Annotated in this window: 61 protein-coding genes and 2 tRNA genes (2 of these 63 running past the window's edge); 30 read left to right on the forward strand and 33 right to left on the reverse strand. The window is 56.6% G+C overall.

Going from position 1 to position 55367, the window contains the following annotated elements:
* Positions 1-1019 carry the 5' portion of an acyl-CoA dehydrogenase gene (locus Q0746_RS15800; protein WP_298262007.1) on the reverse strand. The gene continues 202 nt to the left of window position 1, outside the view, so the window shows 1019 of its 1221 coding nt (coding positions 1-1019); its start codon is at positions 1017-1019; its stop codon lies off the left edge, out of view.
* Between the two features lie 111 nt (positions 1020-1130).
* On the opposite strand from Q0746_RS15800, the gene Q0746_RS15805 reads away from it, so the two are divergent.
* The 5 genes from Q0746_RS15805 (at position 1131) to Q0746_RS15825 (ending at position 5837) form a co-directional block, all read left to right on the forward strand.
* On the forward strand, positions 1131-2036 hold the full coding sequence (locus Q0746_RS15805; protein ID WP_298262009.1) for a MoxR family ATPase: 906 nt from the start codon (positions 1131-1133) through the stop codon (positions 2034-2036).
* Between the two features lie 73 nt (positions 2037-2109).
* The gene (locus Q0746_RS15810) at positions 2110-3399 is read left to right on the forward strand and encodes a VWA domain-containing protein (protein ID WP_298262011.1); all 1290 of its coding nucleotides are present in this window, start codon (positions 2110-2112) and stop codon (positions 3397-3399) included.
* 26 nt (positions 3400-3425) lie between these two features.
* The gene (locus Q0746_RS15815) at positions 3426-3890 is read left to right on the forward strand and encodes a DUF1203 domain-containing protein (protein WP_298262013.1); all 465 of its coding nucleotides are present in this window, start codon (positions 3426-3428) and stop codon (positions 3888-3890) included.
* On the forward strand, positions 3835-4845 hold the full coding sequence (locus Q0746_RS15820; RefSeq protein WP_298262014.1) for an XdhC family protein: 1011 nt from the start codon (positions 3835-3837) through the stop codon (positions 4843-4845). Before Q0746_RS15815 ends, Q0746_RS15820 begins: the two co-directional genes overlap by 56 nt.
* Positions 4845-5837 carry a molybdopterin-binding protein gene (locus tag Q0746_RS15825; protein ID WP_298262016.1) on the forward strand — a complete coding sequence of 331 codons (993 nt, stop codon included), beginning with the start codon at positions 4845-4847 and terminating at the stop codon, positions 5835-5837. Before Q0746_RS15820 ends, Q0746_RS15825 begins: the two co-directional genes overlap by 1 nt.
* A 60-nt stretch (positions 5838-5897) precedes the next feature.
* On the opposite strand, the gene infC is transcribed toward Q0746_RS15825, so the two are convergent.
* The gene (gene infC, locus Q0746_RS15830; protein ID WP_363322779.1) at positions 5898-6443 is read right to left on the reverse strand and encodes a translation initiation factor IF-3; all 546 of its coding nucleotides are present in this window, start codon (positions 6441-6443) and stop codon (positions 5898-5900) included.
* A gap of 205 nt (positions 6444-6648) precedes the next feature.
* Between infC and Q0746_RS15835 the strand changes: the two genes are divergently transcribed.
* A complete protein-coding gene (locus Q0746_RS15835; protein WP_298262020.1) occupies positions 6649-7635 on the forward strand; it encodes a translation initiation factor 3 in 987 nt (328 codons plus the stop codon).
* A 112-nt stretch (positions 7636-7747) separates the two neighbouring features.
* On the opposite strand, the gene Q0746_RS15840 is transcribed toward Q0746_RS15835, so the two are convergent.
* From Q0746_RS15840 to cysG, 6 genes are all read right to left on the reverse strand, one after another.
* A complete protein-coding gene (locus tag Q0746_RS15840; RefSeq protein ID WP_298262022.1) occupies positions 7748-8593 on the reverse strand; it encodes a ferredoxin--NADP reductase in 846 nt (281 codons plus the stop codon).
* Positions 8594-8666: 73 nt separating this feature from the next.
* The gene (locus Q0746_RS15845) at positions 8667-9080 is read right to left on the reverse strand and encodes a DUF934 domain-containing protein (RefSeq protein ID WP_298262024.1); all 414 of its coding nucleotides are present in this window, start codon (positions 9078-9080) and stop codon (positions 8667-8669) included.
* Positions 9077-9796: a phosphoadenylyl-sulfate reductase gene (locus Q0746_RS15850; RefSeq protein ID WP_298262026.1), complete on the reverse strand. Its 720-nt coding sequence runs from the start codon at positions 9794-9796 to the stop codon at positions 9077-9079. The genes Q0746_RS15845 and Q0746_RS15850 overlap by 4 nt, the downstream gene beginning before the upstream one ends.
* On the reverse strand, positions 9786-11450 hold the full coding sequence (locus Q0746_RS15855; protein WP_298262028.1) for a nitrite/sulfite reductase: 1665 nt from the start codon (positions 11448-11450) through the stop codon (positions 9786-9788). The genes Q0746_RS15850 and Q0746_RS15855 overlap by 11 nt, the downstream gene beginning before the upstream one ends.
* On the reverse strand, positions 11450-11752 hold the full coding sequence (locus tag Q0746_RS15860; protein WP_298262030.1) for a DUF2849 domain-containing protein: 303 nt from the start codon (positions 11750-11752) through the stop codon (positions 11450-11452). The genes Q0746_RS15855 and Q0746_RS15860 overlap by 1 nt, the downstream gene beginning before the upstream one ends.
* Complete coding sequence (cysG, locus tag Q0746_RS15865) at positions 11749-13128, reverse strand: siroheme synthase CysG (protein WP_298262033.1); 1380 nt, start codon at positions 13126-13128, stop codon at positions 11749-11751. Before cysG ends, Q0746_RS15860 begins: the two co-directional genes overlap by 4 nt.
* 137 nt (positions 13129-13265) lie before the next feature.
* Between cysG and Q0746_RS15870 the strand changes: the two genes are divergently transcribed.
* The gene (locus Q0746_RS15870; protein ID WP_298262037.1) at positions 13266-13727 is read left to right on the forward strand and encodes an Lrp/AsnC family transcriptional regulator; all 462 of its coding nucleotides are present in this window, start codon (positions 13266-13268) and stop codon (positions 13725-13727) included.
* On the opposite strand, the gene Q0746_RS15875 is transcribed toward Q0746_RS15870, so the two are convergent.
* Together Q0746_RS15875 and Q0746_RS15880 are read right to left on the reverse strand one after the other, a co-directional pair.
* Positions 13724-14176 carry a hypothetical protein gene (locus tag Q0746_RS15875; RefSeq protein WP_298262040.1) on the reverse strand — a complete coding sequence of 151 codons (453 nt, stop codon included), beginning with the start codon at positions 14174-14176 and terminating at the stop codon, positions 13724-13726. The genes Q0746_RS15870 and Q0746_RS15875 overlap by 4 nt on opposite strands.
* A 77-nt stretch (positions 14177-14253) precedes the next feature.
* A complete protein-coding gene (locus Q0746_RS15880) occupies positions 14254-15627 on the reverse strand; it encodes a M20/M25/M40 family metallo-hydrolase (RefSeq protein WP_298262044.1) in 1374 nt (457 codons plus the stop codon).
* A 192-nt stretch (positions 15628-15819) separates the two neighbouring features.
* Here Q0746_RS15880 and Q0746_RS15885 point away from each other — a divergent pair, with 192 nt between their 5' ends.
* From Q0746_RS15885 to Q0746_RS15905, 5 genes are all read left to right on the forward strand, one after another.
* The gene (locus Q0746_RS15885; RefSeq protein ID WP_298262046.1) at positions 15820-16407 is read left to right on the forward strand and encodes a 5-aminolevulic acid synthase; all 588 of its coding nucleotides are present in this window, start codon (positions 15820-15822) and stop codon (positions 16405-16407) included.
* Between the two features lie 150 nt (positions 16408-16557).
* A complete protein-coding gene (gene hemA / locus Q0746_RS15890) occupies positions 16558-17781 on the forward strand; it encodes a 5-aminolevulinate synthase (RefSeq protein ID WP_298262048.1) in 1224 nt (407 codons plus the stop codon).
* 118 nt (positions 17782-17899) lie between these two features.
* Positions 17900-19114, forward strand: coding sequence for a helix-turn-helix domain-containing protein (locus Q0746_RS15895; RefSeq protein WP_298262050.1), 1215 nt, complete (start codon positions 17900-17902; stop codon positions 19112-19114).
* A 92-nt stretch (positions 19115-19206) separates the two neighbouring features.
* Complete coding sequence (ispG, locus tag Q0746_RS15900) at positions 19207-20340, forward strand: flavodoxin-dependent (E)-4-hydroxy-3-methylbut-2-enyl-diphosphate synthase (RefSeq protein WP_298262052.1); 1134 nt, start codon at positions 19207-19209, stop codon at positions 20338-20340.
* On the forward strand, positions 20341-20850 hold the full coding sequence (locus Q0746_RS15905) for a DUF1499 domain-containing protein (RefSeq protein WP_298262054.1): 510 nt from the start codon (positions 20341-20343) through the stop codon (positions 20848-20850).
* Between the two features lie 3 nt (positions 20851-20853).
* Here Q0746_RS15905 and Q0746_RS15910 read toward each other — a convergent pair whose 3' ends face one another.
* On the reverse strand, positions 20854-21087 hold the full coding sequence (locus tag Q0746_RS15910; protein ID WP_298262056.1) for a hypothetical protein: 234 nt from the start codon (positions 21085-21087) through the stop codon (positions 20854-20856).
* A 54-nt stretch (positions 21088-21141) separates the two neighbouring features.
* On the opposite strand from Q0746_RS15910, the gene prfA reads away from it, so the two are divergent.
* The 3 genes from prfA (at position 21142) to Q0746_RS15925 (ending at position 23827) form a co-directional block, all read left to right on the forward strand.
* Positions 21142-22194, forward strand: coding sequence for a peptide chain release factor 1 (gene prfA, locus Q0746_RS15915; protein ID WP_298262058.1), 1053 nt, complete (start codon positions 21142-21144; stop codon positions 22192-22194).
* The gene (gene prmC / locus Q0746_RS15920) at positions 22191-22967 is read left to right on the forward strand and encodes a peptide chain release factor N(5)-glutamine methyltransferase (RefSeq protein WP_298262060.1); all 777 of its coding nucleotides are present in this window, start codon (positions 22191-22193) and stop codon (positions 22965-22967) included. Before prfA ends, prmC begins: the two co-directional genes overlap by 4 nt.
* Before the next feature lie 221 nt (positions 22968-23188).
* Positions 23189-23827, forward strand: coding sequence for a DUF4167 domain-containing protein (locus tag Q0746_RS15925; RefSeq protein ID WP_298262062.1), 639 nt, complete (start codon positions 23189-23191; stop codon positions 23825-23827).
* Here the strand turns inward: Q0746_RS15925 and rsmA are convergent, their stop codons facing one another.
* From rsmA to lptF, 6 genes are read right to left on the reverse strand one after another with little or no spacing between them, the layout of a single operon-like run.
* The gene (gene rsmA, locus Q0746_RS15930; protein WP_298262064.1) at positions 23828-24670 is read right to left on the reverse strand and encodes a 16S rRNA (adenine(1518)-N(6)/adenine(1519)-N(6))-dimethyltransferase RsmA; all 843 of its coding nucleotides are present in this window, start codon (positions 24668-24670) and stop codon (positions 23828-23830) included.
* Between the two features lie 31 nt (positions 24671-24701).
* Positions 24702-25670 (reverse strand): 4-hydroxythreonine-4-phosphate dehydrogenase PdxA, encoded by a 969-nt coding sequence (gene pdxA, locus Q0746_RS15935; protein WP_298262066.1) that lies wholly within the window; start codon positions 25668-25670, stop codon positions 24702-24704.
* Entirely contained in the window at positions 25667-26926 is a 1260-nt protein-coding gene (locus Q0746_RS15940) for a peptidylprolyl isomerase (RefSeq protein ID WP_298262068.1), read from the reverse strand. Before Q0746_RS15940 ends, pdxA begins: the two co-directional genes overlap by 4 nt.
* A 17-nt stretch (positions 26927-26943) precedes the next feature.
* Positions 26944-29097 carry an LPS assembly protein LptD gene (lptD, locus tag Q0746_RS15945; RefSeq protein ID WP_298262070.1) on the reverse strand — a complete coding sequence of 718 codons (2154 nt, stop codon included), beginning with the start codon at positions 29095-29097 and terminating at the stop codon, positions 26944-26946.
* Between the two features lies 1 nt (position 29098).
* Positions 29099-30196 carry an LPS export ABC transporter permease LptG gene (gene lptG, locus Q0746_RS15950; RefSeq protein WP_298262072.1) on the reverse strand — a complete coding sequence of 366 codons (1098 nt, stop codon included), beginning with the start codon at positions 30194-30196 and terminating at the stop codon, positions 29099-29101.
* Entirely contained in the window at positions 30193-31320 is a 1128-nt protein-coding gene (gene lptF / locus Q0746_RS15955; RefSeq protein ID WP_298262073.1) for an LPS export ABC transporter permease LptF, read from the reverse strand. The genes lptG and lptF overlap by 4 nt, the downstream gene beginning before the upstream one ends.
* 124 nt (positions 31321-31444) lie before the next feature.
* On the opposite strand from lptF, the gene Q0746_RS15960 reads away from it, so the two are divergent.
* Positions 31445-32917: a leucyl aminopeptidase gene (locus Q0746_RS15960; protein WP_298262075.1), complete on the forward strand. Its 1473-nt coding sequence runs from the start codon at positions 31445-31447 to the stop codon at positions 32915-32917.
* Positions 32918-32919: 2 nt separating this feature from the next.
* Positions 32920-33372 carry a DNA polymerase III subunit chi gene (locus Q0746_RS15965; RefSeq protein ID WP_298262077.1) on the forward strand — a complete coding sequence of 151 codons (453 nt, stop codon included), beginning with the start codon at positions 32920-32922 and terminating at the stop codon, positions 33370-33372.
* Between the two features lies 1 nt (position 33373).
* On the opposite strand, the gene Q0746_RS15970 is transcribed toward Q0746_RS15965, so the two are convergent.
* Genes Q0746_RS15970 through Q0746_RS15980 form a run of 3 tightly spaced genes read right to left on the reverse strand, consistent with a single transcriptional unit; the run spans position 33374 to position 36454 of the window.
* Complete coding sequence (locus Q0746_RS15970; RefSeq protein WP_298262080.1) at positions 33374-33952, reverse strand: TIGR02281 family clan AA aspartic protease; 579 nt, start codon at positions 33950-33952, stop codon at positions 33374-33376.
* Between the two features lie 21 nt (positions 33953-33973).
* Positions 33974-34603, reverse strand: coding sequence for a MarC family protein (locus Q0746_RS15975; RefSeq protein WP_298262082.1), 630 nt, complete (start codon positions 34601-34603; stop codon positions 33974-33976).
* 3 nt (positions 34604-34606) lie between these two features.
* Positions 34607-36454, reverse strand: coding sequence for an ABC-F family ATP-binding cassette domain-containing protein (locus Q0746_RS15980; protein WP_298262084.1), 1848 nt, complete (start codon positions 36452-36454; stop codon positions 34607-34609).
* Between the two features lie 108 nt (positions 36455-36562).
* Between Q0746_RS15980 and ndk the strand changes: the two genes are divergently transcribed.
* Positions 36563-36985 (forward strand): nucleoside-diphosphate kinase, encoded by a 423-nt coding sequence (ndk, locus tag Q0746_RS15985; protein ID WP_298262086.1) that lies wholly within the window; start codon positions 36563-36565, stop codon positions 36983-36985.
* Positions 36986-37084: 99 nt separating this feature from the next.
* On the opposite strand, the gene Q0746_RS15990 is transcribed toward ndk, so the two are convergent.
* The 3 genes from Q0746_RS15990 to Q0746_RS16000 form a co-directional block, all read right to left on the reverse strand.
* Positions 37085-37414, reverse strand: a complete 330-nt coding sequence (locus Q0746_RS15990; protein WP_298262088.1) for a TfoX/Sxy family DNA transformation protein — start codon at positions 37412-37414, stop codon at positions 37085-37087.
* A gap of 566 nt (positions 37415-37980) precedes the next feature.
* Positions 37981-38055, reverse strand: a tRNA-Asn gene (locus tag Q0746_RS15995).
* A 60-nt stretch (positions 38056-38115) separates the two neighbouring features.
* Positions 38116-39027, reverse strand: coding sequence for an MBL fold metallo-hydrolase (locus Q0746_RS16000; RefSeq protein WP_298262089.1), 912 nt, complete (start codon positions 39025-39027; stop codon positions 38116-38118).
* A gap of 41 nt (positions 39028-39068) precedes the next feature.
* Here Q0746_RS16000 and Q0746_RS16005 point away from each other — a divergent pair, with 41 nt between their 5' ends.
* Positions 39069-40388, forward strand: a complete 1320-nt coding sequence (locus Q0746_RS16005) for an ATP-binding protein (protein WP_298262091.1) — start codon at positions 39069-39071, stop codon at positions 40386-40388.
* Positions 40389-40416: 28 nt separating this feature from the next.
* Here Q0746_RS16005 and Q0746_RS16010 read toward each other — a convergent pair whose 3' ends face one another.
* Complete coding sequence (locus tag Q0746_RS16010) at positions 40417-41400, reverse strand: Hint domain-containing protein (RefSeq protein ID WP_298262093.1); 984 nt, start codon at positions 41398-41400, stop codon at positions 40417-40419.
* Between the two features lie 216 nt (positions 41401-41616).
* Here Q0746_RS16010 and Q0746_RS16015 point away from each other — a divergent pair, with 216 nt between their 5' ends.
* Positions 41617-41877 (forward strand): hypothetical protein, encoded by a 261-nt coding sequence (locus Q0746_RS16015; protein ID WP_298262095.1) that lies wholly within the window; start codon positions 41617-41619, stop codon positions 41875-41877.
* Between the two features lie 45 nt (positions 41878-41922).
* On the opposite strand, the gene Q0746_RS16020 is transcribed toward Q0746_RS16015, so the two are convergent.
* Positions 41923-41999 (reverse strand) — tRNA-Ile (locus tag Q0746_RS16020).
* 119 nt (positions 42000-42118) lie between these two features.
* Here Q0746_RS16020 and Q0746_RS16025 point away from each other — a divergent pair.
* The 4 genes from Q0746_RS16025 (at position 42119) to rnd (ending at position 45547) form a co-directional block, all read left to right on the forward strand.
* The gene (locus Q0746_RS16025; RefSeq protein WP_298262097.1) at positions 42119-42571 is read left to right on the forward strand and encodes an ABZJ_00895 family protein; all 453 of its coding nucleotides are present in this window, start codon (positions 42119-42121) and stop codon (positions 42569-42571) included.
* Positions 42572-42631: 60 nt separating this feature from the next.
* Positions 42632-43684, forward strand: a complete 1053-nt coding sequence (purM, locus tag Q0746_RS16030) for a phosphoribosylformylglycinamidine cyclo-ligase (protein WP_298262099.1) — start codon at positions 42632-42634, stop codon at positions 43682-43684.
* Entirely contained in the window at positions 43681-44271 is a 591-nt protein-coding gene (gene purN, locus Q0746_RS16035) for a phosphoribosylglycinamide formyltransferase (protein ID WP_298262101.1), read from the forward strand. The genes purM and purN overlap by 4 nt, the downstream gene beginning before the upstream one ends.
* A 115-nt stretch (positions 44272-44386) precedes the next feature.
* A complete protein-coding gene (gene rnd / locus Q0746_RS16040) occupies positions 44387-45547 on the forward strand; it encodes a ribonuclease D (RefSeq protein ID WP_298262156.1) in 1161 nt (386 codons plus the stop codon).
* Between the two features lie 16 nt (positions 45548-45563).
* Here the strand turns inward: rnd and Q0746_RS16045 are convergent, their stop codons facing one another.
* Positions 45564-46022, reverse strand: coding sequence for a hypothetical protein (locus tag Q0746_RS16045; protein WP_298262102.1), 459 nt, complete (start codon positions 46020-46022; stop codon positions 45564-45566).
* A gap of 136 nt (positions 46023-46158) precedes the next feature.
* Between Q0746_RS16045 and Q0746_RS16050 the strand changes: the two genes are divergently transcribed.
* Positions 46159-46569, forward strand: a complete 411-nt coding sequence (locus Q0746_RS16050) for a SufE family protein (protein WP_298262103.1) — start codon at positions 46159-46161, stop codon at positions 46567-46569.
* On the opposite strand, the gene Q0746_RS16055 is transcribed toward Q0746_RS16050, so the two are convergent.
* The 4 genes from Q0746_RS16055 to Q0746_RS16070 form a co-directional block, all read right to left on the reverse strand.
* Positions 46566-47063, reverse strand: a complete 498-nt coding sequence (locus Q0746_RS16055; RefSeq protein WP_298262104.1) for a hypothetical protein — start codon at positions 47061-47063, stop codon at positions 46566-46568. The genes Q0746_RS16050 and Q0746_RS16055 overlap by 4 nt on opposite strands.
* Positions 47064-47117: 54 nt before the next feature.
* Complete coding sequence (locus tag Q0746_RS16060) at positions 47118-47729, reverse strand: DUF1638 domain-containing protein (RefSeq protein WP_298262157.1); 612 nt, start codon at positions 47727-47729, stop codon at positions 47118-47120.
* 25 nt (positions 47730-47754) lie between these two features.
* Positions 47755-47949, reverse strand: coding sequence for a hypothetical protein (locus Q0746_RS16065; protein WP_298262105.1), 195 nt, complete (start codon positions 47947-47949; stop codon positions 47755-47757).
* Between the two features lie 119 nt (positions 47950-48068).
* Complete coding sequence (locus Q0746_RS16070) at positions 48069-48773, reverse strand: B12-binding domain-containing protein (protein ID WP_298262106.1); 705 nt, start codon at positions 48771-48773, stop codon at positions 48069-48071.
* Positions 48774-48969: 196 nt separating this feature from the next.
* On the opposite strand from Q0746_RS16070, the gene Q0746_RS16075 reads away from it, so the two are divergent.
* Entirely contained in the window at positions 48970-50034 is a 1065-nt protein-coding gene (locus Q0746_RS16075; protein ID WP_298262158.1) for a PA0069 family radical SAM protein, read from the forward strand.
* Between the two features lie 13 nt (positions 50035-50047).
* On the opposite strand, the gene bmt is transcribed toward Q0746_RS16075, so the two are convergent.
* The 3 genes from bmt to Q0746_RS16090 form a co-directional block, all read right to left on the reverse strand.
* On the reverse strand, positions 50048-51061 hold the full coding sequence (gene bmt / locus Q0746_RS16080; RefSeq protein ID WP_298262107.1) for a betaine--homocysteine S-methyltransferase: 1014 nt from the start codon (positions 51059-51061) through the stop codon (positions 50048-50050).
* Positions 51062-51090: 29 nt separating this feature from the next.
* Positions 51091-53007, reverse strand: coding sequence for a phosphatidylglycerol lysyltransferase domain-containing protein (locus tag Q0746_RS16085; protein ID WP_298262108.1), 1917 nt, complete (start codon positions 53005-53007; stop codon positions 51091-51093).
* Between the two features lie 160 nt (positions 53008-53167).
* Complete coding sequence (locus tag Q0746_RS16090; RefSeq protein WP_298262109.1) at positions 53168-53479, reverse strand: DUF1476 domain-containing protein; 312 nt, start codon at positions 53477-53479, stop codon at positions 53168-53170.
* A gap of 196 nt (positions 53480-53675) precedes the next feature.
* Between Q0746_RS16090 and purC the strand changes: the two genes are divergently transcribed.
* The 4 genes in view from purC to Q0746_RS16110 are tightly spaced (at most 15 nt apart) and all read left to right on the forward strand, a layout consistent with a single transcriptional unit that may run on beyond the window.
* Positions 53676-54440, forward strand: coding sequence for a phosphoribosylaminoimidazolesuccinocarboxamide synthase (gene purC / locus Q0746_RS16095; protein WP_298262110.1), 765 nt, complete (start codon positions 53676-53678; stop codon positions 54438-54440).
* Between the two features lie 15 nt (positions 54441-54455).
* Entirely contained in the window at positions 54456-54830 is a 375-nt protein-coding gene (locus tag Q0746_RS16100; RefSeq protein ID WP_298262111.1) for a ribonuclease E inhibitor RraB, read from the forward strand.
* A gap of 13 nt (positions 54831-54843) precedes the next feature.
* Complete coding sequence (gene purS, locus Q0746_RS16105) at positions 54844-55074, forward strand: phosphoribosylformylglycinamidine synthase subunit PurS (RefSeq protein WP_298262112.1); 231 nt, start codon at positions 54844-54846, stop codon at positions 55072-55074.
* On the forward strand, positions 55074-55367 hold the 5' end (the start) of the coding sequence (locus Q0746_RS16110; RefSeq protein ID WP_298262113.1) for a zinc-dependent alcohol dehydrogenase family protein. It continues 744 nt past the right edge of the window; 294 of the gene's 1038 nt are visible here — the first part of the coding sequence; it begins with the start codon at positions 55074-55076; the stop codon falls past the right edge of the window. The genes purS and Q0746_RS16110 overlap by 1 nt, the downstream gene beginning before the upstream one ends.

A 55367-nucleotide genomic window follows, 5' to 3' on the forward strand; every position in this document is an offset into this window, starting at 1 on the left:
ATTGAAATCATCTCGGGGGCCGCGCGGCCCTCATCCATTAAGCGACCAACCCGCAAGGACGCCTGAAGCCCCAGCGAAATTTCGGTCAGCATGTCTGCCAACTTTTTCTGATACAGTTGGGTTTGCGCCAATGGTTTGTTGAATTGCTTGCGATCCAACCCGTATTGGCGGGCGGCATGCATGCAGAATTCTGCGGCCCCCAGCACCCCCCATGAAATGCCATAGCGCGCGCGGTTCAAACACCCAAATGGCCCCTTTAACCCTTCAACATTGGGCAGCAAGGCATCCTCGCCGACAGCCACGTCCTTCATCACGATTTCACCCGTGGTCGACGCACGCAACGACAGCTTTCCGCCGATCGTAGGGGCCGACAGCCCTTGCATGCCCTTTTCCAAGACAAAGCCGCGGATTTTGCCGCCATGTGCATCAGACTTTGCCCAGACCACGAAAACATCCGCAAAGGGCGAGTTGGAAATCCACATTTTGGAGCCGTTCAAAATGTAGCCCGTCTCCGTCTTTTTCGCGACAGTTTTCATTCCTGCAGGGTCGGAGCCCGCATCCGGCTCCGTCAACCCGAAGCAGCCAATCAAATCACCAGACGCCAAGCCGGGAAGATACTTCTGCCGTTGTGCCTCAGAGCCATAGGCATAGATCGGATACATCACCAAGGAGGATTGCACCGACATCATAGAACGGTAGCCGGAATCAATGCGCTCGATCTCGCGCGCAACAAGCCCGTAGGTCACATAGGACGCGCCCAAACCGCCGTATTGCTCTGGCACTGTCAGCCCCAGTAAACCGGCTGAGCCCATTGCTTTGAACATGCCGGGATCTACCGTTTCCTCGCGATATGCGTCGATGACCTTCGGGGCGAGTTCGGATTGCGCAAAGCTGCGCGCGGCATCGCGCAACATGCGTTCGTCTTCGGTCAGCTGATCTTCCAAGCGGAACGGGTCTTCCCAGTCAAAACGAGCCATATCAGGGGTGTCTTTGGTGGATATAGAGGGGGTGGCGTTCATTGGGGTGCTCCAATTGCAATGTTCGAGTTAGACTATAGTCGCGCTTTGTGGGGGGCAATGCTTGACGAGGTGGGTTCCAGATGCAGCTATGCTACATCGCAGGAGACCCGAATGACCGATTTGCCCCATTCTATCGATGAGACCATCACGCTTCTTGAGGGCGAAAACTACATATGTGGCAGGGCGCTGGCGACGGTTGTGTTCCTATCCCTGAAACTTGGTCGACCCTTGTTTCTTGAAGGCGAGGCAGGGACGGGCAAAACCGAGATCGCAAAAGCAATTGCCGCAGGTCTGGGCCGCCGGTTGATCCGCTTGCAATGTTATGAGGGGATGGATGCCGCATCCGCCGCCTATGAGTGGAACTTCCCAGCCCAAATGATCGCGATCCGCACGGCGGAGGCCGCGGGCACCTCTGATCGCACCGCGTTGCAATCGGAGCTGTTTTCCGACGAATTCCTCACAGCGCGGCCTTTGCTGGAGGCCTTGCAACCGCAAGACGCTGGCCCGCCTGTATTGCTGATTGATGAGCTAGACCGAACCGATGCCCCCTTCGAAGCCTATTTGATGGAGGCTTTGTCGGACTTCCAAATCACCATTCCAGAACTGGGCACCATAAAGGCCACTGAGCCGCCGATCGTTATCCTGACCTCCAACCGGACACGTGAAGTTCATGACGCGCTCAAGCGTCGATGCCTGTATCACTGGGTAGACTACCCCGACTTCGACCGCGAAATGTCCATCCTGCGTGCCCGCGCACCCGAGGCACAACAGGCCCTGAGCCAAGAGGTTGTGGGGTTCGTTCAACGCCTTCGACGTGAAGACCTGTTCAAGTCACCAGGCGTGGCCGAAACCATCGATTGGGCAAAATGCCTGCTGGCGCTGGACGTGATTGCCCTTAGTCCGCAGGTCATTGCCGACACCCTAGGCGCGATCCTCAAGTACCAAGACGACATCCAAAAGATACAAGGCGCAGAGGCACAGCGAATTCTCCAAGACCTTCAAGATCATCTAACGTGAATATCCTGCCGCACCCCCATTGCAAATGCGCCGTCGCAGCCGCCTGCCAAGTAATGCACGGTGGCGCCTAACAATGCAGTTTCCTGCCCTGAACATCCCTGAGAACGGCAAGCTCGCTGACAATATCACATGGTTCGCCCGCGCGTTGCGTGTGGCTGGCCTTCCGGTGGACACTGGCCGCATTATCGATGCCATCCGCGCAGTCGAAGCCGTGGGGTTCACTCGCAAGCAGGATTTCTTCAACGTGCTACAGGCGTGTTTCGTCTCGCGCCCTGAACACCGGCTTGTTTTTGCGCAGACCTTTCGCTTGTTTTGGCGGGATCCCAAGTATCTTGAGCATATGATCGCAGCACTGTCGCCAATGATCCGAGGGGTGCAAGAAGAGCGCCGCGCGCAGCCCGCTGAGAAACGCGCAGCAGAAGCATTACTGGATGGCATGTCTCGTGACAGTCGCAAACATGAAGAGGATACCGAAGAGACCGAAATCGAGATCGATGCCTCGCATACAATGTCAGGGGAAGAGCGGCTGCGCACATTGGATTTTGAACTAATGAGCAGCGAAGAAATGGCCGCTGCGAAACGGATGCTGTCCAAGCTGGCGCTTCCCGCAAAGCCGCTGATCTCTCGGCGCAGCAAACCTCACCCCCACGGGATATTAAACGACGGCCCCGCAACGTTGCGTAAGGCTTTGCGTCACGGTGGCGAAGTTCACAAATTCAGCCTCAAGACGCGGCGCAAAAACTGGCCCAATCTGGTGACGCTTTGCGATGTTTCCGGATCGATGTCCCAATATTCGCGCGCGGTTTTGCACTTCCTTCATGCCGTGAGCAACGAGAGGGCCGCGGGTTGGGCCAAGGTGCACGCGTTCACCTTCGGCACGCAATTGACCAATATCACGCGGCATCTCGCCACGCGAGACGTTGATGCCGCACTGGCCGCTGCAGGCGTGCAGGCGCAAGACTGGCAGGGGGGCACCAAAATCGGCACCTGTCTGCACCGGTTCAATCGCGACTGGTCTCGGCGTGTGATGGGGGCGGGGGCCGTGGTCTTGCTGATCACCGACGGATTGGACCGCGACGATCCCGCTGTGTTGGAGCGCGAGATGCGCCGTTTGCAGCGCAGCGCCAAGAAGGTGATCTGGCTGAACCCGCTGCTGCGTTGGGATGCCTTTGCCCCAAAGGCCGAAGGGATCAAGGCGATGCTCCCCCATGTCGACAGCTTTCGCGCCGGTCACAACATTGCCGCACTGGAAGCCTTGGCCGAGGCAATATCGCGCCCCGATGACAAAGGGGAGAAGACCCGCCTGATGGAGCAGATTTCCCGCAAGGAACGGGTCGCTCCAGCCCGATCATGGTCGGCATAGTGAGCACATGGAAAAAGGAGATACCCATGCGCTACACATCTTATGATCAAGCCTTTGTCGACGCGGTTCGGGTCGGTGGGCCAGACGCCAACGGATTGCCGGCGGAACGCGCGGTAAGCGACGGGAAAGGCAAGCCTTGCCGTTGCTGCCTAGATCAGGTTCCGAACGGTGCGGACATGCTGGTGCTGTCCGCGCGGCCGTTTCCCAAGTTGCAGCCCTACGCGGAACAAGGCCCGATATTCTTGTGCGCGACTGATTGTGCGCCATTCGCAGGCATAACCATGCCCCCGATTTTCACCGCATCCGCAAGCTACCTGCTGAAGGCATATTCCCCCGACAACCGCATAATCTACGGAACCGGAAAAATCACTCCAACGGGGCAGGTGGAAGAATATGCCTCAACCCTGTTCGCGCGCTCTGACGTTGCCTATATTGATGTGCGATCGGCCTCAAACAACTGCTTCCTCACAAGGATATACCGTGACGAATGACTTGAACGACATCCCGTCTATCGCCCTTGAGTGGCACCGCGGCGGCAAGGGGGCGGCGTTGGCCACTGTGGTCGAAACTTGGGGGTCGGCCCCGCGGCCGGTTGGGTCTCAATTGGCGGTCTCGGGGCAGGGCGATATCATGGGCTCTGTCTCGGGGGGCTGCGTCGAGGGGGCGGTTGTGGTCGAGGCGCTTGAGGCCTTGGAAGATGGCGCGTCGCGGCTTTTGGAATACGGCGTGTCCAACGACGAAGCCTTTGATGTGGGGTTGGCCTGCGGGGGCACCATTCGCGTATTGGTGGAGCCAATCGGCGCCGGTTTCCCAGAAGATATGCTGGCGGAATTGGTCGCCACCCGTGCGGCGTCAACTCCGGTGGCCTACACGGTCGACACCACCACTTGGGAACGGGGGGTGCACGCATCCGAGATGTTCCCTGACCGGTTCAAGTCAGACAAATCGGGGTTTGAAGGCGCGACTTTTGTTGCCATTCACAACCCGCCGTTGCGCCTCGCCGTTGTCGGAGGCGTGCATATCGCACAAAGCCTATTGCCCATGGCACGCGCGGCGGGCTTTGCGCCTGTGTTGATCGATCCGCGTGAAGCATTTGCCAGCGCAGCGCGCTTTCCGGATACGGCTTTGGTTCACGATTGGCCCGATGCCGCGCTTGATGCCTTTGGTATCGATGCTCGGACGGCCATTGTCACCCTGACCCACGACCCCAAGCTGGACGATCCCGCCATCCACAAAGCCTTGGCGTCGGAGTGTTTTTATCTGGGGTGCTTGGGGTCTAAGCGGACGCATGCCAAGCGCGTGGCCCGATTGAATGAGGCCGGTTTTACTCCTGCTCAAATTGGCCGGATCCACGCGCCGGTCGGGTTGGACATTGGGGGGAACACCCCCGCTGAAATCGCGATCAGTATCATCGCGCAGATCACTCAAGTCTTGCGGAAAAGCTGATGGAGTTCGGCCCTGTCCCAACCCAGAAGGCCTTGGGGGCGATTTTGGCTCATTCAGAGCAGGTCGAAGGGGGCCGATTGCGCAAAGGGGTGCAGTTGGAACAGTCGCATCTGCAACAGCTGGCGGCGGCAGGGCTAGAAGAGGTGACCGTTGCGCAGCTTGGGTCGGATGACATCCATGAGGACGCCGCGGCCTTGGCCTTGGCGAAGGCGTTGGTGCCAGATGAAGCTGCGGCCTCTTTGAACATAGGGGCCGTTGGAACAGGGCGCTGCAATCTATTCGCGGCAACTGCAGGCGTGGTTCAGATCGATGAGGGCGCCATCAACGCTTTGAATTCCATCCACCCGATGATCACGGTTTCGACGGTACCCCAGCATCACCGGATGGATGCCGGTGGCATGGTGGCCACGGTCAAAATCATCTCATATGCGGTGCCAGAACATGCGCTACGGCTGACCTGCGCCGCGGCGCAAGAGGCCTTACAACTGGCCACAGTAAAACTGCATCAAGCCAGCTATATCGAGACCACACTTGGGGCACGCACCAAGGGGGTCGATGCGATCCGCGGCAGGGTTGAAGCCCTTGGGGGGTGCATGCAGCCCCCTGTATTCTGTGCGCATGAAACGGCGGCACTATGTGACGCTTTGTTGCAAGCCTCGGGTGATATTCTTCTCATTATGACGGCATCCGCGACGTCTGATCTGCGAGATACCGCACCATCAGCACTGAGGCAGGCGGGGGGCAGTGTGGCCCATTTCGGCATGCCGGTAGATCCGGGAAACCTGTTGTTTGTCGGAGAGTTGCGTGGAAAGCCGGTGGTCGGTCTTCCGGGCTGTTCGCGCTCGCCTGCGCTCAATGGCGCGGATTGGGTGTTGGAGCGTTTGATCTGCGGTATACCCGTCAGCGCAAAAGACATCATGGGCATGGGGGTTGGCGGCCTGCTGAAGGAAATTCCCTCTCGGCCGCAGCCGCGCAATCCGAATCGCAAGTAACAAAAAGCCCCGATGCCAGTGGGCAATCGGGGCTTTCTAATGTCGATCAGATAGGGCGGGTTAGGTTTTTAACGGACCAATCAGCATAATCATCTGGCGGCCTTCCATCTTGGGGAAGTTTTCCACTTTGCCGTGACCTTCAATGTCTGCGGCCACGCGTTCCAGCAATTCACGACCCAAATTCAGGTGGGCCATTTCGCGGCCACGGAACCGGAGTGTCACCTTAACTTTGTCGCCATTCTCGAGGAACTTAAACACGTTGCGCATTTTCACGTCGTAATCATTTGTGTCAGTGTTCGGGCGGAACTTGACCTCTTTGATCTCGATGATCTTTTGCTTCTTGCGGGCCTCGGCCTCTTTCTTCTGGGTTTCGTACTTATACTTGCCGAAATCCATGATCTTACAAACAGGCGGGTTGGCGTTGGGAGAAATCTCTACCAGATCAAGTCCGGCGTCATCGGCCATGGCCATCGCACGGGCGGGCGTCACAACGCCCACGTTTTCACCTTCAGCGCCAATCAGGCGGATTTCATCAGAGCGGATGCGGTCGTTGACGCGCGGTCCGGTTTCGCGCACGGGGGGCGCATTATGTGGTCTGCGGGCTATGGCCTGAAGTCCTTCTTTGGTTTCAATACTGTCAGTGCGATAATCTAGTGCGCGCAAGCCCGTCCTACAAGCCGGTTTTCCGCCCATTTCGTATAGAAGGGGAAAAACAATAGCGAAACCCCGTTGTATCCGGCATTCCTATGTCATAGCTCGTCGCAGTAAGCAGGGGGATCATCTCTGCGTAAACTTAGGGACTGGAAGAATTATGCAACGTGGAATTATTACCGTAGCGGTACTCGCAGCAATCGGTGTTGGTGGCTATGTTTGGATGAACAACGGCGGCGACGCCATGGAGGCTGTCAAAGACGCAGCCGGTGAAGCGACCTCTGCAGTAGAAGGCGCCGTCGAAGCAACAACAGAAGCCGCAGCAGATGCCGCGAGCACTGCAACCGAAGCAGTTGAAGGCGCCGTAGAAGCCGCAGCCGAAACTGCTGGCGAAGCTGTTGAAGCAACAACTGAAGCCGCATCAACCGCTGCTGAAGCTGTGACCGAAACTGCTAGCGAAGCCGTTGAAGCAACAACTGAAGCCGCATCAACCGCTGTTGAAGCTGCGACAGAAACCGCTGGTGAAGCCGTTGAAGCAACAACTGAAGCCGCATCAACCGCTGTTGAAGCTGCGACAGAAACTGCTAGCGAAGCCGTTGAAGCAACAACTGAAGCCGCATCAACCGCTGTTGAAGCTGCGACAGAAACCGCTGGTGAAGCCGTTGAAGCAACAACTGAAGCCGCATCAACTGCTGTTGAAGCTGCGACAGAAACTGCTGGCGAAGCCGTTGAAGCAACAACTGAAGCCGCATCAACCGCTGCTGAAGCTGTAACAGAAACTGCTGGCGAAGCCGTTGAAGCTGCGACGGAAACTGCTGGCGAAGCTGTTGAAGCAACAACTGAAGCCGCATCGACCGCTGCTGAAGCTGTGACAGAAACTGCTGGCGAAGCTGTAGAAGCTGCGACAGACACGACTGCTGCTGAAACTGCAGTTGAAGCAACCGAATCGGCGGGTGGTTTGGCCGGTATGGCAGACTTGCTGACGGTAGATGGCTTCAACTACGACAAGGTTGTTGAAATGGTTGATGGCTCCGAGTTGGGCGGCGTTGCCAAAACAACTTTGAAAGCTGGTCTTGCAAAAGCACAAGAAAACCCAGAGCTGCTGTCTGGTGTTCTGGACCAAGTAAAGGCGGCAATGGGCCTCTAAGCCTCGCCGCGAAGCTTGGGCCGCGTCATTGGCCCAAGCTTGCACCAAAAGAAAACGCCGCGTTTGGGACGTCCAAACGCGGCGTTTTTATTTTCGGGGTCACAGCCAGCAGTTAGCCTACAAAGGCTTTCTCAACCACGTAGTGTTTCGGGTCGCTGTTTGCCCCTTCTTCCAAGCCAAAGCCCTCAAAAATTTCCTTCAGGTCGGTATTCAATCCCATTGAGCCACAGACCATCGCGCGGTCCGTCTCGGCGGTCATCGGCGCGATCCCCAGATCTTCGAAGATTTCGCCGCTGCGCAGCTTATCGGTCACGCGGCCCATCTTCGGGCTCTCTTCGCGGGTGGTTGTCGGGTAGTAGACCAGCTTTTTAAGGTTTTCCTCGCCCAGAAGTTCCAGCATCATTTCGTCAGTGCGAATGTTTTCAATCAACTGACGGCCATACTCCAACTCCGCCACTTCGCGACAGGTGTGGGTGATGATGATTTCGTCGTAGTCCTCAAATGTCTGCGGATCGCGCAGCAAGGAGGCAAAGGGTGCAAATCCGGTGCCGGTCGCAAAGAACCACAGGCGTTTTCCGGGCAGCAGCGCGTCATGAACCAAGGTGCCCACCGGTTTTGGGCGTAGAATGATCTCATCGCCAACTTTAATGTGCTGCAGCTTTGAGGTTAGCGGCCCGTCTTGCACTTTGATGGAATAGAATTCCAACTCTTCGTCCCACGAAGGGGAGGCGATGGAATAGGCGCGCAGCAGCGGCTTTTGCTTACCTGTTTCCGGATGCGGGTCGCCCATCAGGCCGATCATCACAAATTCGCCAGAGCGAAAGCGCAGGGAGGCGGGGCGGGTGACGCGGAAAGAGAACAAGCGGTCCGTCCAGTGTTTTACTTCCGTGACGGTTTGAGCGTCGGGCAAGGTGGGGACGGCTTTTACGGGTGCGTTCATGTCAGCAACTTCATTCATGGCAATTGTCCGGAGAGGGGGATGCCCTCACCGGCCTTTCTAATGATCTATGATCGTATGTTAAATAGGACGTTCAGCCGCGCAGGCGGGCTTGATAGTCATTGGCCTTCCAGTCCGCGCGGGCGCGCCACTGGTCCTCGGGTTGGCGTGCTGCAAGCGCATCGTCAATCTCGACTTCGTCAAAGCCGGACCTACGTGCCATGGCGTATTGATCAGCCAATACATGCCCTTTGGCGCGAAGACGCCCCGTAAACCCCATCAATCGCAGGCGACGGGCAATGGTGAAGCCGCGACCATCGGCGGAGCTGGGAAAATCGACGCGGATCATTTCGATCTCGCTCATGCGGTTGGCTAGACCGGCCGGATCGGCGTCGGAGGGGAGGTCGACGCAACACGGCGTATCATTGGCCGGCAATTCGGCCAAATCCGTATATCCGCGATCCCATGTATCGGCTGAAAAGCCTGTGTCTGTTACGATAACGCTCATGCTGCGTTCCTTTGTCTAACGACTTTGCCATCCACAATGTGGATACCGCATTCGGATTTGTCCTGACCGCGCCAGCGGCCTGCACGCGGGTCTTCACCCGCTTTTGTCTTCGTGGTGCAGGGAGCGCACCCAAGAGATTGAAAGCCACGCTCAACCAGCGGGTGTTTGGGCAACTTGTGCTCTTCGATGTAGGCGGCCAGTTTTGGCGCGTCCCAATCAGCCAGCGGGTTGATTTTGATCTTATCGCCGGATTTCTCAAAGATGGGCAGGGCGCTGCGTTGGCCGCTTTGGTAGCGTTTGCGTCCTGTAATCCATCCGTCATAATCCTTCAACGCGTCGTCCAATGGTTGGGTTTTGCGCAGGGCGCAGCAGGCGTCGGTGTCAATCGTATGAAGGATGCCGTCGACGTCCTTCTCAAGCAATTTGGCGCGTGATGGCTTGATCACTTGAACATTGGTCAAGCCAAGGTGCTCTGCCACATCCTTTTGATACTGCAGCGTTTCTGGGAACAGCATTTCAGTGTCGATGAATAGGATCGGCGCATCAGGGTCAACCTGAGCGATCATATGAAGCAGCACGACACTTTCTGCGCCAAAGCTGCTGACCATAGCGACCTTGCCAATTTGGACGTCATCCAAAGCATGCTTGATCACCGTTTGCGGATCACTTTTACGGTGAAGGATTGTGCGGCGCTCGGCCAGCTCCTTAAGCGGCATTTGCTTTAGCCTCCGGGTAAAGAGCGGCCTTGAACGGTGCCAGGCCGAGGCGGCGGTAGGCATCGATAAAGCGCTCTGTGTCGTTTTCGCGGTGCTCTAGATAGGCACCAATCAGGCGTTCGATTGCGGGCACAATTTCGTCATAGGCAAAACCTGGCCCTGCGCGTTCACCTACAGCGGCGGTTTCGGTATGATCGCCCCCCAAAGTGATCTGGTAGTTTTCGACGCCCGCGCGGTCCAAGCCCAATATGCCGATGTGGCCTACGTGGTGGTGGCCGCAGGCGTTGATGCAGCCCGAGATTTTGATCTTCAGATCGCCGATGTCGTGCTCCAGCTTCAACTCGTCAAAACGGATCGCGATTTGCTGGGCCACAGGGATCGAGCGGGCAGTCGCCAGCGCGCAATAGTCCATGCCAGGGCAGGCGATGATGTCGGAGATCTTGCCGATATTCGCCGTCGCCAGATCTGCGGCTTTCAAACGGGCGTGGATGGCAGGCAGGTGCGATTTATGCACATGCGGCAGGATCACGTTCTGCTCGTGGCTGATGCGCAGCTCATCATGACCGAACTCGCGGGCAATCGCCGCCATCTCGCGCATTTGCGCGGAGGTCGCGTCACCCGGAGTTTGACCGTGCTTCTTGATTGAGATCGATACGATCGAATAATCGTCGTTCTTATGCGCGGTCAGATTGGTGTCGGCCCAAGAACGGAAGACAGGATCGGCGTCATAGGCCGCGGTATAGCTGTCAGTCGGGCCCGTTGTGAATTCAGGCAACGCGAATTGCGCTTCAATGCCTTTCAGCATCTCTTGATCAACGCCACCGAACTGCGGTTTCAGCAGCGCGAAACGCTCCTCCACCAAGTCACGAATGGTCTCGATGCCGTTCTCATGCACAGTGATCTTGATGCGGGCTTTGTATTTGTTGTCACGGCGGCCCAGTAGATTGTAGACGCTGACGATGGCCTCGCAATAGGGCAGCAGGTCCGCTTTTGGCAGGAAGTCGCGAAGCACTTTGCCGATCATCGGCGTGCGGCCCAAACCACCCCCTACAACGATCTCGTAACCTTCCTCGCCGTCGCGCGACAGCAGGCGGATGCCGATGTCATGCGCCTTGATCACGGCGCGATCATTCTCGGAGCCAGTGACGGCCAGCTTGAACTTACGTGGCAAGAACTGGAACTCGGGGTGATCGGTGGACCATTGGCGCAGCAGCTCTGCCGTGGGGCGCGGGTCGGCGATTTCGTCCTTGGCGGCACCGGCGAAATGGTCGGCGGTGACGTTGCGGATGGTGTTGCCTGACGTTTGAATGGCGTGCATGCCAACTTCGCCCAAGGCGTCCAGCATGTCAGGGACGTCCTTCAGCTTTGGCCAGTTGTACTGGATGTTCTGACGCGTGGTGAAGTGGCCGTAGCCCTTGTCCCATTTGTCGGCAATGTCAGCCAGCACATCCATTTGTCCGCCATTGAGCGTGCCATAAGGAATAGCCACGCGCAGCATGTAGGCGTGCAGTTGCAGGTACAGGCCGTTCATCAGGCGCAGGGGCTTGAATTCGTCTTCGGTGAGGGAGCCGTCGATGCGGCGCTCGACTTGGGCGCGGAATTGAGCGTTGCGCTCCGCGAGGAAGTCGCGATCGAAGTCATTGTATTGATACATTAAACCAGCTCCGCCTGTTTGCCGTGGTTGTAGTTGGATGGGCCGCGGGTGCGGAACTCTTCGCGAAAATGCGTGGGCTGTGGTTTGCCGTCTTCGATCTTCACGTCGGCAAGGTAGACGCCTACAACGAGGTCGGGCTCGGAATTGCCTTGAAGCAGGCGCGCGTCGCCGTGGGCCGCATCTTCGATGACTTCGGCCTCGTCAAGGTGGCGCGACCATTGGTCGTTCGCCATGAGATAAACCACGTCGCCTTCCAGCAAAGCATTTGCCGTTACGACTTTTGGGGTGAATGGCTTGCTCATATCGCAGCCTCCATTTCATGTTGTTGTGCGGCGTTCAGGGCCGCGCGTGGGGCAAGGCCAAGGAAAACCAGCGCGGGGCCGGAGAGCTTGGCGTGTGTCAATGTTGGCTCCAGCTCGCCCAAGGTCGTGGCGAGGATGCGCTGCTCGGGGCGGGAGGCGTTTTCAATCACGGTGACCTGCGTCAGCGCGTCGGCACCATGCATCAGCAGGCGGCCTTGGATGAAGCGGGCGGACTTCTTGCCCATATAGATCGCCGCGACCTCACCCTCACGGGCAAGGGTTTTCCAATCATGGTCGGCAAAGCCTTTGGTGTCGTGGCCAGTGATGAAGCGCACGCCTGAGTTGCGCCCCCGTTTGGTGAAGCTTTGTCCCAATGCGGCAACGGCTGCGGACGCCGAGGTGATGCCGGGCACGATATTCCAAGCAACGCCCGAGGCATCACAGGCCTCTAGCTCTTCATCCAAGCGCCCGAAGACTGTCGGGTCGCCGGATTTCAACCGAACAACATGCGCGCCGCCGCGGGCATGGGTCACGATCATCTCGTTGATCGCGTCTTGTGTCATGGACGGGCCGAAGCCTTCCTTACCAGCGGACAACATGATCGCTTCGCGGCGGGCAAGTTCCAGAATTTCTGGGGCGACGAGGCGGTCATAGATCACAACATCGGCCTCATCCAACGCCTTGCGGGCCTTCAAGGTCAGTAGCTCGGGATCACCTGGGCCTGCGCCAACCAAGTCAACATGGCCTTCTTTGGTCTGCGCCGACAGATGCTGGTCCAGCAAAGCGTTCAGGGCGCCGTTGGCTTCGTCTTCGCTTGCAATGTCTTGCGCATAATAGTCGGCCCAAAACTCGCGACGCTTCACGCCGAAGGGCAGGGCGTCGGCCTTTGCACGGAAGGCTTTGCCGATGCGCGCCATCAAACCAAGACGCGGGGAAAGGCGTTCTTCGATATCTTTTTTGATGGCGCGTGCCAGCACAGGGGCCGCGCCTTCTGTGCCGATGGCCACAACCACGGGATCGCGGTCGACCATGGCTGGCGTGATAAATTGGCTGTCATTGAGGTTGTCGACAATGTTTACCAATGCGCCTTCGCGTTCTGCCAACTCGGCCACGCGGGCGTCTTCCGCGTCATCTTCATTGGCCGCATAAAACAGACGTGCCCCTTGCGCATCCCCTGTTTGAACGGCACGCCGTGTCAACGTAAGTCGAGCCTCGCGCGCCCAAGCCACAATTTCTGGGGCCGGGTCTGTTGCGAAAACTTTAAGTGCGGCTTCTGTTTTCAAAAGCAGACGCAGTTTCGCAAGCGCTGCCTCGCCTCCGCCGGAGACGATTACGCTTTGGCCGGTCAGAGCCATGAAAATTGGAAAGTGCTTCATCCGAGGCGTCCTTCGTTGCTTGAGCTAGAATATAGGAAAAATTCCCTAATCTGCCTATACTTTGATGCAGATAAGGAATATTGTTCTCCATAAGGCGCAATTTGGAACATGAGTTCCGGTTATGAAGGAAAACGCGAATGGCGGTTCAGATTGATGCGATGGATCGGAATATCCTCGCGCAGCTCCAACAAGATGCTTCACAGAGTCTTGATGAAATTGCCCGAAAAACAGGCAGTTCTAAGACGCCAGTGTGGAACAGAATCAAGAAATTGCGGGCAGCGGGGGTGATCAAACACGACACAGTGGTTCTGGACCCCGACAAGCTGGGTTTGGAGGCGTGTTTTTTCGTGTTGGTGCGCACATCCGAGCATGAAAGCGATTGGCAAGAAAAGTTCTTACTGACCTTGCAGGCGCGTCCTGAAGTGATGGAAGCACACCGCTTGGCGGGGGATATCGACTACATCTTGAAGGTACGGGTCGAAAACGCCCGCGCCTATGATGTGTTTTATCAAGCTCTTATATCTGAAGTTCGAATTTTCAACGTCACAGCATTGTTGTCGATGGAGGAGATCAAATCCACCACAGCTTTACCGCTTTAACCGGCAAGGAGCTGATGTTCCGCGGACCGTGTGCTGCTAAAGCGCGGCGGAGGAACAAGGTTCTGGGATCTGGGATCTTGCACCTGAGCGCGCCCCGCGACGCTAGACAAGGCGATTTGCGAGATAAGGTTGGGCGATAGCGCAGGACTTACAATGCTGACCAAACTGGGAAGCAATTCGTAAAGTTCATCGACAGCTTCGTCAGTGCGATCGCTCAACAGTAGGGTTTTTACAAATGGGGCATGTCTTTCCGCGGAAAGGGCCACTTGATGCGTTAACGCGTCATTCACCGTTTCTGTCATGACAATCAGATCAAAGGTCCAGACGCGCGCATGCGCTGTCGCCATCATCACGCTTTCACTATTCACCACCTGAAATCCGTTTTCGATCAGCCGATGGGACAGGCGGTGGTGAATGTCTGGGGTGTCGGAAAGAACAAGCGCTAGCATCTCGGGGTGGCCTCGTGGTCTGAGCAGATGCTCGAACGATACCGGCCGACCCTTAATACAATCCTAAGTGCGCCGGATTACTTCGACATTGCATCCAGCACCCGCACCCACGAGCGAATGCCTTTGTGGAAGCTCGACAGATCATATTTCTCGTTGGGCGAATGAATCTGGTCGTCGTCCTTGCCAAACCCAACCAGCAGGGCGTCCATTCCCAACACATCCTTAAAATGTCCGGCAATCGGAATCGATCCACCACATCCCACAAAGGCGGCGGGATTGGGCCATTCATCCGACAAGGCAGCACGGGCCTGTTCGAAGGCGGGGTGTTGCGTGGACATTTCGGAGGCGGAGGAGGCGCCATGGCTTTTGAATTCGACCGTGCAATCCTGAGGAAGCTGCGCTTGCACGAAGGCACGGAAGCTTTCGCGCAGTTTCAGCGGATCTTGACCTGGCACCAACCGGAAGGAAATTTTGGCGGTCGCAATGGACGGAAGCACCGTTTTGAAACCATCCCCTTGGTAGCCGCCGGAAATGCCATTCACTTCGCAGGTCGGGCGCGACCAAATCATTTCCAGTCCTGTGCGGCCCTCTTCTCCTGCGGGCACGCCAAGGCCAACCTCGCCAAGAAACTTCGCATTGTCGAAGCCGAGATCATCCCATTGCCGCGCAATATCTGCGGGCAAATCCTCAACCCCGTCATAAAACCCAGGAACCATGATTTTGCCCGAGGCATCATGCAGGCTGGCGATGATCTTGGCCAAAACACGTACAGGGTTGCGTGCGATGCCGCCATACATGCCCGAATGCAGGTCTTTGCTTGGGCCGGTGATTGTCAGCTCTTCGCCCAGCAGGCCGCGCAGGCGCGTTACAATGGCGGGGGTGCTGTCACCAAAGAGGCCGGTGTCACAGATCAATGCGATGTCCGCCTTCAGCTCTTCGGCGTTGTCCTTCATAAAGGGCACCAATGACGGAGAGCCGCTTTCCTCCTCTCCTTCAAAGAACAACGATACTTTGGCGGGCAGGGTGCCATGCACAACCTTCCACGCCCGACAGGCTTCGATAAAGGTCATTAACTGGCCTTTGTCGTCAGAGGAGCCACGCCCGCGGATCACGGGGCCTTTGTCGGTGTCTTCCAAGCGGGGCTCGAACGGTGGGTTGTCCCACAAGGACAGCGGATCAACCGGCTGTACGTCGTAATGCCCGTAGAACATGATATGCGGGCCGTTGCCCGTACCATGCGCCACCACCATAGGATGGCCGGACGTGGGGCGCTTCGAGACGTCAAACCCGATGCTTTTCAGATCATCCACCAACCAGTCCGCGGCGGCGTCGCAATCGTCTTTATAGGCTGGGTCGGTCGAGATCGACGGAATCCGCAGCAGCTCCAATAGCCGCGCGATGGAGGATTCCAAATCCCCGTCAACCTGATCCAATACGGTATCTAGTGTCATGTCCTATCAGCCCCCATGCCGAAATATTTGCCTGTCGTAATTTGCCCACAAGGTTAACAGCCCGAACTGCACTGTCCAGCGTCAACGGCCAGTTTTAACCGGTAACGAAACAATGACATTTCCCCCTTGAGACTGAGGTCAATTTCAAGCGTAATAGCCGTCAACAATGATCTATATCTTGGGGTAATTTGCATGAGTTCCACTTTGCATAGCGGTGTGTTGGCCGGATTGATGGTCCTAGCCGCGGGAATCGCCGGCGCTGAGTCGCTGAATTTCAAACAGGCGCGCAAGGTTTTGCCGAAGGGCACAAGCATCGTGGCGCAGATGCCCGACACTCCGTTTCTGGACGATAAAGAACGCGCGATTGTGTTGTCTTTGAAGGATACAATTCCCTACTATGGTGCGGTGGCCCTGTCGCCTGATGAAGGCCTCTATGTGGAGTGGTTGAACGCCTCAGGGCAACATCATTCACCGCAGGCTGCTCGCGTCGCGGCATTGGCACATTGCAACGCAAACCGGAAGGCGGCCTCTGCAAAATGTGTGGTGGTGCTGGAGGTCTCTCCGAAGGGGGCCAAACCTGAGGCGGCCCTTAGCTTGTCCGCCGATGCGGTTGACGCTGTAAAAGGGGGCTACAAGAAGCTAAAGGGCCCCAAGGCTTTTGCAATTTCCCCCAGCCTTGGCACATTTGGCTTTGCGGACGGTGATGGCGCGCGCGCCTTGAAGGCCTGCGCTGACGCCGGGGCAGGGGCACAAGATTGCGTCGTAGTGATCGAAGATTAAGGATTGCTTTGCGCTTATCGGATACATCTGGCGCTGATTGAAGGTGGCTTTTCTTGGGGGGCGGCAAATTGTAGCCTATTCGTGAATGGCCAAATTGGCTAAAGGCTGTAAAACCATTGTAACGCCCCGCTAGCAAAGGCTTCCAATCCTGTGACTTACGATTCCTCTTTAGATATTGCCCTGCAACGTTTGCATGATGAAGGCCGCTACAGGACCTTTATCGATGTGGAGCGTGAGCGTGGCAATTTCCCTCATGCGGTTCGCACGAAGCCGGACGGCAGCAAGCAGGACGTAACCATCTGGTGTGGCAACGATTATTTGGGCATGGGGCAGCATCCTGTTGTCTTGAAGGCCATGCATGAAGCAATTGATGCGACCGGTGCGGGGTCGGGCGGGACGCGCAATATCTCCGGCACGACGGTGTATCATAAAAGGTTGGAGGCGGAGCTGTCCGACCTGCACCACAAGGAAGACGCGCTGCTGTTCACCTCTGCCTACATCGCCAATGACGCGACATTGTCCACGCTGCCCAAAATTTTTCCAGGCTTGGTTATTCTGAGCGACAGCCTGAACCACGCGTCGATGATTGAAGGTATTCGCCGCAACGGCGGGGCGAAAAGCATTTTCAAGCACAATGATCTGGACGATTTGCGCGCAAAGCTGGAAGCCGTGCCGGCGAACTTGCCAAAGCTGATTGCCTTCGAAAGCATCTATTCCATGGATGGCGATTTTGCCCCCATTGAAGCGATCTTGGATCTGGCCGATGAATACAACGCATTGACCTATATCGACGAGGTCCACGCGGTGGGCATGTATGGTCCACGCGGGGGGGGCGTCGCAGAGCGGGATGGCTTGATGGGGCGCATTGACATCATCAACGGAACCTTGGCCAAAGCATATGGTGTGATGGGCGGCTATATCGCGGCATCTGCCAAAATGTGTGATGCCATAAGGTCTTATGCGCCGGGCTTCATCTTCACAACGTCGCTTCCGCCTGCCGTTGCTGCCGGTGCTGCGGCCTCGGTTGCCCATCTGAAAACGGACACGGCTTTGCGCCAACAGCATCAGGACGGGGCTGCGGCTTTGAAGCTGCGTCTCAAGGGATTGGGCATGCCACTCATTGATAACGGGACACATATTGTGCCCGTTCATGTCGGCGATCCGGTGAAGTGCAAGATGATCTCGGACCGGTTGCTCGATGACTTTGGGATTTATGTTCAACCCATCAATTTCCCGACTGTTCCACGCGGAACAGAGCGCCTGCGCTTCACCCCGTCACCGGTGCATGGCCCAGAACAGGTAGATGCACTTGTTAACGCTTTAGACATGCTTTGGTCCCACTGTGCGCTAAATCGTGCCGAGTTAGCAGGTTAACTGCGTTTCAGCTCTGCACTAGTTTGTCAGAATGTGTTAGAGTTATCCCAATGTGGTCACGTGGGGACGAATCGATACCGCATTGAATTGGGATAACAATAACAGCGAGCAGACGCGTATGTTGGGGCGATACAAACAGCCCAAATCGAAAAAGACCGAGGAAACTCGGGGCTTTGACGCGTTTGAAATGCGGCTCGGCGATATGATGCGCGGGGAGCGGGCCACGCTTGGCAAATCCCTGCTAGACGTGCAGCGCGAGCTGAAGATCAAAGCCACCTATATTGCCGCTGTTGAAAATTCCGACCCATCAGTTTTTGAAACCCCTGGATTTATCGCAGGCTACGTGCGCTCCTATGCGCGCTACCTTGGCATGGATCCGGATTGGGCGTTTGAGCGGTTCTGCAACGAAAGCGGCTTTGCGGGCGTTGAGGGGCTATCAGGATCTTCAGCAAGCTCAAAACCATCCAAAACACGCCGGAAACCTGTTGCGGGCGAGGAGGCGATCGTGCGCCCTGTGGCCCCTTATGCGCCCACAGGGGAAAGCATTTTTTCCAAGGTTGAGCCGGGGGCAGTCGGCTCCATTGCGGTTCTCTTTGGGCTGATCGGCTTGATCGGCTATGGCGGCTATTCTGTCCTTCAAGAAATTCAACGTGTTGAATTCGCACCCGTCGATCAATCCCCCAGCCTGTCTACTGATGTGGCCTCTTTGGGATCGTTGCCATCAGCGTCCCCAAGTCAAAATGAAAATGCCACGGGTTTTGTGGCACCTGCGCCGGATTCTCTGGATCGCTTGTATCGCCCGCAAGCTTTGGAAGCCCCTGTGCTGACAGCGCGTGATGGGCCGATTGCTGGGCTGGACCCTCGGATCAACGGCGCTTTGGTGAACGAGCCGGACATTCAATTGTCAAATGCTGCTCTGAGCCGCACCGCAGATGACGCCCCGGCACTCGGGACACCGCAGGTTTTCGCGGAAAGCGCCTCCGATGTCGTGCTGTTTGCGACGCGTCCTGCTTGGGTCCGTATCTCCAATGCCGATGGAAGTGTGTTGTTTGAAAAGGTTCTCGACGCGGGCGAGACATATGTTCTACCGCAAACCGACGAACAGCCCATTTTGCGCGCAGGCAACTCGGGATCCTTGTTTTTCAACGTTAAAGGCCAGACCTACGGCCCCGCCGGTCCAGGGACGTCAGTGGCCAAAAATGTGGCCCTTGGTGTAGATGCCATTGTCGAGACCTACGATGTGGCAGATACCACCGATACCTTGCTGGCAGAAGTTCTGACGGCAATGGCCACCTCGCTTGCCGTCGATCCGGACACCCCAGCAGCAGAATAGACGCGGGATAAATCCTGCCGACACATTGCGACACCCCGTCACGAGGGTTATATCGTCAGGTAACAGCAGTGTTCTCATAAGGCTTGCACCCCATGTCCTCCCTTCATTCGATCCGTCCATGGCGCCAAATCGAGCGCCGTAAATCCCGCCAGATAATGGTTGGAAACGTCCCTGTAGGTGGTGACGCACCGATCACCGTGCAAACGATGACCAACACCGACAGCTCGGACGTGGCCGCTACGGTGGCGCAAATTCAGGCCTGCGCGGAAGTCGGGGTGGATATCGTGCGTGTCTCGACCCCAGACGAAAGCTCCACCACCGCCTTGCGTGAGATCGTCAAAGAAAGCCCTGTGCCAATCGTGGCCGACATTCACTTTCACTACAAACGCGCGATTGAGGCCGCCGAGGCGGGGGCTGCGTGCCTGCGCATCAATCCTGGCAATATCGGGGATGCTTCTCGTGTGCGCGAAGTGATCAAAGCCGCGAAAGATCATGGCTGCTCAATCCGCATCGGCGTGAACGCCGGCTCGCTTGAAAAGCACCTTCTTGATAAATATGCGGAACCTTGCCCCGAGGCGATGATCGAAAGTGGTTTGGACCACATCCGCATCCTTCAGGATAATGATTTCCACGAATTCAAAATCAGCTGCAAGGCCTCCGATGTGTTCCTCGCCGCCGCCGCCTATCAAGGTCTGGCCGAGGTCACAGACGCACCAATTCACCTTGGGATCACAGAGGCGGGGGGATTGACCTCGGGCACCATCAAGTCAGCGATCGGCATGGGAAATCTGCTTTGGAGCGGTATCGGCGACACCATTCGTGTGTCCCTGTCGGCGGATCCTGTGGAAGAAGTCAAAGTCGGCTATGAAATCCTGAAATCTCTAGGGTTGCGGCACCGCGGTGTGAACATCATCTCCTGCCCATCTTGCGCGCGCCAAGGGTTTGATGTGATCAAAACAGTCGCCGCACTTGAGAAGCGCCTTGAGCATATCAAAACACCGATGAGCCTGAGCATTATCGGCTGTGTGGTCAATGGCCCCGGAGAGGCGCTCATGACTGATGTGGGCTTTACCGGCGGCGGAGCTGGGTCAGGCATGGTCTATCTGGCTGGCAAACAAAGCCACAAGTTGAGCAATGACCAGATGGTAGATCACATCGTCGAGCAGGTAGAAGAGCGCGCCAGTGTTATTGCTGCAGAATTGGCCAAAGCCGAAGCAGCCGAATAAATGCTGAAGATCCTTGCGCTGCTTTTGCTAGCCGCGGTGATCCTTGGGCAGCTGTTTGTCCGGCTCTACCCGTTGGACCCCAAGGCCTATCACGTCGACTTGCGCAGTTTGGAGCAACACGGTCAAGGGGCTTCGCTGCGTGACCCGACTGGCAATTTCCAAAGCTTCGCCTTGGGGATCCGCTCTGATGCGCTTGAGCGCTCGATTTCGAACATCATTACCTCAACGCCGCGCACGACTTTGCTGGCGGAAACTGTGGCGAAGGGGCAAGTCGTTTCTTCGGTGACCTATGTGACGCGATCTGCGTTCTGGGGGTTCCCCGATGTCACGACCGTAGAAATCGAGCAGACGAATATGGGGGCCGCGTTGCGAATATACGGGCGGTTGGTATTTGGGAAAGCCGATTTCGGCATGAACAAGACCCGCATCAATACGTGGCTGGACCAGCTTTTCGCTCAACCATTGAAGGATCACTTGGGGGATCCAATCCCGCGACCGCCAAGCCTGTAGCGCTTAGCCCGTCACGCAACTGCTTTGCATTTCACGCCACATCGGCACGTTTTGCGACATCTCGCAGCGGGCCATATAGATGCGCCCACCAACGCTCAGGCAGCGTTGCTCCCCGAGTTCCACGCGGGCCCCAGCCTTGTCGGTGCAGTAACAATCGACGGTTTTGCCCGAAGGCGACGTCACATCCGCGCTTATTGGTAGGGCCAGCACGGTGAAGGCCGCTGCATATTTCCACATGCCGTCTATCTTAGCACACTTGACCCCAACTCGCCAAATGTCCATCAACGGCCCATGGTTCCATTAGACAGACTACAGCAAATCACCGAGCGCTTTGAGTATCTTGAGGCGCGGCTGGCATCCGGTGACACCGAAGATTTTGCGGGCATTTCGCGTGAGTACGCGGAGCTGAAGCCTGTGGCAGACGAGGTCGCGGCTTATGTGCAGCTATTGGCGGATGTCGATGAGGCACGCGCCATGATGGACGATCCGGAACTGCGCGAGCTGGCCGTTGACGAATTACCCGTGCTGGAGGCCCGCTTGCCGGAGGCCGAGGCGTCGATCAAACTGGCGTTGTTGCCGCGTGATGCGGCAGACGCCAAGCCTGCGATGCTGGAAATTCGCCCGGGGACGGGCGGGGATGAGGCGGCGCTTTTCGCTGGGGATCTTTTGAACATGTACCGCCGCTACGCCGAAGGGCGGGGCTGGGGATTTGACTTGATTGAATATCAAGAAAGCGAACTTGGTGGCGTAAAATCGGTAACCGCGCATATCAAAGGGCAAAATGTGTTTGCCCGAATGAAGTTTGAAAGCGGGGTGCACCGTGTGCAACGCGTGCCGGTGACGGAAAGCGGCGGGCGGGTTCATACGTCGGCGGCGACGGTGGCGGTTCTGCCGGAAGCCGAAGAGGTGGATATCGACATTCCCGCCTCTGATTTACGTCTCGATACGATGCGGGCCTCTGGGGCAGGCGGGCAGCATGTGAACACCACCGATTCTGCCGTGCGCATTACCCACATTCCAACCGGTATCATCGTGGTCAGCGCCGAGAAATCGCAACACCGGAACCGCGAAATCGCGATGCAGGTGATGCGGGCGCGTCTTTATGATCTTGAACGCCAAAAGCTGGATGACGAACGCTCTGCCGATCGCAAAAGTCAAATCGGCAGCGGGGATCGTTCGGAACGCATCCGCACCTACAACTTTCCTCAGGGGCGCATGTCGGATCACCGGATCAATCTAACGCTGTATAAGCTGGATCAGGTGATGCAGGGCGATCTGGATGAGATCATCGACGCGCTCACCGCAGATGCACAAGCGCAATTGCTGGCCGAACAAGGCCTATGAGTGATGCGGTTGCGTCTGCTGTGGTGCGTTTGCATGAGGCAGGCATTCCAGACCCGACCAATGAGGCACGACGGTTGGCAGCACTGGCTGCCGAGCAGGGGACCGACTTGGCCGATCTGGTGGCCCGCCGTGTCACCCACGAACCCTTTTCCCACATCAAAGGTCGACGGGCTTTCTGGAAGCATGATTTCGTCGTCACCGCCGATGTCCTAGACCCGCGTCCGGACACAGAAACCTTGGTCGAAATTGCGCTGACTTTGCCCTTTGACAGGGTGCTGGATCTCGGGACGGGGTCGGGGTGCATCCTACTCTCATTGCTTGCGGAACGTCGCTCGACCACAGGGGTTGGGGTCGATATTTCTGCCGCGGCTTTGCAGGTTGCAAAGACCAACGCGGGGATCACCCAGACGGAAGAACAAGTGCAGTGGCTTGAAAGCGATTGGTTTGACGCGGTTGAAGGGACATTTGATCTGATCACCTCTAATCCGCCCTATATCACCGAGGCGGCCTATGCCGATCTTGACCCGACGGTGCAACGCTACGAGCCGCGGATCGCTCTTACGCCGGGGGGGGACGGACTGGCGCCCTATAGGTTGATCGCGCAACAGGGGGCCAAGTTTCTGGCGCCGGACGGATATGTGCTGCTGGAAATCGGCTTTGATCAGGGCGACAGCGTGCAATCCATCTTCAAGGTGAGCGGCTGGCGCGATATTTCCTGCATACCGGATTTGAATGGCAAGGACCGTGTTATACGCGCCAAATCCCCAAATTAGCTACATTTTCCGCAATATTGTAACCATTTACACCGAATCATCTTGCAAAAAACGGGTGTGACTGCTTTTGTCATACGCAGTAGGACGCAGGCGTTATCAGCGCCCCCTACGCTTAAGCCCAAAATAAGGTCTCAATCCTATTGTCACGGGGACACCGCGAGCTAAGAAGCGGTCAGGATTGATTACAAGACCAAAGCGCTAACGGCTGGAACCCAAAACTCATGAGATCATCGAAGTCCCGCTCACGCGGTAAGAACCGTAACAACAACAACAACCGTTCTGGCGTGAATGTCGTCAATCGGGTGTTCGACAGCTCGGGCCCCGAAGGCAAAGTGCGCGGCACCCCGCAACAGATTATTGAAAAATACCAGCAGTTGCACCGCGATGCGCAATTGGCGAACGACCGTGTTGCTGCCGAAAACTTTGCACAGCACGCCGAGCATTACGCCCGCATGCTGGGCGAGGCGATGAAAGAACAAGAAGCGCGCCGTGTGGCCCATGAGGCCCAGCAGCAAGCGCAACGTGAGCAGCAGCAAAAGCGTGACCAGCAGCGCGAGCAAAACCAGCAACGCGATGCGCAACCACGTGACCCAAAAGAGGGTCAGCCTCAGCCAACTGTTTCGGTTGATGATATGTCTCCTGCGGCCTTGGTTGCCGAAGCAGAAGCCCGTGCAGGCGCAGGCAAACAGCCCGATGTGATCGACTTGTCAGAAGGTCGCGATGCCGCCGATAGCGGGCTTGTTGAGACAGCCGAAGCCGCGCCAAAGCCTGCCCGTAAACCGCGTACGCGCAAACCCAAGGCCAAGCCAGAAGCGCCAAAAGCGGACACTCCGAAAGGCGAAACCCCAGCGGCTGAGTAATCAGTCGCGGGCGATCTCGCGCGCCAGCGCGCAAAACGCTTCCAATGACACTTGTTCCGCCCGCTCTGTGGGCGGAATGCCCGCAGCCACAAGATGGGCCTCAATGTCAGGTCCCATCACTTTTAGGGCCGCCCGCAGCATTTTGCGACGCTGGTTAAATGCCGCCCCCACCACACGAGATAGGATCGCGGCATCGGCCTCAAAACGGGGCTTTTCCAGCGCCGTCAAATGCACCACCGCCGAGTGGACTTTTGGGGCAGGCACAAAGGCCTCGGGCGGCAATTCCATCACGATACGTGCATCGGCGCGCCACTGGGCCAAAAGTGCCAAGCGCCCGTATTTCTTGGTGCCAGGTTCTGCGACGATCCGCTCTGCGACCTCGCGCTGGAACATCAATGTCAGGCTTTGCCAAAACGGGGGCCATTCCTTTGGGGTCAGCCAGCGCACAAGCAGCTCGGTGCCAACATTGTAAGGCAGGTTCGCTGCAACCCGCACGGGCGGGGTCAAATGGTCCAACACATTGACCTGCAAGGCGTCTCCTTGGATGACCTGCAGCTGCGAGGGGTAGGCGTCAGAAATCTCGGCCAAGGCTGGCAGGCAACGGGGGTCCATCTCAACTGCCAGAACTTTGCGCGCGCCTTCAGCCAGTAACCCGCGCGTCAATCCACCAGGACCAGGGCCGACTTCGAGAACATCACAATTCGACAGATCTCCTGCCTGACGGGCAATTTTTGCCGTGAGGTTCAAATCCAGCAAGAAGTTTTGCCCAAGGCTTTTCTTGGCCGTGAGTTCATGCTTTCGGATCACGTCCGAGAGCGGAGGAAGCCCGTCTATTTGCGCCACGTATTTGGCCCCATCTTCTCTAAAGTTTGGCTCACTGTCGTTTGCCTGCCATGTCCCATGCCATGCGAAGGGCCGCAATGGTTGAGGTCGGGTCCGCAATGCCTTTGCCAGCAATATCAAAGGCGGTGCCATGATCGGGGGAGGTGCGGATAAAGGGCAAGCCCAAGGTCACATTGACCCCGCCTGCGAAATCGATGGTCTTTATCGGGATCAGCGCTTGATCGTGATACATGCAAATCGCCGCGTCATAGCCGGCGCGGGCTTCGCTGTGGAACATCGTGTCTGCACTCATCGGGCCGGCAAGCTGCATGCCGCTTTCGCTCAGGCGCCGCAGCAATGGAGAGATCATGTCTACCTCTTCCATTCCCATGGCCCCGCCTTCACCAGCATGGGGGTTTAGCCCCGCTACGGCCAGTCGTGGCTTGGCGATGCCGAAATCGCGGATCAAGGCTGCCTCGGTAATGCGCAACGTGTCTTCCAACAAGTCAGGCGTCAGAACCGTCGGTACATCCGTGACTGCGATGTGGATCGTTACCGGCACCACGCGCAACTCAGGGCAGGCCAGCATCATGACCACGCGTTCGGTCCCCGCAAGGGCCGCCAGATACTCGGTGTGCCCAGGATAGGGGAAGCCAGCGCCGTCCATTAGGGCCTTCTTGTGGATAGGCAGGGTGCACAGGGCACTTGCGTCTCCAGCGGTGACCAGATCGACGCCGCGCGCAATGACATCAATCACGCCTTGGGCATTGCGAGGATCAACCTTTCCCGCCACTGCATCGCCAGAAAAATCGTGATGAAGAAGGGGAAGGGTGCTCTCTTCCCCAGTGACATCGGCTACGCAGGACACTTCGGTCACGGGGCCACAAACATGGCGCCGATCAGCCAGCAGCACCATCGGCAGCTCGCCGCGCAACGCGTCATAGGCGGAATGTGCGATTTCAAGCCCAACCCCCGCAGGCTCGCCGCAGCTCACCACGATGGGAGGAAGGCGGCGGGTCATTGCTCTACGATGACCGCATCTGCGCGCAGCTCTTCGAGGTAGCTGTCTGCGAAGGAGGTGATACGCTGGTTGAATAGCCGCTCACGGACTTGCGTGCGCAGGTCAATGGCTTCACCGTTTTCGTCCAAGGGGACATCCAGCGTGCGACCGCAAAGCATCAGATACACCAAGAATTGGCCATTTTGGCGGGTAAGCGCGGTAGAGACTTCGTTGTTGTCCAGCTTGGCCAGTTCCAGTGCAATGTCTCCGGGGACATCTGCGGCGGGCAGGACGGTGCGCTCGAAGTATTCTGCGGGCATGTCTTTGGCAGGGGTGTAGAGATCATCGCATGTGTCATAGCGACTTTCAAACTCCCGTGCTTGCGTCAGGGTTTCACTGTTGCGCCCACCTGGAAACAGGACGGTGACATATTCAAGCGCTTGCGTGTTCGGAGTTTCGGCTTCAATTTCTTCAATGCCGCGCAATTGGAACACGCCTACGGCATTGCCAAGGCTAAGGGGCGGGCTTGTCTCTCCGGGTTCCAGCGTCAAAACGGCTGCGCGAATTTGTGGTGGAACATTGCCCAGAGGCAACCATTCAAGACGTCCACCCCGACCCCGTGTCGGCGAAGCGGAATAGCGGCGGGCCGCGGAGCCGAAGGCGCTTTCGGATTTAATCGTTTCAGACAAACGCTGCGCCAAAGCTTGGTTGCGAGCGGCGACCGGTGGGGCCAGCGGCAAAATGATCTCGGCCAACAAGATCCGCGCGCCGCCAGATGTCCCTTGCAACGCCAAGGCACGGTCAACTTCCGGTTCGGTTACTTGGCTGCGTGCGCCAAAACGCCCTTGCACCAATTCACGCCATGCAAGACCTGCGGCCACAAAATCGCGAAAAGTTTCAGCTGCAACGCCGGCTTGGCCAATAGCCTTGATAAATTCATCTGCGGTTAGGTTGGCGCGTACCGCGAACTCTTCCATACCTTGCAGCACTTGTTCCTCGGCTGGGGTGATGCCAGCCCGTTGCGTGGCCATCAGACGAAGACGGTCATCGATCAGGCCCTTGCGGGCTTCAATCGTCGGATTCCCAGGAGCCCGCAGAACGTTGAGAAACAGCTCGCGTTGCTGCAACTCGTAATTGGTGATCACAAGATCATTCACCGTGATGGCGGTCTGGAACAGCCCTTGTTGCTGGGCACTCGCAGAGGAGGGGGCGACAAAGGTCAGGGCCGCAAGGGTCAGGGCGAAAAATCGGGTCAGGCGCGCATGTATCGGCATCATCTATAACTGCTCTATTTTTATCCGTTGCACTGTCTGGCGAAGCTGGCTCCACCAATCCCACGCGCGCCGAAGCCCGCGAGTTGGACTGACAGGTTGAGGTCCGTCGTTGCCGACACACTAGTCGAAGTCGTAAAGCGGCGCGAGACCGAAAGGTCCATTTTCGCGCATTCGTTCTGATAGCTCACGCCAATTCCTGCTTCCGTCGTGCGGTCATTCACGAAATCGTAGCGCAATTCGCTGGAAAGCGTCCAATGGCGTGACACACGATAGGCTCCCTCAAATGCCCATTCGGAGGTGTCCGTCGGGCGTCCTTCTCCGGCATCCGCCTCCAGCCAAGCGTAGGTCGAGGCCAATTGGAATTCATCCGTGGTCCAGCCCATGCGCATCTCGTTGCGCGCGAAGGAAAACTGGTCATCGAAGATGGCGCGGTTGATCAGATCAAAATTTTCACCGACCTTGAGCTGCGCTGCAACAAGCCAATCCGACTTCGACCCCGTCAAACCTGTGGACGTTGAGAATTGCCCCAGATTGTCCTTGCGCAAAATACGCCCGACGGTGAACCCCAGCTTCCAGCCGTCATGGCTTTCGCGTGTGTAAGTCAGGCCCAAGTTGATCCGGTTCCCGACCTCGCGATTGTCAGCACCGGGGGCACGGGAAAACTCGAAGATATTGGCTTCGTCAAACTCGGCCAGCAGGCTGTCTTCATTGTCGACGTCACCGCTGACATTGTTGTTTGACACCACCACCTGAACAACCGGTTCCAGCAGATGATTGGCTTTAACCCCTTGGCGCAGCATCGGCCAACGCCATTCAAGGGCAGCATAGGGGGTTACTTCGACGGTATCATCAAAGGTTGGAGCCGTTGTTCGCGGTTGGCGAATTTTGTAGCCGTCAATGAACACCGCGCCTTCAGCCGCGAAAACCATGCCGTTTTTCCAAACCCAATCCCTGCGCCATTCCGCCGAAGTCGTGATCCGTACAACATCCCGTGACAGGCCTTGGTTGGTGGGGTCTGTGTCGGCGCGGCGGTAATGACCGTGGGCCTGAGCTGCCAGCGTAGCAATCCCGCCCAACTGCGCGGGCACAAAGCGTTTCACAATGGTGGCATCGCCAACAACGGTGGGCAGGGTGCGGTTGTCATCGCCATCACGCAAGGATTTGTAGTGGATCAGCTCGGCACCGATATATTCATCGCGGCTTGCACGATCCACCGAGATGGCGCTGTCTAGAATGTCTTTGTTTGAGTAGTCATAGAGCAGCAGGTAGCCCGGGTCGGACACCAGTTCGAGGTCAAATTTCCCTGTGAACCCACGTCCCAACGCAAAGGTTCCATCGGCAAACAAGTAGCTGCGAGTGTCCAAAGCCGACACATTGTCATCCGTAACAGCGCCGTTGATTTCGATCTCGCCATTGACGAATTTCTGGCGATAGCGGGCCTCTAGGGTTCTGGCCCCTTTTGTTGTCAGCCAAGGGGTTAGTGTCAAATCCGCATGATCGCCCAAGGTGAAGAAATACGGAGTTCGGACCCCGACACCCAAATCCCCGTTGGAGCGCAATTCGGGAAACAAAAAGCCGTTCGAGCGTTCGACCGACGGATCGGGTAGGCGCAGGTAGGGCGTGTAGAAAACCGGAACACCCAAAACACGCAAGGTTGCTTCGTCAAAGTAGATCTGGCGCTCTGTGGAATCATGAACAACGCGTTTGGAGCGGATTTCCCATAAGGGAACCGGATTGGTCTCGCAGATGTGACAGCTGGAGGCGACGGTTTTATAGAACTGGGTGTAGCGACCTTGGGTGCGGCGCACTTCGGCGGCGGCCAGCTGCAGTTGCTGCGCATAGACCACACGCGCACTTTTGAGCACGCCGGATTGCAAATCCCCTGACAGCTCTGCGAAATCGGCGGCGATCAACGTGTCTGTACCGTCCACAATGTAGATCGGGCCGGAGATCACAAGCGTGTCGGTTGCCCCATTGTAGGTGATGGACTGCGCGCGCAGGCGAACGCCGTTTTGCAGGATTTCCACATTGCCACTGGCTTGCAATTCTTGTGTGCCATTGGCGAAGACAACACTGTCGGCCACTAGGCTAGCGGTTTTGGTGTCTTGCTGCTGCCCGAAGCTGGGGGCCGCGAAGCTCGCGGCTAGAAATAGACCAAATAGGGCCGCGCGCATGTCAGCCGTCCTCCGTGTGCAGCAATAAGCCCAATGACAGGAATATTCCCGCCAATGGCGGGGCCCATGCCGCGACTAGTACAGGAATTTGCCCGTTCTGGCCAAGCACTTGCGCAAAGTTTCGTAAAAAGAAAATGCCAAAGCCCATGAGAACGGCAAAGAGCACCATGAGCCCCGTGCGCCCAAAGCGGGTGTGGCGCATGGTGAAGCCCGCGCCGATTAACACCATCGCGGCCAAAAGCACGGGGTTGGCCAGTTCCATATTTAACCAAACGCGGTGCTGCAACGCGGAGAAACCGGCACGATCCAATTGGCGAATGAACCTTGGGAGTTCCCAAATTGAGATCGACGACGGGTTGCCAAAACTGTCGCGGATTTGGTCGCGGGTCAGATCGGACAGGATATTTAGTCTGGGGTGTTCTACTGCTCCGGTTTCGGGGTTTTGTAGGTCGGCGAAGGTCCATCGTTTGGCTTTTGACAACACCCAGTTGCCCGGTTCCAGCAGCGCCTCGGCGGCCTCGATGCGGTACTCAATCGCGCCGTCGCTGGTGAAACCGTAGAAGGTCACTCCGAAAAACCGCGTGCCATCTAGGTTGGACCGGCTGGCGCGGATCACAACCTGCCCACCAGCGCTGGCTTGACGCAGCCAAAGCCCTTCCTCGGACACCGATGAGATCGAGCCTCCGGTGTTGGCATAGCGGCTGGAAATGACCTCGAATTGCTTGGACGTCGCCGCGACAATCGGGTTCAGCACGGCAACGCCCAAAGCCCCGAACAGTAAAGCCGTCAGAACAGGGGCCACCAAGGAGCGCAGCGCTGAGCGCCCTGACGCGCGGGTTACCACCAATTCGGATGTACGCGCCAAACCAAGGAACAAGGTGATCGTCGCCAAAACCACCAACAACGGCAACATCCGGTACATCGTGTCCGGCGAGTTCAGCAAGGCAAGTTGGCCAGCTTCCAAAACGCCGACTTGGTCACTGTCAAAGCGGCGCATTTGCTCCACAAGGTCGATCAGCAAAACGATCCCGAAAAACACCCCGAAAACCAAGGTAAAAGACCACACAAAACGGCGTGCAAAATACAGATCCAACCTCATGCGGGGGTTCCTTTCGGGGCGCGGCCACGGAGGCGCTTCATGGAGGTTGAATAGAGAAGCCCCGCAGCCATCAATGCACCGACCACCGGTCCGGCATAGGCCAGCCAAAACAAGGCGGCGTCTTTGCGAGCAGCTTCCTCAGAGACATTGGAGACCATTTGAACCAGTATAATCAACACCACCGCGATCACCACTTGGCGCCACACCCCGAAACGGGAAAACCCGCCCATCATCAACGTGGCAAACCCCATGAGCGGTACGACAATTGCCAGTAGTGATTTGGCAAAGCGGTCATGGGCCTCAAACAAGAAATCGGGCAATTCGCCGCGCGCCGAGGCCAGATCATCCGGGGACGGGTTCAGCAACACAGGTGTGGATAGCTCGCGAAGATCCCGTACCCCGCCGTCGTTGGATTTGATCAACGCGCCGATGTCATAGGTGAAATCAACGAAAGCCACCGTGGACAGGCGACCGGAATTGGGCCTGAAAGTTTGCGCCAAACCATCGCGCATGACCAAACGCGGGCCAGTCTCTGCTCTGACCAAAAAGGCGCGCTCGGCGGTGTAGGTGACCACCGCTTCGGGGTCACGACTGTCTTCGAGGAACATTTCCTCCAGCTCGCCCAAATCCGTAATGTTGCGGATGTAGACGGAAATATCCGATGTCGGATGCAAAAACTGCCCTTCTTTGAGGAACTGCGCGGTAATATCCTTGGAGATTTCCTGACTGCGGCCCGCCAATTCAGTCCGCGCGGCAGGAACAAGAACATGTGCAAGCACTGCGACCAACAGGGCCACCAAGACCCCAAAGTAGATCACCGGTCGCCCGATGCGCAGCGACGAGGCCCCTGCGGTTTGCAAAACCACCATCTCCGAGTCCGCACTCAGACGATTGGTGACATAGACCGCCGCCACAAACGCCGAGATCGGCAACACGATAAGGATGACATAGGGCAGGGTCAGCAAGGTAAATTCCAAGAACACCAAGGCAGACTGTCCGTCACTGATCAATTGGTCGAACAACCCGATGGCACGGTTCACCCAATACACGGACACCAGCACAAGGGAGAAGAAGCCAAACAGAACCAACAGCTGCGACAGCATATATCTGTCGAATCGTGCCACGCCCTGTCCTCCCTAGTTATTGGCCTGCTTTTTAGCGCAAAATCTGGGGGTGGAACAGGGGGTTCTGGTCATTAGCGCTCTGCCGCGATAGCAATGGGGAAACCCCTCAACAACAGGCCGCAACATGACCGCTTTGATCCCCGTAGACTTCTTCGCAACCGACATTGACGCAATCAAGGATCTAGAGGGGCGCCTCGCCATTTTCGTCCCCCCAGCGGGGACATTGGATACGACAGCCAAACGCCTTAACCGCCTGACCCGTGGCTCTGTAGCGCGCGCCGTCAGCAGCGACGCCTTTGAGGCCTTGGAGGATGGTGGCACATTGGTGCTGTCCTTTCCGGTGAACATTCCCGCGGAGGCCGTGATTATCGTCAAAACCGCCCGCCGCCCGAGCGCCAATGAGGCCCGTAAGGCGGGGGCTGCATTGATCAAACTGGGAGGGAAGTCCAAGATTACAGCGCTTTGTGGCAATTTGCGCCGCGCCCATGAGCTGGCGTACGGGGCCTTGCTGCGGGCCTATGAGTATACGGATCAGAAAACTGCGCAGGATACAGCGCATGAGGGATTCGGCCTGATGGTGAACGCCCCCGACGACGTGAAGGCGGCCTTTGAGGGGTTGGATGCGCTTGCGGAAGGGGTGTTTTTCACACGTGATCTGGTGAACATGCCCGCCAATGTGCTGACCACAACTGAATTTGCCAAGCAATTGACGGACCTGAAGAAGCTGGGCCTGAAAGTGGAGGTTCTGGAAGAAAAAGACCTCGAGAAACTCGGCATGGGGTCGCTTCTTTGCGTGGGGCAGGGCTCTGACAGCCCGTCCAAAGTTATCGTGATGGAATGGGAAGGCGGCGAAAAGGGCGATAAGCCCTTTGCATTCGTCGGAAAGGGCGTGGTGTTCGACACCGGCGGGATCTCGCTGAAACCTGCGGGTGGCATGGAAGATATGACCATGGACATGGGCGGCGCGGGCGTGGTGGCTGGCGTGATGAAGTCACTGGCGATGCGCAAGGCTAAGGCCAATGTCGTGGGGCTGGTTGGGCTGGTGGAAAACATGCCGTCGGGCAATGCCGTGCGTCCGGGGGATGTCGTGACCTCGATGAAGGGCGATACAATTGAGGTTATTAACACGGATGCGGAAGGGCGTTTGGTGCTGGCTGATGTCCTTTGGTATGCGCAAGAACGCTTTGAGCCACTGGGCATGATCAATCTTGCGACATTGACCGGCGCGATCATTATCGGGCTTGGCCATGAGAACGCGGGCGTGTTTTCCAACAATGATGCCTTGTCGAACGCGTTTTTGAAGGCCGCCAACACCGAGGAAGAAGGCGCGTGGCGCATGCCAATGGGCAAAGCTTATGATGACCAGCTTAAATCGCGCATCGCTGATATGAAAAACGTCGGTGGGCGTCCGGCAGGATCAATCACAGCTGCGCAATTTTTGCAGCGCTTCGTAAAGCCCGAAACCCCTTGGATTCACTTGGATATTGCCGGTGTGGCCTCGGTTAAAGCTGACACGGACTTTGCTCCTAAAGGGGCCACAGGCTGGGGCGTGCGCGCGTTGAACCGCCTGATCATGGACAACTTCGAGGGCGAATAACCATGGGGGCCGCATTTTTCTATCACATGACCTCGCAACCGGTGGAGGTGACTTTGCCCATGCTGTTGGGCAAGGCACGGGACGCGGGGTGGCGGGTTGCCGTGCGAGGGGCAGATGCGGCCCGTTTGGATCATTTGGATGCAAAGCTATGGGAAGGTGAGGGGTTCCTTGCCCATGGTCGCTCGGGCGGGCCACATGACGCGGATCAACCCATATTATTGACCAGTGCCAACGAGTTACCAAATGGGGCCTCTTGCCTCGTGAGCCTCGATGGCGCGGATATCGCGGTGGAGGAAGTCAATTCTTCCGAGCGCACGATGATCTTGTTTGACGGAAATGATGGGGATGCTGTCGCCCGCGCACGGACGCAATGGAAGGCGCTGACATCTGCGGGATGCTCTGCGCAATATTGGTCTCAGGAAACCGGCCGGTGGGAAAAGAAGGCGGAAAGCTAGTTTACCGCTCCAGAACCAATGTGGTGGGTGTAAACTCGACACGGCCAAACCTGCGCAGATAAGACATGCCCAACAAAGAGCTGTCCATCTCGCCCTCGTTGACGAAGGCGCGAACACGCCCCTCGTCAAGGTCGCCTAACCGAACATTCTCCAAGGTGACGCGGGCTGTGCGAACGTCTCCATTGGCGGTGCTGGCACGGCCGCTATAGATCAGTGTTTTGGTGTTGATACCCACGCGGGCTGCATCTTCGGTGCTTAGCACCACGCCACTTGCGCCCGTATCCACAACGAATTCAACAGGTTTGTCCCCGACGTGGAGCGTCAGATAAAAATGCCCATCGGTGCGAAGCGGAACCTCAATGCGCCCATCTTCAAAGGCGGATTGGCGTGGGAGCACCGTGCGGGAGACGTCATTCCACAACCCATACGCCACGATCACGCCGATAAAGATGAACCCCCATAGCGCGGCCTGCCGCGCCAACTCGCTCATGCGGTCACGATTGGAGATCAAGAAATATCCGGCGATCACGGAGCCAAGTAAAACGAGATAGATGAGGCGGGCTGTGTCTTCTGTATCCATAGAACCTATATAGGGGCAGCTTCAGCTTCCTGCCACCACCCCAAATTCACGCAAGCCATCAAGGATGAACTGGACTGACAATGCCGCCAAGAGCATTCCCATAAGGCGGGTTGTCACCTTGATGCCGGTGTCCCCGATGATGCGCTCCATAGCACCTGCCATCAAGAAAAAGGCGAACACAATCGCCAGCACCACCAGCATGACGCCGTGCACCGCTGCGACATAGGACCAATCTGCCCCCGGAGCACCCGTCAACAGGATCATTGTCGCCAGTGACCCAGGCCCAGCAATCAACGGCATAGCCAATGGAAAAACGGAAGGGTCGTCGTCTTCCAATGGGCCCTCGGCCTGATCTTCGCGACGTTGTGTCCGGCGCTCAAACAGCATGTCCAAAGCTGTGATGAACAACAAAACGCCCCCTGAAATTCGGAATGCCGCCATGGAGATGCCGACGAATTCCAACAAAGCCTCGCCAGCCAAACCAAATGCGGTCAGCAAAAATGCCGCGACAAGGCAGGAGCGAATCCCAATGCGCAGCCTGTTTTGGAAGGTGGTGCCCGCGGTCATTGCCACGAAAAGCGGCGCTAGGCCGATGGGGTCAATAATCACGAACAACGTGACAAAGGCTGTGACTGCGACGCTAAGTTCCATTGTCTAACGCTCTGCTTTTTCTAATTTTTCCTGCGCCTTAATCCACATGGATTCGGCGCGGTCCATGGCCTCCATCACCTCGGAGTACTTCTTTTGCCAAACTGTACGCTTGTCGGCCATATGGTCTTCATAGACCTTTGGGTCCCCCAAGCGTTTGGCCAGCTCATCTTGCATCTCCGACAGCTTGGCCACGCGGGCTTCGCATTTGCGCACCTCGGAGCGCATCGCAAGGATGTCGTCACGCGAGGCGACTTTGGCTTTGGCCTTGGGTTTGTCCTTCGCCGGCTTGTCTGGCGGGGCCAGCAGAAGCTTGCGGTAACTTGGCAAATCACCTTCATAGGGGTTCACGCGGCCATCTTTGACCAACCACAACCGGTCCGCCACCAAGGACAGAAGGTGCATGTCGTGCGACACAAGAATGACCGCGCCCGAATAGGCGGTAAGCGCCTGAACAAGCGCCTCGCGGCTTTCAATATCAAGGTGGTTGGTAGGTTCGTCGAGGATCAGCAAATGCGGGGCGGGCAGGGTGGCCAGCAATAGAGACAGGCGCGCTTTTTGCCCACCAGACAGGCGTCCGACTTCAGTGTCGGCTTGATCGGGACCAAGGCCAAAGCTTGCAAGACGCGCACGCAGCTTGGCCTGACCTTCATGGGCCCGTTCGCGGATCAGGTGCTCCAAGGGGGTCTCGTCCACGAACAACTCATCCACTTGGTGCTGCGCGAAAAAGCCGATCCGCAGCTTGCTGGAGGTCGACATGCGCCCGTCCATCACTTCAAGTCTGCCCGATAACATCTTGGAAAGAGTAGATTTACCCTCACCATTCCGTCCCAGCAGCGCGATGCGATCATCTTGATCAATGCGCAGGTTCAACTTCCCCAAAATGACCGTGCCATCATAGCCCACAGAGGCGCTTTCCGTGCTGATGATCGGCGGCGACAGCTCTTCGGGCTTTGGAAATGTGAAAACCACACGGGCCGCATCTTCGGGGGCGGTGATGGTTTCCATTTTCTCCAGCATTTTGACACGGGACTGGGCCTGTTTGGCTTTCGACGCCTTGGCCTTAAAGCGATCCACGAAGGATTGCAGATGCGCCCGTTGCAGGTCTTGCTTCTTGGCTGCGGCAGCTTGCACCGCACGGCGTGCCGCGCGTTGACGGGCGAACTGGTCGTAGTTGCCCGAATAGAAGGTCAGTTGCTTGTCCTCAAGGTGAAGGATGCCGTTGACCGATCGGTTCAGCAACTCTCGATCGTGAGAAATAATGATGACAGTGTGTGGGTAGCGGGTCAGGTAGTGCTCCAGCCACAAGGCACCTTCAAGGTCCAAATAGTTGGTTGGTTCGTCAAGCAAAAGCAGATCGGGCTCGGAGAACAACACAGCAGCCAGCGCCACCCGCATGCGCCACCCGCCCGAGAAGTCAGAGCAGGGGCGCAGGGTTTCTTCGGTGGTGAAGCCAAGCCCCACCAAAATAGACGAGGCGCGTGCCTCTGCTGACCAAGCGTCAATATCGGCCAAACGGGTTTGGATTTCAGCAATACGGTTGGGGTCAGTCGCGGTTTCAGATTCGGCCATCAGGCTGGCACGCTCTTTGTCTGCGGCCAAAACCGTGTTCAGCAAAGACACCTCATTGGAAGGCACCTCCTGCGCGATGCCACCGATACGAGCGCGATCCGGCATGGTTACGCTGCCGCTTTCGAGTTGCAACTCGCCGCGTATCAGTTTGAAAAGAGTGGTTTTTCCCGTGCCATTGCGCCCCACAAGGCCGACCTTGTGGCCCGTAGGAATATTGGCCGATGCCCCCTCAAAAAGAGAGCGACCTTCGACGGCGTAGCGGAGTTCTGAGATACTTAACATGCCCCAGCGTGTCGCCTATGCGGGCAAGGGTGTCAATTGGGCGCTTTTCATGCCGTTGAACCCATGTTAGGTGCGCCCCAAATTCACTCTAGTTTAAGGACCAGCATCATGGCTATCCAACGCACGTTTTCGATCATCAAACCAGACGCCACCAAACGCAACCTGACAGGTAAGATCGCTGCCAAGTTTGAAGAAGCTGGTCTGCGCATCGTGGCTTCCAAGCGTATTCAACTGACTTTGGCACAAGCTCAGCAGTTCTACGGTGTGCACTCCGAGCGCCCCTTCTTTGGCGAGCTGTGTGAATTCATGATCTCCGAGCCAATCGTTGTTCAAGTTCTGGAAGGCGAAGACGCCATCGCGAAAAACCGCGAAGTTATGGGCGCAACTAACCCAGCAGACGCAGACGAAGGCACAATCCGCAAAGAGTTCGCACTGTCCATCGGCGAAAACTCTGTACACGGCTCCGATGCTCCAGAGACAGCAGCAGAAGAAATCGCATTCTTCTTCTCCGGCCTTGAGCTGGTAGGCTAAGCCGCTTTCATAGTGCTCAAAGGCCCGCGTCAGTGAAAACTGGCGCGGGCCTTTTCGTTTCGGGTTTTGTGAAAACTATACTCTAGATGTGCGGCAGTGCTAGCGGCGCAACCCTGTTCCGATTTGGTCAAGCGTTTGTTCCAACGCAGATGTATCGTTTCCGGCGTTTTGAGCTTTGATCTTGTCAAAAGTCACACGCAGCGCATCTTTTTCAGCGCCCTTGCAGTCATTCCAAGGTCGCCCCTGAAGCGCCATAACCAATACATAGTAGGCGATAAAATGGGGGCGGTCGCCAAGGGCCAATAGCTTGCTATAGGCTGCATCAGCCCCCAGTGCGCGCAGCTGATCTGCGGAATGGACGCCTATGCGCGCAAGGCTCGCCTCATAGGCTGGGCCAAGGTAGCGGATGGAAGACACGGGTTCAGTCATAGGTGTCTAATAATGCCCTCAGGCGTCGTCTGAAAGCCCTTACAAACTGGCCCAGTCGGAAAACCCAGCCGGAGGGGTAGGGCGTGGCGATTGGGTTTGTTGCGGCTGTGGTGCCGGCGTTGGGGCGGGTGCTTCATAGGCCATTTTGCGGCCTCCTGTTTTGTTTACATGCTCTGTATTGTTTCAGGGCACCATTGGATTGGGGCTGTGAAGCGTCTGAAATGTGGCCGAAATAGGGCGGGGATTTAGGGCAACAGTCACCCTTCTACATGTGACCATTTTTCCAGCATTGGACCCTAGATATAGATGGAGGGGGGGAGCGCTTCAGCGCTGGTAACGGAATTGTCACCCGTCGGAAGGCAGTCCAGACCGAGGTTGAAGGTCAAACAGCACATGCGTCCGGCCAAAAGATCGCATTCAATCTTCCATAATCAGAGCAGATAAGCCCTGCTATATGGGGGCGAAGATGCGGTTCATTCAAAGGACAGAAAATTCACAACACCCATGGCACGAAGACGCACAGAAGCAGCGCGCTTGCGCTACGAGAATTTGCCATTTGGTGTAAATGGCTCCGACGGTAGGGATCGAACCTACGACCAATTGATTAACAGTCAACTGCTCTACCGCTGAGCTACGTCGGAACGGTATGGGGCATATAGCAAGCGCGATTCCGGTCGTAAAGAGGGATTTGATTAAATAATTCAGATAACTGAAAAGCGACTTGTGGCGCTCAGCGTTTCCTCGGGTTTCACCTGATTTCGTTGGTGAAGATCAATCAGATGGGCAATGACATTGCGCTCGGCAGCAGGCAGAAGTGCAGGGTTCACGTCGGTATAAATACGCGCCGTCAGCTCCTTTGGGGTCATTGGGTTGACTTGTAGTGCATCAAGAATTTGGGATTCGCGCTTGCGGCGGTGGGTCAGGAGCTCCGCCACCCGCGCGGCGGGGTCGCTCACCGGCAGCCCGTGGCCGCTGTAATAGGTCTCGTCACCTTGACGACTTGCCAACATTTCCAGTGAGGTCATGAAATCTGTGAGATGGCCGTCCGGAGGGGAGACCATCGACGTGGCCCAGCCCATCACCAAATCACCACTGAACAATGCGCGGCCTTGTTCCCAATGGAAGCAAAGGTGATTCCCCATATGCCCCGGTGTATGCAGCGCAGTCAGTGACCAGTCAGACCCTTGAATGCGGTCGTTATGGGCAAGCTTCACATCGGGCATGAAGGTTGCATCTATGCCTTCACCCCCTCCAAGGTCCGAAAAAGAGGACATCACCGGCGCACGACCCGCGCTGCTGGGCCCAAAGCCGTAAACCTTTGCACCCGTGACCTGCGCCAGAACCATCGCCAATGGCGAGTGGTCGATATGCGAATGGGTCACAACGATATGGCTAATGCGCTGACTGGCGTCCAAAGCGTCCATAATGGCAGACATGTGGGCGTCATCGGGGGGGCCGGGATCAATCACCGCTATATCGCGCGTGCCAAGCAAGTAGGTGTTGGTGCCCGTAAAGGTCATCGCAGAGGCGTTTGGCGCAAGGATGCAGCGCAGGCCGTCAGCAAGGCGGATAGGTTTGCCCACAATGCGGGTGTCGGCCGGTTCAGGTGCCATCGCTCTTTTCCTTTTGCGCGGGGGGCTTTACGGTACGCAACATGGCACGGTTCTCAATCAAGCGCTACCTTCCTCGCAGTCTTTACGGACGAGCGGCACTCATCTTGTTGGTGCCTATTATCACGATCCAGCTTGTGGTCTCCTTTGCGTTTATCCAGCGTCTCTATGAAGACGTGACAGCGCAAATGACACAAAACATATCCGTGGAGTTGCAGCTGTTGTTGGACGTGGTCGAAGACGCCCCCAATGCCGACGCTGCCGCAACTTTGGTCGCCGAGACCGCAAATGCGTTGGACATGACCGTAGCGTTACCCGGCGGGACAATCACCGAAAGACGCTGGTTTAGTGATCTTTCGGGGCGCGCAATTCGCAACACGTTGGCCCGCCAGTTTGAAACCTTGCAAGTTGTGGACTTGGTGAGCCTTGATAAGACAGTTCAGGTCAGTTTGGGCACCTCGAAAGGGGTGCTTGATGTGGCTTTCTCGCGCCGACGGGTTGCAGCGACCAACCCACATCAATTGTTGGTTTTGATGCTGTTCACTGCCGTTCTGATGACCGTGATATCCTATCTGTTTTTACGCAATCAGCTGCGCCCGATCCGTAGGCTTGCGCATGCCGCAGAAGCGTTTGGGAAAGGCCGAAATGAGCCGTACTCGCCAAGCGGCGCATCCGAGGTGCGATCTGCGGGGGCGGCGTTCTTAAACATGCGCGCCCGTATAGAACGCCAGATTGAGCAACGCACCTTGATGCTTTCGGGGGTCAGCCATGACCTGCGCACGCCCTTGACCCGCTTGAAGCTGGGGTTGTCGATGCAGCCGGAAAGCGAAGAGGTTGAAGAGCTGATCGGGGACGTCGACGAGATGGAGCGTCTGATCGAAGCGTTTTTGGATTTCTCAAAGGCAGATGCGCTTGAGGCGTTGGAGCAGGCCAACCCGATCAGCCTGATCGAAGACCTTGTGACGGACGCGCGCCGCTCGGGCAAAGCCGTCGACTTCCTTGGTGAATTGCCCGACGCAATCACCATGAAGTTGCGCCCATTATCGGTGCGACGTGCGGTTGAAAACCTGATCAACAACGCTGTGCGTTACGGCACCCACGCCCAAGTTCAGGTGACGGTTCTGGAAACCGCACTGCGGATCAGTATTGAGGACAATGGCGCGGGCATTCCAGAAGCGCAGCGCGACCAAGCGATGAAGGCGTTTTCTCGGTTGGACGCGGCGCGCAATCAAAATGCAGGGTCGGGTGTGGGGCTTGGTTTGGCCATCGCGGCGGATGTGGCGCGATCCCATGGGGGCGCGTTGCGGCTGGGGGACAGCGATGTCCTTGGCGGGCTGAAGGCGGAACTTGTGCTGCCGCGCTAAGCTGTCTGGCCAAAAATGAAATCTGACCTCAACTCATGAGCTGACATAAAACGGCGGCCTCATTGCCGGTCAGGCAGGGCCTTGCGCTATTGCCGAAGGCGGTTGTGTCGTATGGGCTTAGGCTTGGAAACAGGGCGAAGATTTCCTTTCGCGTTGCGTGCTCCATTCCCTCAAGGATTGTGGCCCCGGGGAAGAAGCTTTCGGTAGCTGCGCCGTCTGAAAACACAATTTCATGTTGATCGAACATGAAGTGGTAATACGTGAACATCCCTCCGGTTTGTCGTGAGATGCTATGGTCGGTGAGCAGGGATTTGGCCGGAACTAGGACTTCGGTTTCACCAAAAAGTAACTCCGCCTGCCAGCCTGAAATCAATATGCGATGTTGCGGCGACACCTTCAATTCTCTTGCGTTTCCGACCGCACCTGCCTGAAAGGAAATCGGCGCGAATTGAGCTGTGGCAAAGCGTGTGCATGACCCGATCCAACAAATTGGGCGGGCGCCATGATCTAGTGTCGTGACCAGTTGCCCGACCTCCAGCTCTTCCACAGGAACTTCACCGTCCGGTGTGAGGATAAGCGTTTTCTCGGCAAAGCAGGGCAGGGTTTCGACCTCAACATTCCCGCCATTCCCAGTCATCGAATAGGTTCCACCGACAGTCAGATTAACTGAGGTGTTCGGAACATTAAAAACAGCGGTTGTCGTTTGCCAAGCCCCGTCGACCTTGGGAACATAGATGTCGTCTGGGCCTCCTGTCCCGTCCAACCCCCTGGATCCAGCAAAGTAGAAGCTATCTCCCACATTCCAGTCTGCAGGGGCGCCGGGGCCAAGGGATTGGATTACCGGAGCCGCACCGGTTTCTGAGACGCCTTGGTTCGCAGTTTGATCGTCACCGACCCCAAAATTGTCGTCAGAATCGTAGATGGTAACTTCAAAGGAGCTGACCACCGTGAAAGTGCCATTCGCGCTGCCGCTTATGTTATAAAGAACGTAAGTATATGTACCTGCGGGCATGTATGTCTCTGAGCGTTAGGAGCAGTGCCTTGCCCTTGCCTGATGTGGCCTTCGGGGCTGCCAAATATGTCGCTCAATGTTTCACTATTGATATCTCCAAACGGTAACTTCCGCGGATATTCGCATTCAAATTTGTCTCGAATTTTAAATTGGGTAAGAATCCGCATATGACACCGCCACTTGCCAAGACATCGCCCTTGCTGACAGGGTCCATAGATGTTTGAGAAAATTAAGTACAAAAGCCCTTTGATAACCGCGAGTACGCCTTTGCTCGGGTTCTTTTTCTACATTGGGTCCCGTCTCCAAAGCGGGGAAAGCATGAGCGGATCACGCGGATTTTTGCGCTGGATTGCCGAAGGGCTGACCGGCCTTGCGGAGATGTTCGGGCCAGCCGCAGCTGGATACGGGGTCATGGGGGTATCGCTCTTTTGCGGGGTGTTTGCGGCTGTGTGGATTTGGCGCGACCCGATGATGTAGTATCGCGGCGCCACACTTCTGCCTGTCAGTTTCGACGGTAGGTAGTGGTAGGCCCGGCAGGACTTGAACCCGCAACCAAAGCGTTATGAGCGCTCTGCTCTAACCAGTTGAGCTACAGGCCCACTAAGAGCGATGGCTACCAGACGCAGAGGCGGCGTCAAGCCTCTAAGCGATTGATTTGCGTATATGCCATCGCATGCGCACATATGTTGGGAAAATTGGTTAAGGAACTCTTATAGACATGTCCTATCTGGTAAAGCGCTACGCAGTGGTCGCGGTCATCACGATGATAACCGTTGCAGTCTTGGGGTATGTGATCGAAGTGTTCTTTGACCATGACATCGGCGCTGCTGGTGGAATGATTGCGGTATTTGTGCCGGCGATGGACGCGGGGCAGGCCTATGTACGGCGTGGGCACGGCAAACCGGAGAATGGTTTTGCTTGGAAGATGTCTTTGATCTTTATGGGGGTGAACCTTGCGATTGTGGGCGTGTTGATGTCCGCGCTTTCAGCGATCTTGGGCGGTGAGGGCGAATTGCTGGCCATTTTTGCCGAGCTTGGCGGGGCGGGGCTTGCCATCATAATCGGGGTAACGTTTGTGCTTGGCATTCTCTTAAGCCGCTTTTTCTTCGGATTCGGCGCGAAAAACCAACTGAATCTGGAAGAAAAGCTGGCGGCCAAAAAGCAGCCATAGACTCGCGCACGCAGGCTTGATACTCGGACGCAACTCTAATCTGCTGCCGGATATGATCCCATGACAAATACGCCCAAGAACGGTTTGACCTACGCTGATGCTGGTGTGGATATTGACGCGGGCAACGCGTTGATTGACCGGATCAAGCCCGCTGCCGCCGCTACCAAACGCTCTGGCGTGATGGAAGGTTTGGGCGGATTTGGCGCGTTGTTTGACTTGAAAGACGCGGGCTTTAAAGACCCGATCTTGGTGTCCGCCACTGACGGTGTTGGCACAAAGCTGCGCATTGCAATTGATACCGGCCATTACGACACCATCGGCGTTGATCTGGTGGCGATGTGCGTCAATGATCTGGTGTGCCAAGGGGCGGAACCCTTGTTGTTCCTCGATTATTTCGCCACCGGCAAGCTGGACTTGGACACGGCGACCACAATCATCAACGGAATTGCTGCGGGCTGCGAGGCCTCTGGCTGCGCATTAATCGGTGGCGAGACTGCAGAAATGCCGGGCATGTATAGCGACGACGATTTCGACCTTGCGGGCTTTTCCGTGGGCGCGATGGAACGTGGCACCGCTTTGCCGGCTGGTGTGGCGGAAGGTGACGTGCTGCTGGGCTTGGCCTCTGCGGGTGTGCATTCCAACGGGTATTCACTTGTGCGCAAGGTGGTTGAGGCCTCGGGCAAAGGTTGGGACGACGCTGCACCCTTCGCGGAAGGCCAGTCCTTGGGGGAGGCCCTTTTGACGCCGACCCGCCTTTACGTGAAATCTACATTGGCCGCGATACGGGCAGGGGGCGTGCACGCGCTGGCCCATATCACGGGTGGTGGATTGACCGAAAACCTGCCGCGGGTTCTGCCCGAAGGCTTGGGCGCAGAAATCGATCTGGGCACATGGGAGCTGCCGGGCGTGTTCTCTTGGATGGCCGGTGTGGCTGGCATCGAGGAAGCCGAGATGCTGAAAACGTTCAACTCCGGAATTGGCATGGTGTTGGCGGTCGATCCGCGCGCGGCAGAGGCACTGACGTCCTTGTTGCAAGACGCCGGCGAGACCGTGTTCCGCATTGGCGCGGTGACCCCGGTTGAGGGCGTGCGCTACTCGGGTCGTTTGCTTTGATCAAAGTCGCCATATTGGTGTCTGGCGGAGGCTCTAACATGCTGACGCTGTGCGACAGTATGGTAGCGGATCATCCGGCGCGCCCCGTTTTGGTGCTGTCAAATGACCCTTCCGCCAAGGGGCTAGAGCGCGCGGCGGCCCGAGGCATCGCCACCGCCGCGGTCGATCACCGTCAGTTCGGCGCAGATCGGGAAGCTTTTGAGGCGGAATTGATCAAGCTTCTGGACGCGGTAGAGCCTGATATCATTTGCCTCGCAGGGTTCATGCGGGTTCTGACCGCAGGTTTCGTCGAACGCTACGCTGGAAGAATGCTGAACATCCACCCGTCCTTGCTTCCCAAATATAAGGGGCTGAACACCCACGCCCGTGCGCTGGAGGCGGGGGACGCCGAGGCAGGATGCTCGGTGCATGTGGTGACGCCAGAGCTGGACGACGGCCCGATCTTAGGTCAGGCGCGCGTGCAGGTAGAAAAGGATGAGACCGCAGACACATTGGCGGCGAAAGTTTTGGTGCAAGAGCATCGATTGTATCCAGCAGTTTTGCGTCGGTTCGCTGAGGGAAAATCAGGTGTGTTGCAGTTGACTTAAGGCCGGTGCTTCCCTTTTGCGCAAAAAGCGCATAAGACAGGGGAAGACTTGGGGGCAGTCTGCGAAAAAACAACAACATCAAGAGATTACCCGAAGAGCGTTCATGCCTAAAGACATCATCACGATCACGACCACCGAAGACCTCGCCGCATTTTGTGACCGCGCGAAAGGGTTCCCTTACGTCACTGTTGATACAGAGTTCCTGCGTGAACGGACATATTACGCCAAGCTGTGCCTGATCCAGTTGGCCGTACCGGGCGATGATCGAAACGATGCTGTTCTTGTGGACCCGATCGCGGGTTCTGAAATGTCGCTTGAGCCCCTTTATGACCTGTTTCGAGATGAAAATGTGGTCAAGGTTTTCCATGCCGCGCGTCAAGATCTGGAAATTTTCTACGTAGAGGGTGGGGTGATCCCCAAGCCGCTGTTTGATACGCAAGTTGCAGCAATGGTTTGCGACTTTGGCGAGCAGGTCGGATATGAGACTTTGGTGCGCAAAATTGCGAAGTCCTCGGTCGATAAATCCTCGCGCTTTACTGATTGGTCCCGTCGTCCGCTCAGCGATGCACAAAAACTCTATGCATTGGCGGATGTGACCCATTTGCGTGACATCTACGAATATTTGTCCAAACGATTGGACCGCACAGGCCGCAAGCCTTGGGTGGAAGAGGAAATGGCGATTTTACGTGCGCCGGAAACCTATGTGGTGGAGCCGGAAAACGCATGGCGCCGTGTCAAAGTACGCTCCAATGCGCCAAAGTTCCTCGCCATTGTGCGTGAGCTTGCCAAGTTCCGCGAAGCCTATGCGCAAGAGCGGAACGTGCCACGGAGTCGTGTTTACAAGGACGATGCCCTGCTTGAATTGGCGTCAACAAAGCCCAAGGACGAACGCGATTTGGGGAAATCCCGTTTGCTGCTTCGTGATGCACGCAAAGGGGCGATTGCCGAAGGGATCTTGAAAGCGGTTGCCGCCGGTCTGGCGTGCCCTGTTGACGAGATGCCAAAAGTGCCGCCTGCGCGGGATCGCTCCAACATGAATTCGGCCTTGGCTGATCTCTTGCGGGTGATGTTGAAGGCCAAAGCCGAAGATGTCGGGATTGCACAAAAGCTGATCGCTACGGCGTCTGATTTGGATGACATCGCGTTGGGTCAACGCGATGTTCTGGCCCTGAAGGGGTGGCGCTCCGAGGTGTTCGGAGAGGATGCCCTGCGTCTTTGTGAAGGCGAGCTGGCGCTGTCTTGCTCCGGAAATTCCGTAAAAATTATAGAGCTTTAAGCCTAAAACTTAAAGTTCAGCGTTTGACGGCGCGCCGGTTGCTTTGCCCGATGACCGTGATCGTGCGGACTTTGTTCAACCGGCTGGTCGAGACGGCCCGCGCGGCGATGATTTCTCGCGACCGCTGTGTGCTTTGCGCGGTTTGAACAGGCGGTGGCGTTACGCGAAACTCATAGGTCAGCGTGGTTGGGTCGTCGCGGTCCACTTCCAACAGCTCTGCATTCCAATAGCCTTGAATTGTCGGCAGACCTACGGTGCGGATGATCGCACCTTCAGGCGTTGGCTCGACCTTCAAAGAGAGCACCTGTGATACGAAGGGGCGGGGATCGCGCAGGAAGGCCTCGTCGACCACTTCTACGGCTTCGCTACGGTCGCGCCCGAACCAGTTGAAAGGATTCACCCGCGAGTCGCGGATGCGCCCGCAGGCCGTTACGGTCAGGCTGATTGCCAAAACGGCTAGAATGGTGCGTTTCATTGCTTAAATCCCTGACTGCGCATGTGTTTCTTTCTGAAGTAGCCTAAGTCGGGCGGCTTGAAAAGTCCGGCCTGCACTGGACGGCGCATCTGGGGCGCGGTAACTGCAGACAACACAGACCAAGAGGCCCAGCGACATGGCACAAGAAACGTTTGAAGAGATCGTCGAGACGTTTGAATTTCTCGAGGATTGGGAAGACCGCTATCGCCATGTGATCGACATGGGAAAATCCATGGAGCCATTGGACGAGGCGCTGAAAGTGCCCGCGCTAAAGGTGGAAGGATGCGCCAGTCAAGTGTGGCTTCACACGAAGGTGGAAGGTGGCGTGCTGACCTTTGTCGGTGACAGCGATGCGATGATCGTGCGCGGGCTGATCGCGGTGCTACGGGGCCTGTATTCCGGCCTGCCGGTGGGTGAGGTCGGTCAGGTTGACGCGCTGGCCGAGTTGGGCCGCCTTGGCTTGAATGAACACCTGTCGGCTCAACGCTCCAACGGCGTGCGCGCGATGGTTGACCGCATACGCCAAGTCGCTGCGGCCGGCAGTTAGGGCGAAACCAGTTTGAAACGCTCTGGCGGGCCATTGCGGTTTCCGTAGACCAACCGCAGCTCAACCTCCAAGTTGATTGGTTGGTGGTCTTCGGGAGCTCCATCAAGCCAGTTGAGCCAGATACTACCATCTTTGATTGTGTCACCAGAGACTGGCGCAATGGGGTTTCCATGGAAGATATGAAATGAGTCTTTGCCCTCAACAACTTCGATGGTTACGCCAAATTGCTCGATTGATCCTTCAGAGCCTTCCGGCAGGCCTATTTTCATTGAGAGGAACCCTAGATCGGCGCAGCTGAATCCATCGGGAGGTCCGGACCCTCGGCTTAAGTTGATATGAGACACTTGGGGCTTCGGTATCCTTAAATCTTGATCAGCAAGAGACGAGGGTGTCGGAGTGTAGAAATCACTGGTCATCGGGCTACATGCCGCCGAAGGAGCTATAGCTGCAATATAGGCCAGTGCCGCAACCTGTAATGTTGCTAGTAGTTTCATTTCAATAGCTCCAATTTACATTTTCAAATTTAAAATCGTAATAATATCAGGTAATTACTTGTTTTTTGCCTGTGGGTTTTGCGCTCCTAATGCAGTTTCCAAATCCCCATAGCCCGTAAACCGGTACTCATATTCCAACCCCAGAAAATCTGCGCAGGCCTTGGCTTTTTCTTCAAGGGCAGGGTCACGGGTTTGGGCTTGATAGACCAGCTTTTCGTAGTTTCCGAAATACATATCACGCAGTTCGGGGTGGCGATCTAGGCCCAGCGGTTTGGTGACAAAAGCGTCAAACTGGCGAACCAGAAAATCCGTCAGGAAAAACGAGGTGACCTCACCCAGCTCCGCGAATTTGGCGTTGCCTTCGTAGAAACTATAGCAATGCGGGCCATCTACCATCTCCACGCCCATTTCGTCGCAAGCGGCTTTGAGCAGGCCGCCGGTGCCGCAATCGGCATAGACCACGAAGATCGTGTCGTATGTGCTTCGATGTTTGGCCACGGCTGCGCGCACAGCGGGGACGATTTTGTCTGGCGTGTTGTGAAGAATGGCAGGCAGGCAAGCCAGCGTCATGTGGTCCCAGCCTTGGCTGTCCTTCACGGCGAGGATTTCGCGCGCCAAGGCCCCGCAGGCAAGCAGCAAAATCTGCCCGCTGCCGCTTGGCGCCATACCCTCGTCGCGCAGGGCGCTGTCGTCAGGAGTCGTCGTCACGGTTGAGCCTTCCGTGCAATGCGCGGATCAACAGACCAGCCAACATGGCAATTGGCAAAAGGGCAGGGACCGTTTGGGCGGCTTGCCCCTGCGGCGAGACCTGCGAAAACACAAACACCGTCAATCCAGCCGCTACGAGAACGTAGCTTAAGACGAGGGCAAGGCGGGTGAAGGGCATCTTTGTCTCCTGTACTGCGCAGGCCATGATTGCGCCGCCGGTATGGGGCGTCAAGCGCCCCGTAGATACGAAAACGGGCCCCGTAGGGCCCGTCACGGTAACTTAGGTGTGTCCGCCGATCAGCTTGCAGCCATTTGGTTGTGCTTGCGGGCCATGAATTCTTTGGCGGTCTCTACCGCCACAGCCGCGTCGCGACAGTAGGAATCAGCGCCAATGGCTTTCCCGAATTCTTCATTCAGTGGTGCGCCGCCAACCAGCACTGTGTAGTCGTCGCGAATGCCCTTTTCGACCATCGTGTCGATCACCACCTTCATGTAAGGCATAGTCGTGGTCAGCAGGGCGGACATGCCCAGAATGTCGGGCTTTTCGGCTTCCATCGCTTCCAAATAGGCTTCGACGGCGTTGTTGATCCCAAGATCAACGACCTCAAAACCTGCCCCTTCCATCATCATTCCAACAAGGTTCTTGCCAATGTCGTGGATGTCACCCTTCACGGTTCCGATGACCATCTTGCCAACGCGCGGGGCGCCGGTTTCGATCAGCAACGGCTTCAGAATGGCCATGCCACCCTTCATCGCGTTGGCGGCCAAAAGCACTTCGGGGACAAACAAAATGCCATCGCGGAAGTCGTTGCCCACAATGGTCATACCGCCGACAAGCGCTTTGGTCAGGATGTCGTAGGGTTCCCACTTGCGCTCAAGCAGGATGTTGACGCCTTCCTCGATTTCCTCTTTGAGGCCGTCGTAAAGGTCGTCGAACATCTGCGCGACAAGCTCTTCGTCATTGAGTTCCGCCAGGATGATATCGTCTTCTTCGTCTGACATGGGCTTAGAGCTCCTCAGCAAGCGCAACTGCGCTGTAATGTTGTGTTAATAAATTCATGCGCTGCCCAAAAGAATCGGGCGCGACGTTTTGCGACATGGCGATGACTGACACCGACTTGAGCTTGCAAATGTTCTCATTATGTTCCAGTTTGTCACAATGGAGAAAACAACTGCCCCCATTTTGCCATCCGAACGCATGACCGGTCGTGTCAAAGGGCGGGGGACCGGACAAAATGAAGTGGGTCGATTCGAGCGTTTGTCCTACGAAGCCGTCGATGACGGATGGGGCGTGGACGATGGCGAGTTGGAGGTGCGTCGCACCGATGTCACCGACGAGACAGTGACTAAGGTTGTCACGCGCAACAGTTCTCCTGATGTGCCGTTTGATCGCTCCGTCAATCCGTATCGCGGGTGTGAGCACGGCTGCATCTATTGCTTTGCGCGCCCCAGTCATGCCTTTTTGGGCCTGTCCCCTGGATTGGATTTTGAAACACGTCTGATCGCGCGCCCAAATGCCGCTCAAGCCTTGGAACGCGCGTTGCGGCGCAAAGGGTACACGCCAGATGTGCTGGCCATCGGCACTAATACGGATGCCTACCAACCTATTGAAAAAGACCGCCGGATCATGCGTGGGATTCTGCAGGTGTTGCAGCGCTTTAGGCACCCAGTTTCTGTTGTAACCAAAGGGTGCTTGATTGAGCGCGACATCGACATTTTGGGGGATATGGCTGCTGACACTTTGGCGTCTGCGTCGATCTCGGTGACCACTTTGGACAGCAAACTTGCCCGCCAAATGGAGCCGCGTGTTCCGTCTCCTGCGCGACGGCTGAAAACGATTGAACGGCTGGCTGTGGCGGGCATTCCAGTGCGCATCAGCGTTTCGCCCCTGATCCCAGGATTGACGGATCACGAGTTGGAGGCGATCTTGCAGGCGGGGCGCGATGCAGGTGCGACGGCGGCCAGTACCATCAACCTGCGATTGCCCGGTGAAGTGTCTGATTTGTTTCAAGATTGGTTGGCGCGCGATGTTCCTGGGCAGGCGGACAAGGTGATGCGGCGTGTGCGACAGGCCCATGGTGGTCGCGACTATGACGCTACATTTGGCCACCGCATGCGAGGAACCGGCCCGCATGCAGAATTGATGCGGCAACGGTTTCGGAGCGTTTGCAAAAGAATAGGTTTGGCCGAGCATCTTCCACGACTTCGTAATGATTTGTTTATGCGGCCCGCGCAAGCTGGGGATCAGCTCAGTTTGTTTTGAGCCGGTGTTCCCCTTACGTGCGGACGCGGCGACGCGTTTTGCGAGGGGCAGGGCCTGCACCGTCAGTTCCGTCACTTTCCGACGAAAACCCACCCAATGTGTCGGTGATTTGTGCCAAGGACGGGCGCGCACCGCGGGGGCGGTTCTCCAGTGCATCACGCATGCTGCGCAAATGTTCAGGAGTTGTGCCGCAGCACCCGCCGATAATTGTCGCGCCGGAATCGCGCGCAAGACATGCATAATCGGCCATCAGCTCTGGCGTGCCATCATAGTGGATATGCCCGTCATGGTATTTGGGAATGCCCGCGTTGCCTTTTGCGACCACAGGAATATCGGTGCCCTCAAAACCCAAAACAGTGCGCAGAAGATCAGATGATCCTACCCCGCAGTTTGCCCCAAAGGCCAGCGGGCGTTGTGGCAGGCGTTCAGCCAAAGCCGCCAGCGCGGCCGAGGTTAGGCCCATCATGGTGCGTCCGGCTGTATCAAAGCTCATTGTGCCGCACCACGGCATATCGGCAAGCCTCGCGGCTTCGGAGGCCGCTTTCAACTCTTCCGGCGCCGAAATGGTTTCAGACCAAAGGACGTCCGCACCACCGGCTTTTAGACCCTCGGCTTGCTCATGAAACATCTCAACCGCACTTTCATGCGTGAGTGTTCCCATGGGGGCCATGATGTCACCCGTCGGGCCCATGGAGCCTGCCACAATGACAGGGCGTCCCGCCGCATCCGCCACTTCACGACCGATCTCGGCCCCAAGGCGGTTCAGTTCAAACACACGATCCTGGGCGTCGTGAAGCTTCATGCGAGAGGCATTGCCCCCAAAAGTATTGGTCAGAAAAAGATCTGAACCGGCATTCACCGCGTCGCTATACAGCTTGTGAATGCGGTCATGATGATCGGCATTCCAGAGCTCCGGCGCGTCGCCTGCGCTCAACCCCATGTTGAACAATTGCGTGCCAGTAGCGCCATCCGCAAGAATCCAGTCGCGTTCTGAAAGCAGCCGGCTCAGGGCATTGATCTTTGTCATGGGGTATACCTGTTAAATTGCGGAGTCCGTCACCGCGCCTCTTCACACGCAAGCGAAGATGAATCAAATTGATAATCATCATAATGATCATGAATTTGTTCGAGGTCCTCCTTCTGATGAAGCGACTCTGGGGGAGTGTGAATGAGCGAGTACACCTCAAACCCCGACAGAAAGAGCGTTAAAATGCTATCTGCTGCAACAAATTGTGGTGTCCAATCTGGATCGAAACTGGATTTGAATTGATGGAGCCCTAGGGCGGATGAGTTGTGTCGATAGGTTCTTTTAATCAGCCGCTCTAGCCAACTTCTGGGTCGACTCAGAATGAGCTGCGGGACCGAGCACAGGGAAACGACAGCAACATTTTCCTGTTTCGCAGCCTCAACGGCCGCGATCACAAGGGCATGATTGGTTCCGTCGGGACATTTGTTTTGACTTCGCATCAAGTCCAGAACCCACCGATCCCGCGAGACGTGGAACGTCGCGAATGCGATTGGCTCGCTGTTGCGATAGGCCGTGAAAACAGCCTGATGAGCCATCAACATTGGATGCGTGCGGCCCACGGAAAATCCACGCGCGGGCCCGTTTCTAGACTGCCAGTCGCGTTCAATATTCTCGATCTGCGCAAGGGTGGGGGTGTCGCGGGCCACGGTTACAGCAGATTTGGCGCTATTCCTGAGTTTTCGCCTCAACTGTGAATGTTTCGGCGTGTTCGGAGTAAATATTTTGGGGTGCAAAAGTGCCTCGCTGCCAATCTGATGGACTGACAATCCAGCAGAGCGTGCGGCTGCAGCGGCGCCGCGTCCGATTTTATAGGCAAGCAGCCCTTTGAAACTTCTACGCGCAGCTGTTCGGCGGGCTTTCAAAAACTCTTCTGGGTCCCCTCCAAATGGATCGCGAAACAGAATTTCGGAGTTCTCTGTGTAGCACCCCAAAGAGCAGCTGCTGTTTTCCTTGTGAGTGATCAACGACAATTGACCTTGAGCCAGCAAGGATATTTCGGCCGGTGCTGTCGGGCTTGAAAGAGGATGAAACACAGGTTGCGCAGTCGTTTTTTCGGAAAAGCGGGCAAGTTTTAAAGTGACGATAGCTGCAATCACAGGGCCCGCAAAATAGGTGATCCTATAGGCAAGAACCGCCGCAAGTAGCGGGCTTGACTCCGCGATTGGTAGCAAGGTGATCAGGCATAGCTCAAATGGCCCTAATCCCCCTGGAATGCCTGATATCATGCCAACGCAATAGGCGACTAGAAACGCGGAATATAAGGTAAAGAACGTTACGTAACTATCTGGCAAAAAACAATATATAACGACACATGCCGTTAAAGTGTCGATTAAAGTCAGCGCTGTTGTCACGCCAACAAGCCTGATGGATGGAAGCGGGTGCCGAAAGCGTTTCTTGGTGGAAATTGAGACCCACAAAAAGCAGGCAACCGTCCATAATCCCAGCAAGCCCAACCACCATAGCTGTGGTGCGATATCCGGTGTTAACACAACCACGACGCTGGTGACGATTGCCCATCCACCAAAGAAGAATGCGGTCACCGCACCCGTCATTCGTGTGGCCTGCCAAAGGGAGAACTCCGGCCTTGATGATAGAAGCTTCCAGCGGGCCAAAGACCCTGTGAACAATCCGAATCCAAGCGTTTGGGCAATGGCCGTGGCGCGCCATCCGGCAGCGAATGCAGGGCGTGTTGATATGGGCAACTTCAAGTAGCGCGCCACCAGAACGTCATATCCGCCGACCGAAGCTAAGCTAATTGCGGTGCAGATCGCCGCTAACAGCCAGACAAATATGGAAAATTCCTGAAAGATCCTGTAAGCTGCGGCCAAGTCAATCGAGGTGCTTCGATTGTATAGTAATGCCACCCCAACAAGAGAAATCAGCATCATTCCCAATTGTCGCATCAGCCGAGAATGCTTGAATTTTGATTTACTCAGTGTCGCCAATGATCCCACCCCTTCGAATTGTCTTTGGGGAGGGTGATAAAGGGCCAGCATTGGAGGGGGATTAACAAATAAAATGCGTCACAAATAAAGGCTGTGAGGCGAAGAAAAAAGCCGCCAAGCGATATGCCGGCGGCCTGATTTCAGATAATTTTAACGTGTATTATTCGGACATTAGCTGCGATTTAGCTTCCGACATCAGCTCTGCCATTTTGGCGCGAATTGCCTCTTCATCGGCTTTGTCCCCAAGATCGCCAGACAGCTTGCGGTAGACATCTTCATCACCGGCTTCTTCAAAATCTGCGCGCACGACCTCTTTGGCGTAATCTGCGGCGTCATCGCCGGATTTGCCCAGCAAGCCCGCGGCCCAAAGGCCCAAAAGCTTGTTGCGGCGGGCCTCTGCTTTGAACTGCATCTCGGCGTCATGGGCGAATTTGCTTTCAAACGCGTTTTCGCGGTCATCAAACGTGGTCATTGGGGGCTCCTGTTATTTGAGTGTTGCCCAAGATATGCCCATGGTTGAGCACCGGCGCAAGGGCTTGCGGGCAGGGTGCGGTGAAGTGATGCGTCTACCTTTGCTTGTCTGGCCCGCGCGGGTACCGTATAGGCAGCGCTAACGAGGGGACGCGAGTCCCGACCCTGCGCGGGACGCCGCGCCACAGGAGACGCCCATGGCACGTGGTAAGAAGATATACGAAGGCAAAGCAAAGACGTTGTACGAGGGCCCAGAGCCCGGCACGTTGATTCAGTACTTCAAGGATGATGCGACAGCGAACAACGCTGAAAAGCACGGAGTCATTGAAGGCAAGGGCGTGCTAAACAACCGTCTTAGCGAGTTTTTTATGACCGGTCTGGGTCAAATCGGGGTGCCGACGCATTTCATCAAACGCCTGAACATGCGCGAGCAACTGATCCGCGCGGTGGAAATTGTGCCGCTGGAAGTGATCGTACGCAACTATGCGGCAGGCTCCATGGCGAAGCGGTTGGGGATGGAAGAGGGCTCTATGCTACCGCGCCCGATCGTTGAATTTTCCTACAAGGACGATTCATTGGGCGATCCTCTGGTGCCAGAGGAATACATCATCGCTTTGGGCTGGGCCAGCCAGCAGGATCTGGATGACATGATCGCTTTGGCTTTGCGGGTAAACGACTTTATGTCTGGCGTTATGTACGGCGTGGGCATCAAATTGATCGACTTCAAGATCGAGATTGGCCGCCAATTCGACGGGGACTTCCAACGGTTGATCGTAGCCGACGAAATCAGCCCAGATAGCTGCCGTCTATGGGATATGGAAACTGGCGAGAAGCTGGACAAAGACGTCTTCCGCCGTGATCTTGGAAACTTGGCCGACGCCTATACGGAAGTCGCCCGTCGTTTGGGGGTGTTGCCTACTAATAACAACGCGCCTATGGGCAAACCCACGCTTATCAACTAACGGATATCCGCCGCTGTGATCTTACGCCTGATAACCTCCATTGTTGCTCGGTTTCGCAAGCCGATGAAGCTGGGCAGCGCACGCGCCAATCAGCTGGTTTTGGCGCAGATTGCCGAGCAGGGGGATGACGGGTCCGAAGAACGCCATGTGCGCCATTTTGCCTACCCTCAACGCGGAGGTTTTGCGAAAGGGATCGACTTGGCCATGGAGCTTTTCGCGGAGGCGGGTTTGGACGTGTCGGAGACGCAATTCAGAGGCGGAGTTTTGGGGGAACATTACGCCGCCGTGGCCGAAGATGAGTTCAACACACTAACAGAAAACCTAAGCGAAGAATTGACCCGCTTGGGATGGGAATATGACGGCTGGGAATGCGCCGTCCTAAAAGGCTGAGGGAGCTAAGACCATGAAAGCACGCGTCCATATTACGTTGAAAAACGGGGTGCTCGATCCGCAAGGCGCCGCTATTCGTCATGCGCTTGGAACATTGGGATTTGACGGTGTTGAAAACGTGCGTCAGGGCAAGGTGATTGAGCTGGATCTGGCGGAGGGCACGACAGAGGCCACCGTGAATGACATGTGCGAGAAGCTGCTGGCGAATACCGTGATCGAAAGCTACTCGGTCGAGCTGGCCTAATGCGCGCAGCCGTCCTTCGAGAGTACAACGCGCCCTTGTCCATTGAGGACGTGGCCGAGCCGACGTGCCCGAAGGACGGTGTGATTCTGAAGGTGATGGCTTGTGGTGTGTGCCGCTCGGATTGGCACGGCTGGACAGGCGAACACCCCCGCGTGAAGCCCGGGCAAATTGGCGGGCACGAATATTGTGGCGAAGTCATCGAGGCGGGACCATTGGCCACCCATAAGGTCGGCGACAAACTGATTGCCCCGTTTATCCTGTCATGTGGCATCTGTCCGTCTTGCCAAGAGGGG

It is taken from the genome of uncultured Litoreibacter sp., from assembly GCF_947487515.1.
GTDB lineage: Bacteria > Pseudomonadota > Alphaproteobacteria > Rhodobacterales > Rhodobacteraceae > Litoreibacter.

Coding starts and splice junctions, on each gene's coding strand:
- Q0746_RS15805 (WP_298262009.1), top strand. CDS start 1,131: ATGACCGATTTGCCCCATTCTATCGATGAGACCATCACGCTTCTTGAG.
- Q0746_RS15810 (WP_298262011.1), top strand. CDS start 2,110: ATGCAGTTTCCTGCCCTGAACATCCCTGAGAACGGCAAGCTCGCTGAC.
- Q0746_RS15815 (WP_298262013.1), top strand. CDS start 3,426: ATGCGCTACACATCTTATGATCAAGCCTTTGTCGACGCGGTTCGGGTC.
- Q0746_RS15820 (WP_298262014.1), top strand. CDS start 3,835: ATGTGCGATCGGCCTCAAACAACTGCTTCCTCACAAGGATATACCGTG.
- Q0746_RS15825 (WP_298262016.1), top strand. CDS start 4,845: ATGGAGTTCGGCCCTGTCCCAACCCAGAAGGCCTTGGGGGCGATTTTG.
- Q0746_RS15835 (WP_298262020.1), top strand. CDS start 6,649: ATGCAACGTGGAATTATTACCGTAGCGGTACTCGCAGCAATCGGTGTT.
- Q0746_RS15840 (WP_298262022.1), bottom strand. CDS start 8,593: ATGAATGAAGTTGCTGACATGAACGCACCCGTAAAAGCCGTCCCCACC.
- Q0746_RS15845 (WP_298262024.1), bottom strand. CDS start 9,080: ATGAGCGTTATCGTAACAGACACAGGCTTTTCAGCCGATACATGGGAT.
- Q0746_RS15850 (WP_298262026.1), bottom strand. CDS start 9,796: ATGCCGCTTAAGGAGCTGGCCGAGCGCCGCACAATCCTTCACCGTAAA.
- Q0746_RS15855 (WP_298262028.1), bottom strand. CDS start 11,450: ATGTATCAATACAATGACTTCGATCGCGACTTCCTCGCGGAGCGCAAC.
- Q0746_RS15860 (WP_298262030.1), bottom strand. CDS start 11,752: ATGAGCAAGCCATTCACCCCAAAAGTCGTAACGGCAAATGCTTTGCTG.
- cysG (WP_298262033.1), bottom strand. CDS start 13,128: ATGAAGCACTTTCCAATTTTCATGGCTCTGACCGGCCAAAGCGTAATC.
- Q0746_RS15870 (WP_298262037.1), top strand. CDS start 13,266: ATGGCGGTTCAGATTGATGCGATGGATCGGAATATCCTCGCGCAGCTC.
- Q0746_RS15875 (WP_298262040.1), bottom strand. CDS start 14,176: ATGCTAGCGCTTGTTCTTTCCGACACCCCAGACATTCACCACCGCCTG.
- Q0746_RS15880 (WP_298262044.1), bottom strand. CDS start 15,627: ATGACACTAGATACCGTATTGGATCAGGTTGACGGGGATTTGGAATCC.
- Q0746_RS15885 (WP_298262046.1), top strand. CDS start 15,820: ATGAGTTCCACTTTGCATAGCGGTGTGTTGGCCGGATTGATGGTCCTA.
- Q0746_RS15895 (WP_298262050.1), top strand. CDS start 17,900: ATGTTGGGGCGATACAAACAGCCCAAATCGAAAAAGACCGAGGAAACT.
- ispG (WP_298262052.1), top strand. CDS start 19,207: ATGTCCTCCCTTCATTCGATCCGTCCATGGCGCCAAATCGAGCGCCGT.
- Q0746_RS15905 (WP_298262054.1), top strand. CDS start 20,341: ATGCTGAAGATCCTTGCGCTGCTTTTGCTAGCCGCGGTGATCCTTGGG.
- Q0746_RS15910 (WP_298262056.1), bottom strand. CDS start 21,087: ATGTGGAAATATGCAGCGGCCTTCACCGTGCTGGCCCTACCAATAAGC.
- prfA (WP_298262058.1), top strand. CDS start 21,142: ATGGTTCCATTAGACAGACTACAGCAAATCACCGAGCGCTTTGAGTAT.
- prmC (WP_298262060.1), top strand. CDS start 22,191: ATGAGTGATGCGGTTGCGTCTGCTGTGGTGCGTTTGCATGAGGCAGGC.
- Q0746_RS15925 (WP_298262062.1), top strand. CDS start 23,189: ATGAGATCATCGAAGTCCCGCTCACGCGGTAAGAACCGTAACAACAAC.
- pdxA (WP_298262066.1), bottom strand. CDS start 25,670: ATGACCCGCCGCCTTCCTCCCATCGTGGTGAGCTGCGGCGAGCCTGCG.
- Q0746_RS15940 (WP_298262068.1), bottom strand. CDS start 26,926: ATGATGCCGATACATGCGCGCCTGACCCGATTTTTCGCCCTGACCCTT.
- lptD (WP_298262070.1), bottom strand. CDS start 29,097: ATGCGCGCGGCCCTATTTGGTCTATTTCTAGCCGCGAGCTTCGCGGCC.
- lptG (WP_298262072.1), bottom strand. CDS start 30,196: ATGAGGTTGGATCTGTATTTTGCACGCCGTTTTGTGTGGTCTTTTACC.
- Q0746_RS15960 (WP_298262075.1), top strand. CDS start 31,445: ATGACCGCTTTGATCCCCGTAGACTTCTTCGCAACCGACATTGACGCA.
- Q0746_RS15965 (WP_298262077.1), top strand. CDS start 32,920: ATGGGGGCCGCATTTTTCTATCACATGACCTCGCAACCGGTGGAGGTG.
- Q0746_RS15970 (WP_298262080.1), bottom strand. CDS start 33,952: ATGGATACAGAAGACACAGCCCGCCTCATCTATCTCGTTTTACTTGGC.
- Q0746_RS15975 (WP_298262082.1), bottom strand. CDS start 34,603: ATGGAACTTAGCGTCGCAGTCACAGCCTTTGTCACGTTGTTCGTGATT.
- Q0746_RS15980 (WP_298262084.1), bottom strand. CDS start 36,454: ATGTTAAGTATCTCAGAACTCCGCTACGCCGTCGAAGGTCGCTCTCTT.
- ndk (WP_298262086.1), top strand. CDS start 36,563: ATGGCTATCCAACGCACGTTTTCGATCATCAAACCAGACGCCACCAAA.
- Q0746_RS15990 (WP_298262088.1), bottom strand. CDS start 37,414: ATGACTGAACCCGTGTCTTCCATCCGCTACCTTGGCCCAGCCTATGAG.
- Q0746_RS16000 (WP_298262089.1), bottom strand. CDS start 39,027: ATGGCACCTGAACCGGCCGACACCCGCATTGTGGGCAAACCTATCCGC.
- Q0746_RS16005 (WP_298262091.1), top strand. CDS start 39,069: ATGGCACGGTTCTCAATCAAGCGCTACCTTCCTCGCAGTCTTTACGGA.
- Q0746_RS16010 (WP_298262093.1), bottom strand. CDS start 41,400: ATGCCCGCAGGTACATATACTTACGTTCTTTATAACATAAGCGGCAGC.
- Q0746_RS16015 (WP_298262095.1), top strand. CDS start 41,617: ATGTTTGAGAAAATTAAGTACAAAAGCCCTTTGATAACCGCGAGTACG.
- Q0746_RS16025 (WP_298262097.1), top strand. CDS start 42,119: ATGTCCTATCTGGTAAAGCGCTACGCAGTGGTCGCGGTCATCACGATG.
- purM (WP_298262099.1), top strand. CDS start 42,632: ATGACAAATACGCCCAAGAACGGTTTGACCTACGCTGATGCTGGTGTG.
- Q0746_RS16045 (WP_298262102.1), bottom strand. CDS start 46,022: ATGAAACGCACCATTCTAGCCGTTTTGGCAATCAGCCTGACCGTAACG.
- Q0746_RS16050 (WP_298262103.1), top strand. CDS start 46,159: ATGGCACAAGAAACGTTTGAAGAGATCGTCGAGACGTTTGAATTTCTC.
- Q0746_RS16055 (WP_298262104.1), bottom strand. CDS start 47,063: ATGAAACTACTAGCAACATTACAGGTTGCGGCACTGGCCTATATTGCA.
- Q0746_RS16060 (WP_298262157.1), bottom strand. CDS start 47,729: ATGGCGCCAAGCGGCAGCGGGCAGATTTTGCTGCTTGCCTGCGGGGCC.
- Q0746_RS16065 (WP_298262105.1), bottom strand. CDS start 47,949: ATGCCCTTCACCCGCCTTGCCCTCGTCTTAAGCTACGTTCTCGTAGCG.
- Q0746_RS16070 (WP_298262106.1), bottom strand. CDS start 48,773: ATGTCAGACGAAGAAGACGATATCATCCTGGCGGAACTCAATGACGAA.
- Q0746_RS16075 (WP_298262158.1), top strand. CDS start 48,970: ATGACCGGTCGTGTCAAAGGGCGGGGGACCGGACAAAATGAAGTGGGT.
- bmt (WP_298262107.1), bottom strand. CDS start 51,061: ATGACAAAGATCAATGCCCTGAGCCGGCTGCTTTCAGAACGCGACTGG.
- Q0746_RS16090 (WP_298262109.1), bottom strand. CDS start 53,479: ATGACCACGTTTGATGACCGCGAAAACGCGTTTGAAAGCAAATTCGCC.
- purC (WP_298262110.1), top strand. CDS start 53,676: ATGGCACGTGGTAAGAAGATATACGAAGGCAAAGCAAAGACGTTGTAC.
- purS (WP_298262112.1), top strand. CDS start 54,844: ATGAAAGCACGCGTCCATATTACGTTGAAAAACGGGGTGCTCGATCCG.